Annotated in this window: 50 protein-coding genes (2 of these 50 cut by a window edge); 21 read left to right on the top strand and 29 right to left on the bottom strand. The window is 63.6% G+C overall.

Features of this window, described 5'->3' with window-relative positions:
- Window positions 1-495, bottom strand: the 5' portion of a protein-coding gene (locus IPL79_10140; GenBank protein ID MBK9071347.1) for a leucyl/phenylalanyl-tRNA--protein transferase. It extends 225 nt beyond the left edge of the window; only the first 495 of its 720 coding nucleotides appear in the window; it begins with the start codon at window positions 493-495; its stop codon lies off the left edge, out of view.
- 52 nt (window positions 496-547) lie between these two features.
- Here IPL79_10140 and fumC point away from each other — a divergent pair, with 52 nt between their 5' ends.
- The 5 genes from fumC (at window position 548) to IPL79_10115 (ending at window position 6350) form a co-directional block, all read left to right on the top strand.
- Window positions 548-1945 carry a class II fumarate hydratase gene (gene fumC / locus IPL79_10135; GenBank protein MBK9071346.1) on the top strand — a complete coding sequence of 466 codons (1398 nt, stop codon included), beginning with the start codon at window positions 548-550 and terminating at the stop codon, window positions 1943-1945.
- The gene (locus tag IPL79_10130) at window positions 1942-3291 is read left to right on the top strand and encodes an amino acid permease (GenBank protein MBK9071345.1); all 1350 of its coding nucleotides are present in this window, start codon (window positions 1942-1944) and stop codon (window positions 3289-3291) included. Before fumC ends, IPL79_10130 begins: the two co-directional genes overlap by 4 nt.
- A 104-nt stretch (window positions 3292-3395) precedes the next feature.
- The gene (locus IPL79_10125) at window positions 3396-3764 is read left to right on the top strand and encodes a PadR family transcriptional regulator (protein ID MBK9071344.1); all 369 of its coding nucleotides are present in this window, start codon (window positions 3396-3398) and stop codon (window positions 3762-3764) included.
- On the top strand, window positions 3761-6091 hold the full coding sequence (locus tag IPL79_10120) for a PspC domain-containing protein (protein ID MBK9071343.1): 2331 nt from the start codon (window positions 3761-3763) through the stop codon (window positions 6089-6091). The genes IPL79_10125 and IPL79_10120 overlap by 4 nt, the downstream gene beginning before the upstream one ends.
- A 79-nt stretch (window positions 6092-6170) precedes the next feature.
- Entirely contained in the window at window positions 6171-6350 is a 180-nt protein-coding gene (locus tag IPL79_10115; GenBank protein ID MBK9071342.1) for a DUF1328 domain-containing protein, read from the top strand.
- A gap of 234 nt (window positions 6351-6584) precedes the next feature.
- On the opposite strand, the gene IPL79_10110 is transcribed toward IPL79_10115, so the two are convergent.
- From IPL79_10110 to IPL79_10080, 7 genes are all read right to left on the bottom strand, one after another.
- Entirely contained in the window at window positions 6585-6830 is a 246-nt protein-coding gene (locus IPL79_10110; protein ID MBK9071341.1) for a YkgJ family cysteine cluster protein, read from the bottom strand.
- Window positions 6830-8215, bottom strand: coding sequence for a dihydroorotase (locus tag IPL79_10105; protein ID MBK9071340.1), 1386 nt, complete (start codon window positions 8213-8215; stop codon window positions 6830-6832). The genes IPL79_10110 and IPL79_10105 overlap by 1 nt, the downstream gene beginning before the upstream one ends.
- 11 nt (window positions 8216-8226) lie before the next feature.
- Complete coding sequence (locus tag IPL79_10100) at window positions 8227-8826, bottom strand: hypothetical protein (GenBank protein ID MBK9071339.1); 600 nt, start codon at window positions 8824-8826, stop codon at window positions 8227-8229.
- A complete protein-coding gene (locus IPL79_10095) occupies window positions 8823-10553 on the bottom strand; it encodes a propionyl-CoA carboxylase (GenBank protein MBK9071338.1) in 1731 nt (576 codons plus the stop codon). Before IPL79_10095 ends, IPL79_10100 begins: the two co-directional genes overlap by 4 nt.
- 25 nt (window positions 10554-10578) lie before the next feature.
- On the bottom strand, window positions 10579-11946 hold the full coding sequence (locus tag IPL79_10090; protein ID MBK9071337.1) for an ATP-grasp domain-containing protein: 1368 nt from the start codon (window positions 11944-11946) through the stop codon (window positions 10579-10581).
- A gap of 23 nt (window positions 11947-11969) precedes the next feature.
- On the bottom strand, window positions 11970-12980 hold the full coding sequence (locus tag IPL79_10085) for a hypothetical protein (GenBank protein ID MBK9071336.1): 1011 nt from the start codon (window positions 12978-12980) through the stop codon (window positions 11970-11972).
- A 113-nt stretch (window positions 12981-13093) separates the two neighbouring features.
- The gene (locus IPL79_10080) at window positions 13094-14974 is read right to left on the bottom strand and encodes a hypothetical protein (GenBank protein ID MBK9071335.1); all 1881 of its coding nucleotides are present in this window, start codon (window positions 14972-14974) and stop codon (window positions 13094-13096) included.
- Between the two features lie 47 nt (window positions 14975-15021).
- Between IPL79_10080 and IPL79_10075 the strand changes: the two genes are divergently transcribed.
- The gene (locus tag IPL79_10075) at window positions 15022-17790 is read left to right on the top strand and encodes a tetratricopeptide repeat protein (GenBank protein MBK9071334.1); all 2769 of its coding nucleotides are present in this window, start codon (window positions 15022-15024) and stop codon (window positions 17788-17790) included.
- A gap of 39 nt (window positions 17791-17829) precedes the next feature.
- Here the strand turns inward: IPL79_10075 and yhbY are convergent, their stop codons facing one another.
- From yhbY to IPL79_10055, 4 genes are all read right to left on the bottom strand, one after another.
- On the bottom strand, window positions 17830-18135 hold the full coding sequence (gene yhbY / locus IPL79_10070) for a ribosome assembly RNA-binding protein YhbY (protein ID MBK9071333.1): 306 nt from the start codon (window positions 18133-18135) through the stop codon (window positions 17830-17832).
- A 30-nt stretch (window positions 18136-18165) separates the two neighbouring features.
- Window positions 18166-19251: a hypothetical protein gene (locus tag IPL79_10065; GenBank protein MBK9071332.1), complete on the bottom strand. Its 1086-nt coding sequence runs from the start codon at window positions 19249-19251 to the stop codon at window positions 18166-18168.
- A 278-nt stretch (window positions 19252-19529) separates the two neighbouring features.
- The gene (locus IPL79_10060) at window positions 19530-20366 is read right to left on the bottom strand and encodes a hypothetical protein (protein ID MBK9071331.1); all 837 of its coding nucleotides are present in this window, start codon (window positions 20364-20366) and stop codon (window positions 19530-19532) included.
- 444 nt (window positions 20367-20810) lie between these two features.
- Window positions 20811-21434, bottom strand: coding sequence for a radical SAM protein (locus IPL79_10055; GenBank protein MBK9071330.1), 624 nt, complete (start codon window positions 21432-21434; stop codon window positions 20811-20813).
- 61 nt (window positions 21435-21495) lie between these two features.
- Between IPL79_10055 and IPL79_10050 the strand changes: the two genes are divergently transcribed.
- Window positions 21496-22473, top strand: coding sequence for a hypothetical protein (locus IPL79_10050; protein MBK9071329.1), 978 nt, complete (start codon window positions 21496-21498; stop codon window positions 22471-22473).
- Here the strand turns inward: IPL79_10050 and IPL79_10045 are convergent.
- Entirely contained in the window at window positions 22461-22880 is a 420-nt protein-coding gene (locus IPL79_10045; GenBank protein ID MBK9071328.1) for a hypothetical protein, read from the bottom strand. The genes IPL79_10050 and IPL79_10045 overlap by 13 nt on opposite strands.
- Window positions 22881-22896: 16 nt before the next feature.
- Complete coding sequence (locus IPL79_10040; GenBank protein MBK9071327.1) at window positions 22897-25023, bottom strand: protein kinase; 2127 nt, start codon at window positions 25021-25023, stop codon at window positions 22897-22899.
- Window positions 25024-25082: 59 nt separating this feature from the next.
- On the opposite strand from IPL79_10040, the gene IPL79_10035 reads away from it, so the two are divergent.
- Window positions 25083-26195: a beta-lactamase family protein gene (locus IPL79_10035; protein MBK9071326.1), complete on the top strand. Its 1113-nt coding sequence runs from the start codon at window positions 25083-25085 to the stop codon at window positions 26193-26195.
- Here the strand turns inward: IPL79_10035 and IPL79_10030 are convergent.
- From IPL79_10030 to IPL79_10005, 6 genes are all read right to left on the bottom strand, one after another.
- Window positions 26192-27475 carry an aminopeptidase P N-terminal domain-containing protein gene (locus IPL79_10030; protein MBK9071325.1) on the bottom strand — a complete coding sequence of 428 codons (1284 nt, stop codon included), beginning with the start codon at window positions 27473-27475 and terminating at the stop codon, window positions 26192-26194. The two genes, IPL79_10035 and IPL79_10030, sit on opposite strands and share 4 nt — an antisense overlap.
- 69 nt (window positions 27476-27544) lie before the next feature.
- A complete protein-coding gene (locus IPL79_10025; protein ID MBK9071324.1) occupies window positions 27545-28231 on the bottom strand; it encodes a response regulator in 687 nt (228 codons plus the stop codon).
- 62 nt (window positions 28232-28293) lie between these two features.
- Window positions 28294-29823, bottom strand: coding sequence for a HAMP domain-containing protein (locus tag IPL79_10020; protein ID MBK9071323.1), 1530 nt, complete (start codon window positions 29821-29823; stop codon window positions 28294-28296).
- Window positions 29824-29836: 13 nt separating this feature from the next.
- A complete protein-coding gene (locus IPL79_10015; GenBank protein MBK9071322.1) occupies window positions 29837-31330 on the bottom strand; it encodes a sigma 54-dependent Fis family transcriptional regulator in 1494 nt (497 codons plus the stop codon).
- A gap of 64 nt (window positions 31331-31394) precedes the next feature.
- Entirely contained in the window at window positions 31395-32087 is a 693-nt protein-coding gene (locus IPL79_10010) for a rhomboid family intramembrane serine protease (protein MBK9071321.1), read from the bottom strand.
- A 62-nt stretch (window positions 32088-32149) separates the two neighbouring features.
- Window positions 32150-35038: a DEAD/DEAH box helicase gene (locus tag IPL79_10005; protein ID MBK9071320.1), complete on the bottom strand. Its 2889-nt coding sequence runs from the start codon at window positions 35036-35038 to the stop codon at window positions 32150-32152.
- A 246-nt stretch (window positions 35039-35284) separates the two neighbouring features.
- On the opposite strand from IPL79_10005, the gene IPL79_10000 reads away from it, so the two are divergent.
- Window positions 35285-35584, top strand: coding sequence for a hypothetical protein (locus IPL79_10000; GenBank protein MBK9071319.1), 300 nt, complete (start codon window positions 35285-35287; stop codon window positions 35582-35584).
- Between the two features lie 32 nt (window positions 35585-35616).
- Here the strand turns inward: IPL79_10000 and IPL79_09995 are convergent, their stop codons facing one another.
- A complete protein-coding gene (locus IPL79_09995; protein MBK9071318.1) occupies window positions 35617-35997 on the bottom strand; it encodes a response regulator in 381 nt (126 codons plus the stop codon).
- Between the two features lie 52 nt (window positions 35998-36049).
- Between IPL79_09995 and IPL79_09990 the strand changes: the two genes are divergently transcribed.
- The 9 genes from IPL79_09990 (at window position 36050) to IPL79_09950 (ending at window position 45512) form a co-directional block, all read left to right on the top strand.
- Window positions 36050-36499, top strand: coding sequence for a hypothetical protein (locus IPL79_09990; protein MBK9071317.1), 450 nt, complete (start codon window positions 36050-36052; stop codon window positions 36497-36499).
- A gap of 4 nt (window positions 36500-36503) precedes the next feature.
- Entirely contained in the window at window positions 36504-38252 is a 1749-nt protein-coding gene (locus IPL79_09985) for a serine/threonine-protein phosphatase (GenBank protein MBK9071316.1), read from the top strand.
- A complete protein-coding gene (locus tag IPL79_09980; protein ID MBK9071315.1) occupies window positions 38249-38659 on the top strand; it encodes a hypothetical protein in 411 nt (136 codons plus the stop codon). Before IPL79_09985 ends, IPL79_09980 begins: the two co-directional genes overlap by 4 nt.
- Window positions 38660-38783: 124 nt before the next feature.
- Window positions 38784-39704, top strand: a complete 921-nt coding sequence (locus tag IPL79_09975) for a hypothetical protein (GenBank protein MBK9071314.1) — start codon at window positions 38784-38786, stop codon at window positions 39702-39704.
- A gap of 15 nt (window positions 39705-39719) precedes the next feature.
- Window positions 39720-40691: a hypothetical protein gene (locus IPL79_09970; protein MBK9071313.1), complete on the top strand. Its 972-nt coding sequence runs from the start codon at window positions 39720-39722 to the stop codon at window positions 40689-40691.
- A gap of 87 nt (window positions 40692-40778) precedes the next feature.
- Window positions 40779-41975, top strand: coding sequence for a hypothetical protein (locus tag IPL79_09965; protein ID MBK9071312.1), 1197 nt, complete (start codon window positions 40779-40781; stop codon window positions 41973-41975).
- A gap of 260 nt (window positions 41976-42235) precedes the next feature.
- Window positions 42236-43417, top strand: coding sequence for an ATP-binding protein (locus tag IPL79_09960; protein ID MBK9071311.1), 1182 nt, complete (start codon window positions 42236-42238; stop codon window positions 43415-43417).
- 83 nt (window positions 43418-43500) lie between these two features.
- On the top strand, window positions 43501-44721 hold the full coding sequence (locus tag IPL79_09955) for an IS21 family transposase (GenBank protein ID MBK9071310.1): 1221 nt from the start codon (window positions 43501-43503) through the stop codon (window positions 44719-44721).
- Window positions 44718-45512 carry an ATP-binding protein gene (locus tag IPL79_09950; GenBank protein ID MBK9071309.1) on the top strand — a complete coding sequence of 265 codons (795 nt, stop codon included), beginning with the start codon at window positions 44718-44720 and terminating at the stop codon, window positions 45510-45512. Before IPL79_09955 ends, IPL79_09950 begins: the two co-directional genes overlap by 4 nt.
- 336 nt (window positions 45513-45848) lie before the next feature.
- On the opposite strand, the gene IPL79_09945 is transcribed toward IPL79_09950, so the two are convergent.
- The 4 genes from IPL79_09945 to IPL79_09930 all read right to left on the bottom strand — a co-directional run bounded on the left by IPL79_09945 (window position 45849) and on the right by IPL79_09930 (window position 48099).
- On the bottom strand, window positions 45849-46010 hold the full coding sequence (locus IPL79_09945; GenBank protein ID MBK9071308.1) for a hypothetical protein: 162 nt from the start codon (window positions 46008-46010) through the stop codon (window positions 45849-45851).
- A gap of 29 nt (window positions 46011-46039) precedes the next feature.
- Window positions 46040-46675, bottom strand: a complete 636-nt coding sequence (locus tag IPL79_09940) for a hypothetical protein (protein MBK9071307.1) — start codon at window positions 46673-46675, stop codon at window positions 46040-46042.
- A 525-nt stretch (window positions 46676-47200) separates the two neighbouring features.
- Entirely contained in the window at window positions 47201-47548 is a 348-nt protein-coding gene (locus IPL79_09935) for a hypothetical protein (protein ID MBK9071306.1), read from the bottom strand.
- A complete protein-coding gene (locus IPL79_09930) occupies window positions 47545-48099 on the bottom strand; it encodes a hypothetical protein (GenBank protein MBK9071305.1) in 555 nt (184 codons plus the stop codon). Before IPL79_09930 ends, IPL79_09935 begins: the two co-directional genes overlap by 4 nt.
- A gap of 102 nt (window positions 48100-48201) precedes the next feature.
- Here IPL79_09930 and IPL79_09925 point away from each other — a divergent pair, with 102 nt between their 5' ends.
- A complete protein-coding gene (locus IPL79_09925) occupies window positions 48202-48534 on the top strand; it encodes a transposase (GenBank protein ID MBK9071304.1) in 333 nt (110 codons plus the stop codon).
- Window positions 48535-48849: 315 nt separating this feature from the next.
- Here IPL79_09925 and IPL79_09920 read toward each other — a convergent pair whose 3' ends face one another.
- Entirely contained in the window at window positions 48850-49578 is a 729-nt protein-coding gene (locus IPL79_09920; GenBank protein MBK9071303.1) for an outer membrane beta-barrel protein, read from the bottom strand.
- A 336-nt stretch (window positions 49579-49914) separates the two neighbouring features.
- Between IPL79_09920 and IPL79_09915 the strand changes: the two genes are divergently transcribed.
- Complete coding sequence (locus IPL79_09915) at window positions 49915-50577, top strand: hypothetical protein (protein ID MBK9071302.1); 663 nt, start codon at window positions 49915-49917, stop codon at window positions 50575-50577.
- On the opposite strand, the gene IPL79_09910 is transcribed toward IPL79_09915, so the two are convergent.
- Entirely contained in the window at window positions 50574-51497 is a 924-nt protein-coding gene (locus tag IPL79_09910; GenBank protein MBK9071301.1) for a zinc-ribbon domain-containing protein, read from the bottom strand. The genes IPL79_09915 and IPL79_09910 overlap by 4 nt on opposite strands.
- A 128-nt stretch (window positions 51498-51625) precedes the next feature.
- Here IPL79_09910 and IPL79_09905 point away from each other — a divergent pair, with 128 nt between their 5' ends.
- Window positions 51626-52003, top strand: coding sequence for a PilZ domain-containing protein (locus tag IPL79_09905; GenBank protein MBK9071300.1), 378 nt, complete (start codon window positions 51626-51628; stop codon window positions 52001-52003).
- Between the two features lie 42 nt (window positions 52004-52045).
- On the opposite strand, the gene IPL79_09900 is transcribed toward IPL79_09905, so the two are convergent.
- The gene (locus IPL79_09900; protein MBK9071299.1) at window positions 52046-53848 is read right to left on the bottom strand and encodes an OmpA family protein; all 1803 of its coding nucleotides are present in this window, start codon (window positions 53846-53848) and stop codon (window positions 52046-52048) included.
- A gap of 238 nt (window positions 53849-54086) precedes the next feature.
- Window positions 54087-57671, bottom strand: partial view of a hypothetical protein gene (locus IPL79_09895; protein ID MBK9071298.1) — the 3' portion only. The gene runs 135 nt beyond the window's last position; only the last 3585 of its 3720 coding nucleotides appear in the window; its start codon lies off the right edge, out of view — the gene reads right to left on this strand; the stop codon is at window positions 54087-54089.

The following is a 57671-nucleotide window of genomic DNA, read 5'->3' as shown; positions in this document are numbered from 1 at the left end:
AAACATGGACTCGCCGCAAAAGAGAGCGCCGAGGCTGATGCCGTAGAAGCCGCCGACGAGTTCGCGTGGCGCGCCGTCGCGGTCGTCGCATCGCCACGCCTCCACCGAATGTGCAAACCCCAGCTCGTGCAGTTTCACATACGCTGCCTGCATTTCGTCGGTAATCCACGTGCCGGCCTGGCCGGGCCGCGGCACCTCGGCGCAGCGCGCGATGACATCGGCAAACGCGGTGTCCATGGTCAGCTGGTACGGCGCCTTGGCGATGGCCTTGCGCAGCGATCGGCCGATCAGCAATTTGTCCGTCGGCAGCACAAAGCGCGGGTCCGGCGCATGCCACAAGAGCGGCTGGCCGTCGTTGTACCAGGGAAAGATGCCGGCGCTGTATGCGGCAAGCAGCCGCTGCGGCGAGAGATCGCCACCAACCGCGAGCAGGCCGTCTTCGGCTTCGTCGACCGGCGGAAACGCCAGACGGCTGCCGAGGCGGTACACGGGCATAATTGACCTATACCACGGCGGCGGCATGCGGCGCTCATGTATGCTCGCCGCCATGACCGACGAACGAATGGAGCGCGATAGCCTCGGCGAGGTGGCGGTGCCCGCGGCGCGCTATTGGGGCGCGCAAACCGAGCGTTCGCGGCAGTATTTTCAGATCGCAGCCGAGCGCATGCCGCTCGAGGTGATTTATGCGATCGCGACGGTCAAGCATGCCGCTGCGCTCACCAACGCCGCGCTCGGTGCGTTGCCGCAGGCCAAGGCCGAACTCATCGCGCGCGTCTGCGAGGAGATTGCCTCGGGCCAGCATGACGAAGAGTTTCCGCTCGTCATCTGGCAGACCGGCTCGGGCACGCAGACCAATATGAATCTCAACGAGGTGATCGCCAACCGCGCGCACGTGCTGCAAGGCGGCGCGCTGACCGACGCGAAAAAGGCGCTGCACCCCAACGACGACGTCAATTGCTCGCAATCGTCAAATGACGTCTTTCCAACCGCTATGCACGTGGCCGCGTATGGGCGGCTTTGGCGCGAGACCTTGCCGGCGCTGCGCGCGCTGCAAGGTGCGCTGCAGGCCAAGGCCGACGAATTCACTGACGTCGTAAAAATTGGCCGCACGCACCTAATGGACGCAACGCCGCTCACGGTGGGGCAAGAGTTCTCCGGCTATGTCGCGCAGCTCGCGCATGGCATCGCCGCCGTCGAGCATGCGCTGCCGGCGCTCGCCGAGTTGGCGCTCGGCGGCTCGGCGGTGGGCACGGGGCTCAATGTGCCGGCCGGCTACGACGTCGCGGTGGCGCGCAAAATTGCCGAGCTAACCGGTCTGCCGTTTGTCACCGCGCGCAACAAGTTTGCTGCGCTGGCGGGCCATGATGCCTTGGTGTCGGCGCACGGCGCGCTGAAAACTGTCGCGACCGCGCTGATGAAGATCGGAAACGATATTCGCTTGCTCGGTTCGGGACCTCGTTGCGGGCTGGGCGAGCTAGTATTGCCCGCCAATGAACCAGGCAGCTCGATCATGCCAGGCAAGGTTAACCCGACGCAGGCCGAGGCGCTGACGATGGCAATGGCGCAGGTTATCGGCAACGACGTCGCGGTGGGCCTTGGCGGCATGAGCGGGCATTTGGAGCTAAATGCCTTCAAGCCGCTGATCATCGCCAATGTGCTGCACTCGGCGCGACTCATCGGCGATGCATGCCAAGGCTTTGCCACACACTGCATCGCCGGCCTGCAGCTTAATCGCGCGCAGATCGAGCAGCATCTCCAGCGCTCGCTCATGTTGGTCACCGCGCTGGCACCTCATATTGGTTACGACAACGCCGCGCGCATCGCCAAAAAAGCAAATGACGAACACCTTACCCTTAAAGAAGCTGGCCTCGCGCTCGGCCTCGTGACCGCAGCGCAGTTTGATGCCTGGGTGGTGCCCGCTGAGATGACGGTAGGCAAGCCATGAGCAACGACTCGCAAACTAGCGACGGCGTCCAAGCCCAACCCGCCTTGGCGCGCACCATGGGCCTGCCGTCGCTTGTGCTCTACGGCATGGGCGGCATGGTGGGCGCGGGCATTTACGGCACCATCGGCGTCGCGGCGGGCGCGCTCGGCAATGCGGTGTGGATGTCGTTTGTCATCTCCATGTGCGCGGCGCTGCTCACCGGCCTGTCGTACGCCTCGCTCGGTTCGCGTTATCCCAAGGCCGGCGGCGTCGCGTACGTCACTGAGCGTGCGTATGGGCTTAAGATCTTGGCCTACGTCGTTGGGCTCACCGTGGCGGTGTCGGGGCTAACCTCGATGGCCACCGGCGCCAACGTGTTCGCGCAGACGCTGCATGGCCTGGTGCCGAGCTTGCCCGTGACCGCGGTTATCATTGGCTTTCTCGGCCTGCTCACCTTGGTCAACCTCATCGGCATCCGTGAGTCGATGTGGGTCAACATCTTGTGCACCTTGATCGAGGTCGGCGGCCTCGTTTTTGTGATCGTCGTTGGGGCGCGTTATTGGGGCAGCGTCGACTATTTTGCGGCGCCCAGCGGCAGCGAGCTCGGCGCATCGTTGTTGCTCTCGGGCGCGGTGCTGACGTTTTATGCCTTCATCGGCTTTGAAGACATGCTCAACGTCGCCGAGGAGGTGCGCCAGCCGGAGCGCAACCTGCCGCGCGGTATCTTGCTTGCGCTCGTCGCGACCACGGTGCTCTACATACTTATCAGCATCACGGCGGTCTCGGTGGTTGACAGCACGCGCCTCGCCAACGCTAAGCTCGGCGCGCCGCTGGCGCAAATTACCAGCGTCGCGACGCCGTGGCTGCCCGGGTGGGTGTACGGCGTGATCACGCTGTTTGCCGTCGGCAACACCGCGTTGCTCAACTACATTATGGGGTCGCGCATGCTCTACGGCATGGCACGGCAGGGACTGTTGCCGACTCGCCTTGGCGCCGTGCACCACAAGACGCGCACGCCGCATGTCGCGATTTTGGTGCTAGCCACCCTCGTGCTCGGCATGGCGTTTGCCGGCAATATTGCCCAACTCGCCTCGGCCACCAGCCTTTTGCTGCTCGCTTGCTTTTGCGTGGTCAACGTCGCGCTCATCGTGCTCAAGCTGCGCAGAGGTGAGCCGGCGGGACGCTTTGAGGTGCCGTTATTCGTGCCCGCGCTTGGTGCGCTGGTATGCGCCGCGCTAATCGCGGCTCGGCTGTCGCGCGCAGATGCAGATTGGCGCGCTCCCGCGATTGCGATTGGCTTGATTGGCGCCATTTTGACCCTCTATTTTGTGCGTCGTCCGTCGTCCAACGCGGGACACTCCTCTTAAAAATATAATAAATTCAATATATTAAAATATTTATAACCTTTGGCCATGTACTATGCATTGCAAAGTACAGAGCTTAGCCGTATAGATAGATCCATGGGGTTTCCATGGATGTAGAGAACACACAAAGCCAGATGCGCAAGGGCATCCTCGAGTACTGCATCCTCGCGATCATCTCGCGCGGGGAGGCGTACCCGACCGACATCTTAGATGAGATGCGACGCGCGAACCTGCGCATTCTGGAGGGGACGCTGTATCCCCTCCTGACCCGGCTCAAGAACGCCGGCATGCTCAGCTATCGCTGGGTCGAGAGCAACGCAGGCCCGCCGCGGAAATACTTTTCGCTGACGCCGCAGGGCGACGCATTTTTTAAAGCCTTGCAGCAAACCTGGCAAGAGCTGGCCGGCGCCGTGCACGCGCTGGCCGCCACGCCCGCCCGTCCTTTGAACGTTGCCACGCCTGGAGACGCACCATGAACAAGATCTTACACATCAATATTAGCGGCCAAATCATCGCGATCCAGGCCCCGGCATACGAGGTCTTGCAAGCCTATCTCGCGAGTCTGCGCCAGCATTTTGCGGCCGAAGAGGGCAGCGAAGAGATCATCAACGATATCGAGGGTCGCATCGCGGAGATGCTAAGCGAGAAGATTCGCGGCGGCTTGCCCGCAATTGATATCGAGGCGGTAAATGCCGTGGCAAACACGATGGGGCATCCGGCAGATTTTGCGCGCGATGCCGGCGAAGACATGGGCGGCGTACGCGACCGCCAAGCGGCGGGACAAGGCGATGCCGCAGGCGGGGCAGGTGCGGCGGCATCTACGGCAGCTTATGGCGCGGATCCATCGCCGTCACCCAAGCGGCTCTACCGCGACTCAAAAGATCGGTGGATCGGCGGCGTCTGCAGCGGCATCGCCAACTACCTCAACGTCGATACGACCTTGGTTCGGTTCCTCTTTGCCGTGATCAGCTTTGGCGGCTTTGGCCTCGGCTTTCTGATCTATCTCGCGCTGTGGATCTTGTTGCCTGAAAAAGATTTAGAGGACGGCAGCGGTAGCCGGCTATTTCGCAATCCCGATGACAAGATTCTCGGTGGCGTCTGCAGCGGCATCGCGGCCTATCTCGGAAAGGAGCCCAAGCTGGTGCGGTGGGTCTTTAGCGCGCCGCTCATCATCAATGCCTTCATTGCGTTTGGCGCTTGGATGCTCTTTCTGTTTTCCGATAGCTCTGCGCCCGCACTGATTTCGTCCAGCCTGGTGAGCACGATGGTGTTTGCGTACGTCGTGCTGTGGATCGTGCTGCCCGAGGCAGGGACGCCTTATGACAAGATGCGCATGCGCCGCGAGGCGGTTGATATCAACGCGATCAAGCAGCGCGTGCAGGCAGGCCTTGCGGTAGCCAAGCAGCGCATGGTCGCCGTCGGCGACGAGGTGCGAACGCGCTCGCAGCAATGGCAGGCACAAAACGGGTGGGGCGCGAATAGCGGCGCGGCCGGCGCGGCCGGCGACGGCGACGTCGAAGACGCACAGTATGTTGCGGGCACCGGCTCGGCTATGCCAGGCGTTGTCGTTGCTGCCCGCCGGCATCCGGTTTCGACCGGCATCGGCCACGCCATCCGCGTGCTGTTTCAAGTGTTTTTCTTATTCATCGCCGGGGTCATGGCGTTTAGCTTGTTTGTCACCCTGTTTGCGCTCGCGATTGGCAGCGCCGCTTGGTGGCCGCTGCGCGACTATCTGTGGAGCAGTGCGTGGCAGGAAACCTTGGCATGGGCCACCGCGGTATTGTTTTTCTTGGTGCCGGCGCTGGGGTTTGTCATCTGGCTCTTTAGGCGCGTGGTGGGTGCGGGGCGCAACGCGGCGCTGGGATGGACCTTTGGCGGGCTATGGGCCTTGGGGTGGGTGAGCGCGACCTTATTTGCGGTGAATATATCGGGCGATCTGCGCACGTATGAGCACGTCGAGCAGCAGCTCACCGCGCCGCCGCTGGCGCCCACCGATGTCATGCGGTTGACCGTCAGCCAACCGCGCCCGACGTACAACAATTGGTGGGTCCAAGGCGATCTAAATGGTTGGGATGTCGACGAGCAAACGATGAAGCTGTCGATTGTGCGCGTTTCGTTTCGCAAAAGCGCGGGCGATGGCTATGCGGTGGCGGTGCGCAAATTTGCCGCGGGCACCAGCGAAGCGGCGGCCAAGGCGCGGGCCGAAAAAACCCAGTACCAGGCGACGTGGCAGGGCGATACGCTCGACCTCGGCAGCCATTTTTTAATCACGCCGACCGAGAAATTTCGTGGCCAAAATATTGAGGTAGTCGTCGACGTGCCCGTTGGCCGCCAGGTGCGCGTCGACGCCTCCGTCGGCGAGAAGCTCGCCTTTGGCGACGCGGAAACATGGCATGCCGATTGGCCCGGCGAAGCGCGTGGTGATGCACATGGTCATGCGCATGGTGAGTGGCATGGCAAAGGGCTTCCCGATGGCGAGGAACCCAATGAATTCCTCTACGACTTTGAACTCGTGCCCGACACCAACTACGTCATGGGCAGCGACGGCAAACTGCGGCCGTCACCTGTCGCGCTCCCCGCGGGCGAGCCAGCCGCAGCCAAGCCAGTCGTCGATGCGGCCGCCGCGCAAATTCCGGCCGCGAGCCCCGTCGCTGTCCCCGCCGACGTTGCGCCAGAGCTGCGCCTCACCGGACCGAAGCCGCCAACAGCACCGACGCGGCCTGCCCCAAAACGTACACCTACCCGACGCGCGCCGGCCCGTGACGATCGCATCGAGACATTGGACCTAAGCACCCGCGAATAGTGGTTCATCGGTGGCGCACGAGACGATGCCTCTTGCGGCGCGTGCGTGGCACCGATAGAATTGTCGGTAAGGCGAAGCAATGTTTTATTGGGCAGTCATATGGTTTGTCCTGGCCGTGATTTCGGCGGTCTTCGCGTACGCTGGCTTTCCGTACGTCGTTGCCGTCATCGCCAAGGTCGTGCTTGCATTTTCGACGTCCTTTGCGATCGCATGCTTTGCCATGGGGCGCCGGCCTAAGAAGAATTCGCCATTGCACTAAAGGCAGGTGGGCGCACGTTTCTTCCGCGAGCGTAGATTGCAGGGCGGTGTGGCGGGCACCGCCGGTGGTGGATACCACAGGCGTCTCGCGCAGCCCGGGCGGGGCGCTATCCGCGAGCAGGAAGACATGTGCGCCCACCTACCGGTCTGCATGCGCAGTCCAAAACCCCAGATCCCACATTCGCATTAGGGCAAATCACACGCCTGGTCTATGCTCAGAAACGAGGGACGCCCCCTAGGCGATGCCGAACACGTCGAGGTATTTGCGTACGCGCTGAGGCAGGGTAGGCGCGGCAATTAGTTCGCATAGCTCGTCGGCCTGGTAGCCGCGACACACGCTGGGCCTGGTCTCATAGATGGTGCAGCGCAGGTCATCGCCAAGGTGTTTGCACGGCACGCCGATCGGTTTGCCTAGCGCCGTGATATCAGGCGCCACGCAGCAGGCGCCGCACTGGGTGCATTCGCGGGCGGCTTTCGGCATTAACGAAAACTCAAGGGCCGCGACGGCGCGCGGTTGCGCTGAGGCATCAGCGTGTCCATGTAGCGCAAGGGCTTGCCGACGCGCGGCTCCATCACCTGGCCGTCGCGCATGGCAAACTGTCCGCGCACGATGGTGGCGAGCGGCTTGCCGGTTACGCGCATGCCATCAAAGGGCGTCCACCCGACCTTGCTCGCCATGTCGCGGTTGGCAAGCGTATGCGTCGCCGCTAGGTCGGCAATGCAAAAATCAGCGTCGTAGCCGACCGCGATGCGCCCCTTGCCGGCGATGTTCCACACGCGCGCCGGGCCATCGCACAGGACATCGACCAGCTTCTCCAGCGAGAGCCGGCCTTGGTGGACGTGGTCGAGCATGAGCGGCAGCAGGGTTTGCACGCCGGGCATGCCAGAAGGGCTTTGCGGATAGGGCTTGCCTTCTTCCTCCAGCGTGTGCGGCGCATGGTCGGTGGTCACCATGTCAAACACGCCTTCGTTGAGCGCGCTCCACAGCGCTTCCTGGTGCGAGGCGTCGCGAATCGGCGGATTCATCTGCGCTAGCGTGCCGAGGCGTTCGTAGCATTCAGGCGCCGCGAGCGTCAGATGCTGCACGCAAACCTCAGCGGTCACCCAGTCGCGATTGCCTGCGATGAGCGGAATCTCATCAGCCGAGGTGACGTGCAAGATATGAATGCGGCGGCCATAGCGCTTTGCCAAGGCAATCGCGCGCGCGGTGGCTAGGCGCGCGGTTTCGACGTCGCGCCACAGCGGATGCGCGCTGACATGGCCTTCGGCCTCGGCGAGCTTTTTTCGCAGCCGCAGGCGGTCTTCGTCTTCGGCATGCAGCGCGACGCGGCGCCGTCCGTGCGATAGCACCTGCGCCAAATCCTCATCCGACGCGACCAGCAAGCGCCCCGTCGAGCTGCCCATAAAAACTTTGACGCCAACGCACGCCGGCAGTTCTTCGAGCGTGTCGAGGTCATGCACGTTGTGTGGCGTCGCGCCGACAAAGAAGCCAATGTCACACGCGGCGCGGCCGGCGGCGCGCGCGACCTTGTCCGCCAAATCGGGCGCGCTGATGGTGGGTGGGTCGGTGTTGGGCATTTCCAGCACCGAGGTCACGCCGCCCAAGACCGCCGCCGCCGTGCCGCTGGCGAGGTCTTCTTTGTGTTCCATTCCAGGTTCGCGAAAGTGAACCTGGGCATCAATAATGCCCGGCAGCACGCACAGGCCCTTGGCATCATACGTCTGCAACGCGGCGACGTCACCAAGGTTGCCTAGCGCGGCGATCTTGCCCGCGCGGACGCCGATGTCGATGGCGAAGCGGCCGCCTGGCACCACGACCTCGCCGCCGTGGATAAGTAAGTCAAAGGGTTGCTGTGCATCCGTCATGTGCGCCTCGCTTATGGCGACGCCGACGCATCTTCGAGCGCAAAGAGCGCGTCGCCGCTGCCGACATCAAGTTCTTCACCCACCAACACGGCGGTAATCCGCGCCCTGGCCGGCAGGGTTGGCCCGCCGTACGTAACGCGATGAAAGGTTTTCATCACCTCGAGCAGACAAAGCGTCTGGCCGGCGGTCACCACGTCGCCGACATTTACGAAATTCGGCTTGTCAGGCGACGGGCGGCCATAGAAGCGACCGCTCGAGGGCGCGCAAAATTCTAGGCCCCCGCTGCGCGCGGAAATGTGGGCCGTGGCCTGATCGCCCGTCAGATCGCCAAGCGGGGCGACCGCGAACAGCTCGCGCTTGAAGTCGACCGCAAACCGGCCACCTGCCTGCGCGACGGCTGAGATGCGTCCGACCAAGCCCGCGGGCGCCAGCAGCGCCACCTGGTCGCCAAGCGTGTCGAGCTGGCCGAGCAGCATGCCGGGCGCGATGACGTCGCCGCGCCGGACGGCAGGGACAAACCAGCCAACGCCGGGCGACAACAGCGCTTGTGAGCCTTCATGGGTGCCGCCCAGCAAGGCGCTAAGGCTGGCTGCGTGTTGGCGGCCCTTCATCGCAGGCCTCCAACCAATTCTTTCAAGTCGTGCATCGACCAGATGCGAGGGTTTTTCACCCGGCGATGGCCCGTGGCCTGATACGCCATTTCGGTGAGGTTCACGAGCCATGTCCGCAATTCGGACAGCGAGACGATTTCATCGGTATCTAGCTGGCGCGCGGCCGCATACGGGTCCATGTCGCCCTCGATGCGCGTTTCGACCTCGCGCATGCCGGCTTCGATCTTGCCGCGCTCGTTCGTATCTTGCGTCACGATCTGGAAGTCGTCGTCGAGCTTGGTGTTAAACGCGGCGATCGCCAGCGTGCGGCCCTCCATCACGCTCTGCCGCGCGATCGGCGTCGAGAGCTGTACCACGGGCTCAAACGGCAGGCCGCTCATGGCGTAATACCCGGCGCCGGAGGCCTTGCGCAGCAGCACGGTAAACGTCGGCACCGTGTTGGTGCTGTTGGTGTAGATCAGACTCGAGCCATAGGCGAGCAGGCCCAGACGCTCGGCCTCGGCGCCAATGTCAAAGCCCGAGATGTCCTGCAGCCAGATCAGCGGTATGCCGTCGTCATTGCAGGCGCGCGCAAAGGCGCTGATCTTGGCGATGCCGGCGCGATAGAGAATGCCGCCGGGGCGTGGCTGCTCGGGATGCTCGGGATTGCCAACCAGCCCCTGGCGATTGATGATGAGCCCGGCGTAGAGGCCTCCCAGCCGCGCGACGCCGCAGATCATCTCTTCGCCGACCTGCGGCATGCATTCCCAAAACAGGCTTTGGTCGACGAGCCGCGCCAACACTTGATGCGCGTCGTAGACCTCGCGATAATCGTTGGGCATGAGCGAGGCGAGCTCGCGCGGCGCATAACGCGGCGCCATGGCCTGGGCGCCGTGGCGATAATAGGCCGCGCCCGACGACGGCAGCATGGCGATTTCGCGGCGGATTGAAATCAGCAGCGTCTCATCGTCCGGAACGCGGACATCGGCACAGCCCGATTGATGAACGTGCACTTCTGGCCCGCCGATGTCGAGCGAGGTGATCTTCTGGCTCTTGGCGCCCTTAATCAGCGCGGCACCCGCAATGACCATGTACGCCTGCTCTGTCATATAGACCCGATCGCTGATCATCGGCATATAGCCGCCGCCGGCGATGCAGTCGCCAAAGACGCCCGCTACTTGCGGCACGCCCGCCGCCGACAGCTCGCTGTTCATCTTAAAGATATGCCCGGCGCCGTGCAGGCCGGGAAAGGTCTTGGCCTGCTCGGGCAAAAAGAGCCCCGAGCAATCGACGAGATAGACCACTGGCAGGCGCAGGCGCAGCGCCATGGTCTGCGCGCGCTGGATTTTCTCGGGGGTGCGCGGCCACCACGCGCCGGAGGCGACGGTGTTGTCATTGCCGATCACCATGCACCAGCGCTGCTCGATACGCGCAAACGCCGTGACGACGCCGGCCGCCGGCGAAATTTGATCGCCAGGAAAGGTTTGGCCGTAGTTTACAAAGGTGCCGACCTCAAAGGGTTCGCTGCCTGGGTCGATGAGCTGAGCCAAACGCTCGCGCACGGTGAGCTTGCCTTTTTTGTGCACGCGCTCGACGTAGGCCGCACCCCAGCCCTCGTGGACTTGGTGGCGCCGCGCCGTTAGCGTTGCGTCGTGCTTGGCAGTCGCCTCGGCGCGTTCGGCGCGAGTTGCCTCGTCGAGCAACGAGGCCAGCGGGGTGCCGATGGTGGTTAAGGGAACAAATGACATGGGTCGCTTCCTTGCCTCGGGTATGCTATGGCCACCCGGGAATGCTGCGCGTATCGTAGGTGCTCGCGATGAAGGCGGGCGAACGCAAGATGGCCAGGTGCATCGGCACCGTCGTGGCGATGCCTTCGCAGACCAGGCCCTCTAGCGCGGCGATCATGGTTGCGCGGGCTGCCTCGCGCGTGGCGCCGTAAGCGATCGCCTTGCAAATGAGGCTGTCGTAGTGCGGCGGCACCTCGTAGCCCGACGCAACGTGCGTATCAAACCGCGCGCCGGGCAGCGTGGGCACCTGCCAGCGCACGATGCGGCCTGGGCTCGGCGCAAAATTCGCCGACGGATCTTCGGCGTTGATGCGGCATTCGATGGCGTGACCGGCCAGCCGAACGTCGCCTTGCGCCAGCGCCAAGCGGTGGCCCGCCGCCATCTCGATTTGCAGCTTGACCAGATCGAGGCCCGCGCGCAGCTCGCTGACCGAGTGTTCGACTTGCAGGCGCGTGTTCATTTCCATGAAGCGCAGCACGCCGCGACCCCCGTCAGGCCGGCCCGCGTCTTGATCGAGCAAGAATTCCATGGTGCCAGCGCCGACATAGCCAATCTTGGCCGCCGCCGCCGCCGCGAGCTCGCAGGTGGCGCGGCGCAGCGCCTCGTCAAGCACAGGCGACGGGCTCTCTTCGATCAGCTTTTGATGGTTGCGCTGCACCGTGCAGTCGCGCTCGCCGAGGTGAATCGCATGGCCATATTTGTCGGCCATGATCTGGACTTCGATGTGGCGGCCGCCCTCAATGAGGCGCTCAAGATAGACGCGGTCGTCGCCGAACGCGGCGCGGGCCTCGGTTTGGGCGTCGTTATAGGCTGCCGCGACCTCGCCGCGCGCGCGCGCGATGCGCATGCCGCGACCACCGCCGCCCGATTCCGCCTTGAGCAAGACCGGATAGCCGACTTCGTCCGCAATTCGGACAGCTTCGTCGGCGCTTGCCAGCGGGCCGTCGCTGCCGGGAATCATCGTCAGGCCGGCGGCCGCCATGGCGCGCTTGGCCGGCGTTTTTTGCCCCATGAGCGCCATGGCCGCCGCAGGTGGCCCAATAAAGGTTATGCCATGCTGTTCACACAGGCTCGCGAGCAAGGGATTTTCCGAGAGAAAGCCCCAGCCCGGATGCAGCGCGGTGCAACGCGTTTGCACCGCGGCCTGCACCACCTTGGCAACGTCGAGATAGCTCTGCGCCGAACGAGCGGGGCCGAGCACAACAATCTCGCGATGGCGAGTGTAGGGAGCGTCGCGATCCGCCTCAGATACCGCGAACACCGGCACGATCCCTAGCTCGTCACATGCCCTGGCGATGCGCACCGCAACCTCGCCGCGATTGGCGATAAATAAGCGCCGGAAACTGGCAGGCATAGCGCCCGCACGCTAGCACAAAGCTACTGCGCGGCGAGCCACGCCTGCAGCTCTTCGCGGGTGCAGACGCCTTTTTCAATCAGAATCGCCAGCAGCTTGCGGAGCACCTGTTCGTCGCGAACTTGCTTGGCGGCAACATCGTTTAGCTGTGCGTTTAGCTGGTGCAGCGCCGCGTTGAGCCGCTTGATCATGTCATCCACGCCGGGCGTGGTTGGAGGCAGGCTGATGCCCGACGTACGAGGCGCCGCGTTCGGTGGAGGTGGTGGCGCCGTAAGCCCGCGGCTTCGAGGCGCTGCTGCCGCGCTGGGTCCCGGGCCAATGCCAAGCTCGACGTCAAGGCCCTCGATGCCCTGCGAGTTGGAGGCGGGAGGCGCGGGTCTGCGCTCGGCAGGTTGCGCTAGGCCCGAGCTGCCGGCGGCAGTGTCGAGGCGTTGTGCGCCATGCCGCGATGCCTTGGTGCGCGTGCCATCGGTGTGCATTACCTCAAAGCTGCTGGTCTCCTCGGCCGAGAACGAATCCGACCACCCCGATCCACCAGACGCGCCGCCGCCGCCGCCGACACCACCCGGGCCCTGTGGCCCCTGCGTCATGCGCGCGGTCGACACGCCGACCTGATAAAAGCGTCCGATCGCTTTTTCCAGCGCGCGCGGGCCGCACAAATGCGGCCTGACATTGAGCTTGGTCATCACCTGCAGCGCATCGATGGTGCTCTGATTGGTGGCATCGATCATCGCGACGTCGAGAAACTTCATCGGCTGCGAAAAGGGCAGCACGCCGGTGGTGTGACAGAACTGCGCCGGCACCAAGGCCAGCACGGTGGGGTGGATGTTGATGTTCGTTACGTCGACGATCGGCAACGTAAGCTGGCGGCTTAGCGTTTGCACGAGCACGTCTTCGGAGACTAAGCCTAGGTCGACGAAAAAACGGCCCAGGGGACCACCCCAACGCTTCTGTTCGGACAAGGCGGCGCGCAAGCCGTCTTCGTTGATGAGACGGGCTTCGAGCAACATCTCGCCAAGTCGCTTGCGGGCCATAAATAAATGGTAACACGATCCCGAATAAAGCTAGTTTTTTGGCACCCGTCCTGGTCCCCAGGTAGGCGCGGTCAGCGCGTGGCAGCCGTGCCGGTTTGGTCATTAGGGCGGGCCTAGGGCGCAATCGTGGCCGTGCCGGTAGCTAGCAGGCTCGTCAAAAACGAGCTCGACTGCCGCACGGCGTCGCTGTTATCGAAGTAGACAAAATGGCCGTCTTGTCCGGCCGCCGGTTGGTACTGTGCGACCGCCACCGTGACCCCGTCGAGATTGTTGCTAAGCGGCGCCGCCTGGGGCAGCACGGCGCGCAGATCGAGGCCTTCGATGGTGTCGAGCGCAGGCAAAAGCTGTGGCGCGCTCATGCTGGTGGCCAGGGCCTCGGCACCGGGATTTGGCGTGTACGAGTCGCCAATGCCCTCGATCATGAAAATGGGATAAGGCGCACGACCTGGCGATGATGCCGTTAGCCGTGCCCCGTAGTTCACGGGATCCGCGGGATCAATCCAGGTTTGCGCCAAGGCGAGCACGGGATGAAACTCATCCACCACCGTCTCACCCAGTGCGCCTGCGATTAGGCCGGGAATGTCGAGTGGTTCAATTTTTTTGGTGGCGCTGATATAAAACAGCCCCCCGCCACCTGAGAGGATGGCCCCCGCCAACCGCGTTTCATGGGCAAGAAATGGCGTGCCCGTCAGCGCCCCCTGGGAATGGCCGATAAAAAAGACGCGGCTGGGATCGAACTTGCAGGGGCGCGCAGGGTCAGCGTCAGTTTCGACAAAGTCGATGGTGTCGACCAACCGACGCAGCGACAGCAAGTCGGCGCTGCCTTGCAAAACGTTGTCGCGCGCCGCATACGGATTGAAGTAATTAAAGAAGGCGATCTGCGGATCGCCGCCGGGGTTGCGCGGTCCGTGCAGCACCTGATCAATCGAGATCATCGCGAAGCCCAAGACGGCGTAGCGCAGCGCCAAGCGTTCGGTGACAAACGATTCGACGTCGCCCGACGTGCCGTGGGCGTAGAGGATGATCGGCCAGCCAGCGGGCGGCATCTCACCCGTTGGTACCGTGACCGAAACGCGCATCGATTCTTGCCGCGCGACGAGTGGTAGCCCCGCTTCATCGAACTCGATAAAGCCGGTCTCTCCGACGTTGTATGGCACGTCGCCTTGTTGGAAATTTGGCGCCGTATAGGAGCCGCGGTAGAGGCGAAAATACGCGTTGCCAACGGCAAAATCGAGCGCGTCGATGGCTGGCGCCGCGGCGTCGGCGATGAATTCGGCGATGGCTGCTAGGGAGTCCGAGCTGCTGCGGGTGGTGAACACGGTGGCCACCGCAATCTCGTCGACGGGTGGGGCGTCGGCGCTGGCGAGATAGGCGCGCAGCGGCGCGAGCGAGGCATAAACCGCGGCGGTGGTGCCACTGCCATCATCGGGAGGCGCGCTGTCCTTAAGTTGCGCGGCGAAGGCGGCAGGTTGCGCCGCGACGCGCGTGGTAATAATGACGGCGTACGTAGTTTGCTCGTCGAGCGGAAAGCCCGGGAAGGGCATGACGGCCAAGTAGTTGTCGCCGATATAGCGCCCCGCCTCGGCGCGAAATGCCAGGCTCACCGGCACGCGCTGACCAAAGCCCCCAGAGGCTGGGTCGACATTGATAAGCTGGACCCCACCAGCCGCTTCCATCGAGGCCGATGGCGAGGGCAGGGCGGCTTGGTCGAGGCCACCATCAAATCTAAAATAAATGGCGCTGTTGCGGCCAAAGCCCACGACACCCGTGGCGATGGCGTCGAGATAACGGCGCACCAGCACCTTGCCGGCGTCTGGAAACACGCTGAGATCTGGGTGGCCCGCTGCATCGACGCGTGCATTGGACGGAAATGGCAGCGCAAAAAAATCCGCGCTCAGGTTGGCGGGCTCCCAGATTGGATTTGCGGGCGGCGACGAACAGGCCGCAAGTGCGCCAACCAGGCAAAGCAAGGGCAGGCGGGGTGGTTTGCGCATGGAGGCGCAGTGTAGCAAACGCGCCAAGAGTCTGTCACAGTGACGCAATGAAACCGAGGTTGGTCAGGTTTTCGCGTGCGACGTTTGGCGGATTTGTCACAGCGTGTGCGGTCGCGGCGTTGTGCATGGCGCAGGTGACCGCGCAGCCTGGGCCGGTCGCACCGGCAACGGCACTTCCAAGCCCATCGGCGGCGATGGCAGGGCTCCGCGAGGCCGAGGCGTTGCAGCAGGCAGGCAAGCATGCCGAGGCGTTGGTCGCAGCGCGCGCCTTGGCGGCGCAGCCCAACCGGCCCTTGGCGGCGCGCGGCGTCATGTTGGCTGCCGATATTCTCGTTGCGACGGGGCGGCGCGCTGAAGCGATCACCATGGTTGATGCGGCCATGGCCACCAACCCAGACCAAGGCCTTCGGTATAAGCGAGGCATCCTGGCGCAGCGCGCGGGCGATTTGGCGACGGCGCGCAAGGTGTTTGGTTTCTTCATTGCCGAATCAGACGCCGGGCGCATCGATTTGCAAGATCCGCGTGCCTTGCTCTATTTGGCCCAGGCGGCGCGTTACACCGGCGAGTACCAGCTTGCCAATGATGCGCTAAAGGAGGCCTGGAAGCTCGATCGCAACGATGCCGAGATCGCGCTGGTGTGGGCGGAGGTGTTTAATCAAAAGTATGCCTCCGCGTTGGCGGTGGCGACGCTTGAGGAGGCCTTGGCGGTGCAGCCCGACCATCCTGACCTGTTGGCCGCAATGGCCGGCTCGGCGCTCGCCGAGCGCTACGATCTCGCCGCGGCCTACGACTTGATCGAAAAGGCGCTGCGCGGCAATCCACGGCATGAGCATGCCTTGCTCGTGCGCGCCTCGATCGAGATCGATAAGAATCAATGGGAAGCCGCCCAGCAAACGTTGGCGTCGGTGCTGAAAACGAATCCCGAATCGCTTGAGGCCCTGAGCTATGCGGCGACCGTGGCCTGGGTGCGTGACCAGCCGCTCGGCTATGAGACGCACAAAAAACGCGTGCTCGCGCTCAACCCGGCCTATGCCGATTTCTATCGCACGGTGGCGCGTTCGGCCGAGCGCGAGCATCGCTACGCGGCCGCTGTCGAGCTGCTCAAGACCGGCTTGGCCTTGGTGCCCGGTTATGCCGAGCTTGAAGCAGATATAGGGCTTGGCTACCTGCGGCTGGGCGACGAGGCCGAAGGCATGAAATGGTTGCAAAAGGCGTGGCAGGGCGATCCGTATAATGTGCGGACCTACAACACCTTAGAGCTGTACGACGAGACCATCAAACAAGAATACGTGACGCGGCTCTCGCCCTCGTTTCGCTTTCGCTTTCATCGCGATGAGGCCGCGGTGCTGAGCCGATATATCGAGCCGACGCTTGAGCGCGCATTTGCGTCAATGTCGAAGCGCTATGGCTTCGTACCCAAGACGCCGGTGGTAATCGAACTCTATGCCGATCGGCAAGACTACGCGATTCGCACCGTCGGCCTGCCCGATTTGGGCGCGCTGGGGGTTTGTTTTGGCCAGGTCATCACCGCGATCTCGCCGACGCATGGCGACCTAAATTGGGGCATGGTGCTGTGGCACGAGCTGGCGCACGTCTTCGCGGTGCAGCTGTCCAATTCGCGCGTGCCGCGGTGGTATACCGAAGGCCTCTCAGAATACGAAACGCTCATCGTGCGGCCGGAATGGCGGCGCGAAAATGACGCCGAGCTGTACGCCGCCATGGTGCATGGCACGCTGCCCTCGGTGGCGGAGCTCAACCATCGCTTTATGCAGCCCGACGTCGACGGCGTGGTCGTCGCGTACTACCTGTCCGCGGTCACGATCGAATACATCGTCAACACCTATGGTTTTGACAAAATCGTGCAGGGCCTTCGCCTCTTTGGCAAAGGCCAAGAGACGCCGGAGGTGATCGCCGCCATAACGTCGCGCTCGGTGGCGCAGTTTGATCGCGAGTTTCGCACGTATCTCGAAAAGCGGCTCGCGCCCTATAAGGGCAGCTTCGTGCTGCCCCGCAAGCCCACCACCGCGCTGGAGGTGCTAAAGGCCGAGGCTTCTGCCGCGCCGCGCGACGTTGCGAAGCAAGAGGCGCTCACGGCGGCCTACTACTATGCAGGCGATGCGCCTAGCGCGGAAGCCGCGGCGAGGGCAACGCTGGCGCTGCGCGGCACCAGCGCCGTCGCGCTGTTCGTGCTCGGCGAGGTCGCCATGGCCGCCGAGGACGCGCCCACGGCTAGTCGCCACTTCGGCGCGCTCGTGAAGGCCGGCCATGACGGCGCGTTGGTGCGGCTGCGGCTCGCTGAGATCGCACGGGCCCTGGGCGAAACCGATCAAGTTGCCGTGCAGCTCGCGGCAGCAAAAGCGTTCGATCCCGAAGACAGCGGGCCTTACCAGCAACTGGCCGACGCCTTTTTTAAGCAAGGCGATAAGGCGCGCGCCGCGGCGGAGCTGGGTCACTACGTCATGCTCGAGCAAATGGAAATCGCGCCGCTCAAGCGCTTGATGACGATCCATAGCGAACTCGGTCAGTGGGCACGCGTGGTGACGTATGGCGAGATGGCCATGTTCATTGCGCCGCTTGATGCGGAGGTCTTGATGATGTTGGGCGCGGCCTATGTGGCGGAGAAAAAAGGCGCACCCGCGCTCTACACCTATGACACGGTGCTGGCACTAAAAGCCACCGTGCGCCGTCCGGCATTGGCCCACGTCGGGCGGGCGCAAGCGCTGCGGCTGCTCGGCAAGCTGGCAGATGCCAAGGCAGCCGCGGCCGAGGCCTTGCGCCTCGAGCCGGACAATGCCGAGGCGCTAAAGTTAAGGTGAGCGCGAACGGCCCGAGGTTCCGCATGCAGCCGCGCTGCCTTATCTCGGTCGGCTGGGTAGCTTAAGCGATGGCGTCTCCGGGTGCGCCTTGTACAGCAGCACGATATTGCCGAGCACCTGCGCCACTTCACTGTGCGTGGCGGTAGCCAACTCGGTGGCGGCGGTATGCCGATCCGCGCCTGCGCGCTCACCGAGCTTAACTTTGATCAGCTCATGATCAAGGAGCGCGCGCTCGACGGCCGCGAAGACGGCGCTGGTGAGGCCATCTTTACCAACAATGACGACGGGCGATAGTTCGTGTGCCAGCGCGCGCAGATAGCGCCTGTGCTTCCCGGTTAGTTCCATGCCGCCAGGTAGCAGACCACTTGGCAGAGATCAACGCGATTTGCGAGCGGTGCGTCGGCGGGCGAGGCCAGCGGCGGCCATGGCGAGCAAGAGCGAGGCGAGCGAAGGCGCCCCACCTGCTTGGCAGCCACCGACAACGTTGTTGTTGTAGCCGTTGCCGGGCTCGGTCGTGTCGCCGCCGAGCGGGTCGTTGCCCTCGCCCGGTTCGCCGCCTGGTTCACCGCCTGGACCTTCTTCAGGTGGCGTACCGCCACCGCCTGGAGGGGGTGGGTTGGAGCCGTCGCTGGCGCCGATGCGCTGGACCAGCATTTGGTGCGAGTTTTGCCCCGCGCCGCCAAAGCAAGGCTGGCTTTGGCTGAGACCGCACAAGCGATTGCCGAACTCACCGCAGCTCACGAGTTGGTCTTTAAAGGTGCGGCGGCCGTTGTAGTTTTGATAGGTCATCGGGTCCGAGGCGAGCATCTCGTGGTCAAGGCCATACGTATGCGCCCACTCTTGCAAGACGGTCGAGCAAATCTCGTCGATATCTGGGGCCCCACCGGGATTGTAAAACGTTGCGCCCGCAAATGCGAACGAGGGGGCGCCGGCGATATCAGAGCAATCTAAGGTGTAAGGCGCGATGCCGCCAACGTTAGGTGACTCGCCGATGGCGGCGGCCGTACCGCCAATGAAGACCTCTTTGTGGGCCACGGCGCCGGGATTGGTGACGACAACCTGAACATTAAACGGCGCGACCACCTCAGCCACGCAGGCCGCCAACGCGTCTTTGGCGGCTTGAGAGGCGCCCCACGCTGGCATGTTGGTTGGTTGACCTACGATCGTCGACTTGGCGATGTAGCTCGTGCCACCGCTGGTGAAGTCGATCGAGGTGTTCTGGCCAGGGGCGATCAACCCGCCCGTCATGTTGAGATAGAGAATGTGCGCATTTGCGGCCTCGATGCTGCCGCCCACCGGTAAGTTGCTCAGATCGCCACCGTCGGCGATTTTCGGCACCAGCTGGCGCATGGTTACCTTGCCGTTGGGAGCGACGGTGTCCGAGCGATAGAACGAGTACATGGGCGCATCTTGCCCGGCGCGAAAGGCTTTGCTTGCGCTCGGCGCTTGCGCTTGAGCCACTCACCGTAACCGCGGAGAGTGCCGCAAGGGCGAGCATCGAACGCGTGCGACGCGCGATGCGCTTCGCGGCGGACTTGACGCTAGCTTGAACCACCGCGTTAATGTGTTGGTTTGGCATATAGGGGAGACACATTGCAGAGACCGTGCCATCGGCGAGACGGCCAGGCATCGATTTGGCTAAGGCGAGCAGCGCTGGGCGTAAGGCGTGCGGCGGCACTGCACAAACCTAGGGTGGGGAGTCACCCCCCCAGGGTGGGGGACCCGCCCCCACGGAGAAGCTAAGACATGTATGTGCGTCGCGCTGATATCAATACCATCGCGAGCAGCAGCGAAATAAGGCTTGCCGCGCCGTGTGCGCCGCCGGCGTTGCAGCCCGCGGCTTCATCGTCAGGCGAAAGCGAAATCGAATCGCCGGTGCGGTCAGTTGCCAGGCCAACGCGATCCGCGATTAGCTTGAAGGTGTTTTGCGTCTCGCTGCAAACGTTGCCACCGATGCCGCAGGTACGCCCGGCGTATTCGCCGCATTGCACCTCTTCATCGATAAACGCGCGTTCTTCGCTATAGCTTAGATAAGACATGATATCCGGGGCATTGAAGCTGTGGTCGACGCCGAGCGCGTGCGCGATTTCTTGCGCCGTCGTGTCGCACAGGGAATCGAGATCGACGCTGGCGGCCTGGCCGACCAAGAATTGCGCGTCGCCCTCGTGGGTGTAGACCTCCGCGAATGAAAAGACGATGGCGTTGGAGATGACCGAACAATCCCAGGCAAACGGGGCGACGCCGCCATGGCCGGCGGGCAAGCCAAGATCTTGCGGGCGGCCGCCGATGACGGCCTCAATGTGGGGCGTCCTTTCGCCAGGGTCGACGTCGGTGACCTCGACCGCAAATGGCGCAAAACGATGCGAAACGCATGATTGCAGCTTGCTCCACGTATCATCATCGGTGCGCCAGGCAGGGATGATCGAATTTTGTTTTGGCACCGAGGACGTGTTGGTGCGTGAATTATTGAGGTACGCATTCGCGTAGTAGGTGCCGCCATCGCGATTGAGATAGACGACCAGCCTGCCGTCGGCGAGATGGTCCGTCCGCGTTGCGTCGTCAGTTGGCGGTGCCACGTCGGGAGCGTTTGCGCCCACTAAGGCCGAGCTGGCTGTCGCATTGCTGGCTACTGCCAGACACATCAACGCAAGCAACAGCCGCCTCACGAGCAGAGTTACTTCACGGATTGTGCCAAGCCTGAAACACGCGCCTACGACACACGCACATACAGCGCGGGTGATCGCGCTGCGGGTGCGTGCTTGCGTAGGGGCGCGCACCTGCGCAGCGCAAGCGCGGGGTGAATAGTACTGTCCATGCGAGTAGTTGCGTTGATCTTAAAACGCTTGCAAAGAGCGGCTAGAGCGTCGAATTTGCGTGATTACATCTGGCTGCGTTACCCCATGGTGTGGGGCACGCGCCTCGTTTGCCCACCAATCCTCGCGATCGCGCACATGACAAAATGCGGCCTCGTGCCGCGCGCAGTGACGAATTTTGCGATCCGATCGCGCGCGCATGGAAGGCTAGGGTACGCCGAGGATCTTATGTAACTGCAGCGACAGGCGCCATCGCGGATGACGCGCCACCAGCTCAAGGCTGCGGGCAAGATGACGATCGTAGGCGGCGTCCATACATGGTTGTGCGAAATACAGCGCGCGCGGCCACCGCGCCTCGTAGCTTGCCAAGACCTGGGCATTCACCGAGTCATCGATGACCAACTTGCATTCGTTGGGGGCCACGTGTGGGTGGAGCGAAAATCGACCGTCGTGAAACTGTGGCTTGGGCGATACCGTTAACCAATCGACGGGCGCCTTGAGGGCATGCGTGCCATTGGATTCCATGTGCGCCACGAAGCCAGCTTGCTGCAGCGCCGCGGCGAGCGACGCGTCCCACTGCAGCGACGGCTCGCCACCCGTCACGATGACGCGGCGGCTGTGATGCACATCGAGCACGAGCAACCGCGCGACGATTTCATCGGCAGATAGGCGCTGCGCGCCGGCGGCGGCGAAGTCGGTATCGCACCAGCTGCAGGCGAGGTTGCAGACGGCGAAGCGCAGAAAGACGCAAGGCATGCCCGCGTGCGCGCCTTCGCCTTGCAGGGTAGGCCCAAACAGCTCCTTAACCAGATAGGCATCAGGTGCGGCCACGACCGTCGTGTATGCCGCACCGCTGCTTTGCGCAAGCGAAAACCTTGCACATCGGGTCTACATGCGGCAAACCGGCGCCATGGCCGTGAGGTGGTACCGCATGCTGGTCGCGACGCACGTGCTTGGGCTTGTCGCGGGCGCCGGTAGTAGCTGCGATAGGCAGCATGAGGCGCCGCGCGCGGCCGCGCCGCCCGGGCCCGCCGCGTCTGCTCCGCTCACTGAACCGCGGTGTACCCTTTTGCCTTTCGCCGCAAGTGCGCCCGTGGCCGAGGCGTCGGGCGCCGTCGTGCTTCCCGAAGGTGACATTCTGGTTGTCGGCGACAGCGGCACCGACGGCGCGTTTGCCTTGCTGCGCGCAGATAGCGGCGAAACCTTGCAGGTCGGGGCGCTGCCGCTCGGCAAAGGTGCGAGCGACGATCTCGAAGGGCTCACGCTTGATGGCGGCAAGCTCGTGGCGATCACCAGCAGCGGTTGGATCCGCGTATGGCGCATTGGCGCCGCCGTGCCGGGCGGTGCGGCGGGATTTGAGCTAGCGGATGGGCCTTACCCAATCGCGCCCGTGACGCCCGCTTGCCCCGGTGAAAAGGTCAATTGCGGTGGCAACTACGAGGGCTTGTGCCTGCGTCACGGCGAGGCGCCGAGCGGGGCATGCGCTGGCTTTGCGGCGGCCAAGGCGACCAACCAATTGGTGTGTCTGGTGAGAAAAGATGGTCGGCTCGCGCTTGATCCATCGCGAACGATTGCCTTGCCCGGCAAGCAGGCCGTCTCGGGCTGCGATTTCGACCCAGCGGATCAAGCGGTCTTTGTCGGGATGAACGCGTTTGGCGCCTTTGCGGTCTATCGCATCACCGCGTGGGACCTCGCCGCGGGCCCGGGCAAGCCGGGCGCCGCCACTGCTACCCAACCGCTTGTCGACCGCCTCGGGCCACTGGGCGCCGGTTTCCCTGAAGCGATCGCTGTTGCCGCTGGCGGCCTCGTGTATCGATTTTCCGATACCAGCAGCGCACCCTCGCAGCAGTGGAAATTTCACTGTCGATAGCGCGGCGCGAGCGCGACGAGCAACGCGGTAACCATCGCGAAGACCCCCGAGGCCAGCATCGCCATTGGCCACGAAAGGTCAAACGACGCGCGAAATCTTGGCGACGCAAAGAACAGCGCGACGGCGAGCGTGCCGCAAATCGCGAGCAGAAAGCTCCACGCCCCACGGCTGCGTTTCAGTGACAACCACGACAGCCACATGGTGCAGGCGCCCGTTATCAATAGGCTGGCGACGATGGGATAGGCGATAACGCCCGGTGCGCGATGTAAACGGTTATCGACCAACATGGCGGCGAGCCCGAGCAGGAAAAGGCCGGCCCCGAGCACAAGCGTCAGGCCATGTACTGGCAAGGCTAAGCTTTCGGCGGCGGTGCTAGCGGCCAACGGAGCTTGATTAGGTGGCGCCATGGCAGCGAAGTCTACCTCAAAAAAGTGAGACGAGAATGGCGATCAAGATCAGAACACCCCACGCCGCGAGAAACCAATACAATTTAGGGAGCGCCTTGAGCCGCGCCAACGTGCTCGCGGGCACGCGCGCCGCGCTGGTGGCGACGGGCATGTGCGTGACATAGGCGGCAAGCGGGTCGGGTGCGGGCATGGGGCCGCCAAAACCAGGCGCGGCGGCTGCGCTGGTTGGGCGCACCACCGGCGCCAACGGCGGCTCGAGCGGCGAGGGGGCTTGTTGCGTTTGGGCGAACGCCGCAGGCGCGTACGTCGGTACCCGATATGGCGATTGTCCGACAATCTGCGCCGCGCTGCGCCGCTGCGACGCGGCTAATTCCTGTGGTGCAAGCTGCAACGGCGATCCTGCTCGTGGTGCCGGCGGCGCGGTCGCGCTGGCGCTGCTGGGGACCGCCTCGATCATCGATGGATCGATCGCCATCGTATGCTCGTGCGCTTCAAACATGGATGGATCGATGGCCATGGTCGATTCGGTCGCCTCATCCATCATAGAAGGATCGACCGCCATGGTGCGCTCGTCTTGAAACAAGGAGGCCCCGCCAGCGGGCGGAAGGGTTTGCGAGATCTCCTCGACGAGCGCATCGCCACCCATCACGGTCTGATCATCTAGGCCGAATTCTGATGCTGGAAGCGTCGAACCTGCCGCCGGCGCCGGCGCATGCGTGGCCACAACCGCGCGTCCCGTTTTTGGCCTCTCGCCCACCGACTTGCCAGCCAGTGACGCCGAGCGCGACCTAAGCATTTCTGGCACCATGCGTGTCGTTTCGTCGTCGACGGGGCGTTGGTCCAAGGCAAGGCGAGTGGCTCCATCGCCCGTGGTGGCGTGTGCCGAGACGATGCGCGTCGACTCGTCGCCAAATCCTGCCTGCCCCAGCGGGCCTGCCGGGTCCGCGATCATGCGCGTGGCTTCGTCGGCAAAGCTCTGCTGCGGCGCAACCAGCCGCGTCGCCTCGTCCTCGACGCCGGGCGGGGGGACCGCTGCGGTTACCGCCGAGGGCGAAAGTGGGCTTCGTGCGAGCTTGGTTTCTTCAACCTCAAACTGATCGAGCGCGGCGCGGGCCGCGAGCACGTCGGCGACGTCGCTGGCCTCGCCGGCGTGAAACGCACTCGGGCCGACGTGAATAATGCTGGCCTCGGGTGACGAGAAATCGGCCTGCTGGGAATGGCTGGTGGACCGCATTTGCCGTTTGGCGGCTTCGAGTCGGGTGACTAGGCGTGCAAGCTCGGTGGCCGGATCAACCGCGGTCGATTCGAGCTGATAGCGCGCCTCTCGCAACAACGTCGCGAATTGAGCCGCCGTTTGGGGACGGTCTGCGGGATTGCGCGCGAGCGCCCGCATCATCAAAACGTCGAGCTGCATCGGCAATTCGTTATCGATCGTGCGCGGCCGCGGAATGCGCCCGTCGAGCAGCGCCGAGGTCGCCGCCGCCTCGCTGAGGTGCGAGAACAGCCGCTGCCCGGTGACCAATTCAAACAACACCACGCCTAGCGAGAAGACATCGCTGCGCGCATCGAGCAGATCGCCCGCGACCAGCTCGGGTGACACATAGGCCACGCGGCGGTGGCCCGCGAGGTGGCCGCCATCAGGTCGCGTCGCAAAGCCAAAGTCGGTGAGCTTGACCTCGCCCGCGAGCGACAACAAGATATTGGGCGGCGAGACGTCGCGATGCACCACGCGCAGCGGCTTGCCATCGGGGCCGGGCGTGGTGTGGGCGTAGGCGAGGGCCTCGGCGACCTCGGCCGCGATATGCAGCGCCAGATCGAGCGAAATGCGTTCGCCGCGCGCTTCGCAGTATTTCTGCAATGTCGCGACGTTGGCGCCATCGACATACTCGAGCACCATCAAATAAGCGCCGTCATCGCCTAGGCCGACGTCGAAAACCTGGACGATATTGCGATGGCGCAGCTTTGACACGAGCTTGGCTTCGGCGAGCAACCAGTCGACGTAGCGTTTGTCGCGCTGTAGGTGAGGCAGCAGGCGTTTGATCGCGATGGGCTTTTCAAACCCGCTCGACGCCAGCGCGCGGCCGCGAAACATCTCCGCGGAAGCGCCGGTGCCAAGGCGCTCGATTAGCTCGTACTTACTCACCCTCCGCAAGCATACCACAGGCGCAAGGCTGGGCAAAATTGCGCTATAGTCGAACAACGGTGTCGGTACCGCCCAACGATCTAGCTGAGGCGACACGCGCACTGCTTGCGAACGCGCGGGCGCGCGGCGTGTTTTCCGCCGCGGTTGCGTCCGTGGGCGACGAAGGCACCGAGCTGCTGACCGCGGCAGAGGGCACGTTGGCGCAGGGCGAGCCAGCGCCTTGCACCACGCACACCATGTTTGATCTCGCCTCGGTCACCAAGCCGATGGCGACCGCGATGCTCGCGATGGCGCTGGTAAGCGAGGGCCAGCTGACGTTGGCGACGCCGGCGGTCCGCTACCTCGGCGGCATCGATCCACGGATCACGTTGGCGCAGCTGTTAGGGCATGCCGCAGGCTTTCCAGCGCACATCGAGTTTTTTCGCGCCATGTGGCAGGGCGAGACCTTTAGCGCCACGGCGCCGCATGAGTCGCTGATCGCGGGCGCGCTCGCGCAGCCGCTCGCCTACGCGCCGGGGACTCAGACCATCTATAGCGATCTTGGATACATTTTGCTCGGGGCGATGCTCGAGCGCGCGGCGGGCATGCGGCTTGATGAAGCGTTTGCCGCGCTGGTGGCCCAGCCGCTTGGGTGGGACAGCGCGCGCTTTGTCGCGCACGATCGCGGCGAGCGCATCGGCACGGACGACGTCGCGGCCACCGAAATTGACGAACGCCGAGGCTGCGTGCGCGGCGAGGTGCATGATGAAAACTGTCACGCGGGTGGCGGCGTGGCGGGACATGCGGGGCTCTTTGCGCGCGTTGCCGATGTGGCGAATTTCGCGCAGGTCACGTTGGCGTTAGCGCACGGCACAGATCAAGGCCGCATCGCGAGTGACGTTGCGCGCACGTTTTATGAAACCTCTGCGGCGCCCGGCACGAGCTGGCGCCTTGGCTGGGATACGCCCGCGACGACGCCGGGCGTCTCGCATGCCGGCGATTTGTGGCCGCGCGCTGGCGCCCTTGGTCATCTGGGCTTCACCGGCACCTCAATTTGGCTTGATCTCGCAAAACGGCGCTGGGCTGTCTTGCTGAGCAACCGCGTCCATCCCTCGCGCCTTGGCGAGCGCGCTGCCGCCATTAAAGACGTGCGCCGTGAATTCGCCGACGCGGTGGTGACAACACTAGGCTAGGCGTCGGTCGTTGGGCGGCGACACGCAGCCTCAACGTCGGCGACGGTCTTGGGAATCGCCGCCGTTAGGTTCACGTTGCCATCGGCCGTGATTAGAATGTCATCTTCGATGCGGATGCCGAGGCCGCGATACGCGGCTGGCGCGGTGTCGTCATCGGCGGCGACATAAAGGCCTGGTTCAACGGTGATCACCATGCCGGGCGCGAGCGGCCGAGGCGTGCCGGCGATGGTGTAGGCCCCGACATCATGCACATCCATGCCCAGCCAGTGCGAGGTGCCATGCATGTAGTACTTGCGAAATGATTTGTCGTCGATGCGCGCCTGCAGCGGACCGGCGAGCAGCCCAAGCTTCACCATGCCCTCGGTCAGACGTGCGATCGTATGTTGGTGAATGGCCTCGATGGTGGCGCCGGGCCTCGCCATCGCGATGGCCGCCAACTGCGCGGCCAAGACAACGTCATATAGCTCGCGCTGCGGTGCGGTGAAGGTGCCACTCGCCGGCCACGTGCGCGTCACGTCGGCGGTGTAGCCCTCGACCTCGCAGCCGGCATCGATGAGGACCAGGTCACCATCGCGCAGGCACGTGTTGTTCTCGATGTAGTGCAAAATCGTCGCGTTGACGCCCGCACCGACGATGCTGTTGTAGCCCCCGCCGCTGCCACCGCGCCTGCGAAAGGTGTAATTGATGACGGCCTCGAGCTCGTGCTCCCAACATCCAGGGGCTTCCAGACGCATCGCCGCCAAGTGAGCCTCCGCGGTGTTGTCCGCCGCCTTTTGCAGCAGGGTGACCTCGTCCGGCCCTTTGATTAGGCGGAGTTCATGCAAGCTGCTGCGAGGATCGACCACGGCACGCGGTGGGCGTTTGCCGCGTTTTTCCGAACGCCTCAGCACCGCGATGTTCGAGGCGATGAGTGCGTCCATCGCCGCGTCTTCGCCGAGTTGGTAGTGCAGCTCTTCGACGTTGCAGATGAGCTCGCCGAGCTTTGCCCCCAGCTCGCTGAAGGGATACGCGGCATCGGCGCCAAACCGCTCGCGGGCGCCCTCTAGGCCCGCGCGGCGACCATTCCACGTCTCCATTTCTGGGTCGCGTGGGCGCACGAACATGACAAATTTCTCGCTCGCGGCGCCTGGCCGCAAAACGAGCACCGCCTCCGGCTCGGCAAAACCCGAGAGGTAGAGCACATCGGAATGCTGCCTAAACGCGTACTCGGTATCGTGGCTGCGCACGCGCTCCGGCCGCGCACAGAACACGGCCGCGGCATCGTTGCCGATTTGTTTCATAAAGGCGGCGCGGCGAGCGGCAAAGTCAGGTGGCGTCACCCGCGCACCGTAGCATGAAATGCGCGTTGGCTAAACCGCGCCGCTGCCGAGCAAGGTCTGGATGGTATCGAGCAGGTGTTGCAGACGCATCGGCTTGTCGACGAATACGTTGGCGCCCGCGGCCAGGGCATCGCGGCGGGCGTTCTTGCCGGCGCCCGAGATCGCGACGATCGCGACGTTGGTGCCGAACTTTGCGCGCAGCGCGGCAATCACCTGAGCGCCGTCGACGATGGGTAAATAGACGTCGATGATGGCGACGTCACAGGACCCCTGGGCGACGAGCGCGAGCGCCTGCTTGCCGTCCGCAGCGGCGGCCAATTCAAACTGCAGCCGGTGCCCGTATTCGCGCGAAGCCGCCGATTTAAGGCCTTCACGCACCAGCGCCTCGATATGTGGGTTGTCGTCGGCGACCAAGAGGCGAATGACACGCGCCTGGATCTCTGGCGCGCGCTGCACGATGCGGGCGAGCAGGGCGTGGGCCTTGTCGTTCTTAGGCGATTGCAAAAACTCAATGCCAATGCCCATGGGCTCTTCGTGCTGCGTCCAGCGCACCACGCCATGCACGGTGACTGGCTCAAGCAGGCCGGGAAACGACAGCTGCAACTCGACATCGGTGCCAATGGGCAAAATCTGATTGGTGGCGACGAAGGTGCCGCCCTGCGATAGATTTTCGGTGTAGTCGCCAATGAGGGCATCGATGCCGTCGTACTCGACCATAAGCATCAGCGGTGCCCGAGGTTCTCTGCGCCGCTCGTCTCCACCCATGGCGGCATTCTCACTTATTTGGGCAGCAGGGGCAAGCGGATCGCCAGCGTTGCACCGCCCGGCGCATCTCGGACCGCGAGCTCGCCACCGTGATCTAAAATAATCTGCTGCGACAGGGCCAAGCCGAGGCCGGTGCCTTGCGCCTTAGTGGTGAAGAATGGCTCGAAGATATGTGGTTTGGTGTCGGCGGTGATGCCTGGCCCATTATCAGCAACGCAGATCTCGACGCGATTTCCCACCACCGCGGTGGTTAGTTCGATGGCGGGCGAGGCGGCGTGGCCCACGGCCTCGATCGCATTGCGTAGCAGATTAAGCAAGACCTGGCGCAGCTGGGCCTCGTCGGCCATCACCGTCGCCTGTGGCGCGCCCAGCGCCAGCGTAAACGAGATGCCGCGCGCCTTTATGTCTTCAGCGACCAAACGCGTGGCGTTGGTAATGAGCGCGTCGATGGCTTCGGGCACCAGCCGCGGTGTTGGCAGTCGCGCAAAAGCGAGGTAGTCCTCGACGATGTTGTTAAGGCGCTCCGCCTCGCGCGTGATGGCCTGGCAGGTGGGGCGCCATGAAGCGTGCCATTCCGCATCATCGGCGCTGCGCGGACCGGCCTCTAGCAGTTCGGCGTTAAGGCTGATTGACGACAAGGGATTGCGAATTTCATGGGCAATCCCCGCGGCCATCTTGCCAACCGCGGCGAGCCGCTCCGAGCGCACCAGCTCGCGCTCGCGCACCTCCACCGCGCGGCTCATCGCATTGAAATCACGCGCCAGGCCGCTGACCTCGATCGGGCCCTGCTCCGCGACTTGCGCGCCATAATCGCCCGCCGCCATGCGCTGCGCGGCGAGGCGCAAGCGCCGCAACGGCGAGATCGTGAACGCGGCCCACAGCGTCATGAGCAGGCCCACAAACGCGGCGCTGCAACCCAAAAAAATCGTATAGCGTCGCAGGCGTCGTTCGTTGTTCTCGAGCGTCAGGGCGGTGCTGGCCAAGATGCGTTCTTCAAACTCGGCGAGCTCGACGACCTTTACGCCAATCGTGCGGCGCTCGACGTCGCGCACGCGTTCGTACGCGGCATTGGGCGCGACCAGGCCGCTCGCGTCTAGCAGCGGCGGCTTGGCGGCGAGCGCCGCATAATCCCCGGCGGTGGCCGCGATCGCCTCGGTGAGGGCGGTGACCATCGCACGGCTGTCCGCAATGCGCTGCGCGTGCCGCGGCGGAAACGTGGTCAGCGAGTCGAGCGTGCGCTGCAGCTCGCCCAGCACGTGCAGCCGGCGCGACCGCAGCGCGCTGAGGCGAAATTGTACGCGCGCGGCGCTGGTCTCGCTCGGCAGGTCGTCGACGAGATACGCCTTGACCTCTTCTTGCCGGCGCGCCAAGTCCTTGGCATCGAGCGCCAGCCGGACGTAGCCGCGGCGAATCACCGCGATCTCACGGCCGACGTCGGCGATGTAGATCACCGTCAAGGTTGTGGTAACTCCGAAGGTTAGGATAACCACCGCAAACGCGAACAGGATGCGCGCCGAGAGCGTGCGCCAAAACGGTTCTTTCACGGCATGGCTCAAACTAATCGTGGTCGATCGTCTTAAGGCCGTGGCGCTTTAGCAGCTCTCGCAGATGGTAGCGGGTAAGGCCAGCCTCTTGCGCCGAGCGCGTGATGTTGCCGTCGTGGCGGGTGACGAGTTGCTGCAAATAGGCGATCTCAAAGGCATCGACGACGACCTGCTTGGCGGCCTTGAAGTTAAGGCCTGGGACCAAAAAATTCGGGTCGAAGGTCGCGGGCGAATCCATGGGCGGCGCCACGCCCGCCAGCTCGGCGGCGGCGCGTCGGGCGGCGCGGGCTCCGGCAGCGGCGAGATCGTGCGCGGCGACCATGCTCGGGCCTTGGTCGCGGCCAAACAGCAAGTCGGCGCGTGTGATCGACGGCCCGTCGCAAAGCGCCGCGGCGCGCTCGACGACGTTACGCATCTCGCGCACGTTGCCCGGCCACGCGTGGCCTTGCATCGCCGCCATGCAATCGGCCGAAAAACTCAGCGTCATGCTGCGGCGGGCGGCGACCTCGCGCAAAAAGTGATTGGCGAGCACGACGATGTCGTCCTTGCGATCGCGCAGGGGCGGCAATTCGACGTGGACCACCGAGAGCCGAAAATAAAGGTCCTCGCGAAAACCGCCTCGGCTCACCTCGTTGCGCAGATCGCGATTGGTCGCGGCGAGCACGCGCACATCGATCTTGACCGTCTTGTCGCCGCCAACCCGCTTGATCTCGCGTTGCTCGAGGACGCGCAGCAGCTTGGGCTGCAGCGAGATGTCGAGCTCGCCAATTTCATCAAGGAAGATGGTGCCGCCGTGCGCCTGCTCGAAACAGCCGATGTGCTGGTTCATCGCGCCGGTGAAGCTGCCCTTTTCGTGGCCAAACAGCGTGGATTCGATGAGTTCCTTGGGAATCGAGCCGCAATCGAGCACAACAAACGGCTTGGCGGCACGCTTGGAGGCGTTGTGGATGGCGCGGGCGACGCGCTCCTTGCCGGTGCCGGTCTCGCCGGTGATAAGCACCGTGAGCTCGCTGGGCGAGACCTTCTCGAGCTGCGCGAACACCTCGCGCATGCTTGGCGAGCTGCCAATGATGTCGTCGAAGCGGTCGCGCTTGGACAGCTCGATCTCGACATGTTCGCCGAGCGCCTGAAACTGAATGATCGTGTGGCCGAGGCGAAAGCTGGTGCCGGGACGTAAAAACACGTCCTTGACCCGGAGGTCGCCTACGTAGACGCCGTTGCGCGACTGCAGATCGCGCAGGTGATAGCCGTCGTCGCGCACGACGATCTCAAAGTGGGTGCCGGAGATGGCCTTGTCGTTAAGCACCAGATCGCAAATAATGCTGCGGCCGCCGGTGATGCGCTGCTTGGTGATTTCGACTTCTTTGCCCTTATCGTCGCCATCAATGATGACGAGCTTGCCCTTGCGCAGCCGGCGCACCGTCGCCCATTCGCCCTCAAAAATTGTGGTGAGCCCTGCGCCCTCTTCGTTGGTGCCAAAGGGGGCGTCGATCGCGTCGTCCGTCATGCGGCTAGCGTAGCATCGGCGCGCGCGCCATTGCCAGTTACCGGCAGGCCTAGTCGCGGGGGCCCTAGTTCCAGCGTGTCGACTCGTCTTTGGGCACGCTGCGCAAGGCGGGGGCCGCGCGCCGCCGTCGCCATTGCCGCAAGCGCTGCAGCGGATTGGCGCGGGTCAGCACGATGGCCACCGCGATCGCACATACATAAGCCACGCCCTCGTGCCACGCGCGGTTGACCACGATAAATATAAGTGACAACCCAAGAATCCCAAGCATGAGTTGCCGTCCCGTCATCGGAATGGCACCGAAGAATTGTACCGGTTGCCGCGCAAAGACGATGCCATAGGCGACGATGGCCGCATGCGTGAAGGGATCAAGGCCCATGACCGGGCGGTGCGCATCGATGAGGCCGGCGGCGCCAGCAGGACCGGGCCGAGCGTGCCGGCCGCGGCGGTGGCAACGACAAAGCGCGAAGCGCTTGCCGCCCCACCAACGCTCGAGCGTGGGGATGAACATCCATAACAGCGCGCCCTGAAAGAGCAGCGAAAAGCCGTCGGGCTCGAGCAAGGGCGAGGTCACGAGCGTCCACACGCGACCGCTCGCGACGACCGTGTCGGCGCTGGCGCCAAGCCATAGCAGCATCGTCACGCGGCTGGGGATCGAGGACAGCAGATAGACCAGCGAGACGCCGATCAAGAGGAATAGCAAGATGCTGGCACCGCGGGTGATTGCAAATTCGGGTCGCGAGGACCAACCTGTCGCCACGTGGCCACTGTAGCAAAGCCACGCAGCCTAAGGGAGCCGAGCGTACCGGGGTCGCCAAAAAATTAACGCAGCAGCGCCAAGATGTCGGCCTTGGTGATGCCGACATTGGTGCCTGCGAGCAGCGACTCGGCAAGTAGGCGCTTCTGGGCCGCCAACGCCAGCACTCGCTCTTCGACGGTGTTTTGCGCGACGAGGCGGTAGATGTTAACCGGTTTGTCCTGGCCGATCCGGTGCGCGCGATCGGCCGCCTGATCTTCGACCGCAGGGTTCCACCACGGATCACAGATAAAGACGTGATCCGCCGCCGTTAGCGTTAGCCCCGTGCCGCCCGCCTTAAGCGAGAGCAACATGACCGGCGGGCCTTCGTCAGCCTGAAATTTTGCGACGACATCGCCGCGATTGGTCGTGCTGCCGTCGAGGCGCAGAAAACCAAGGCCCGCCACCTTTAGCGCCGGCTCGATCAGATCGAGAAAGGACGTCCATTGCGAGAATACCAAGGCCTTGTGGCCGCTGGCAGCCGCGGCGCTCAAGGCATCGACCAAGTACTCGACCTTGCTCGAGGGCTTGGGGTCGGTAATGCCGGGCAGCAGCGCCGGGTGGTTGCAAACTTGCCGCAGGCGAAGCAGGGCCTCAAGCGCCCCGAGCATGTTGCCCTTGCCCACCAGCGCCGTGATTTCGGCCTGCGTTGCGGCGAGCACGTGGTTATAAAGCGTCTGCTCTTCATTGTTGAGCGCGATGGTGATCGTGGTTTCGGTGCGTGGCGGCAGGTCGGGCGCGACCTCGATCTTTTTACGACGCAGCAAAAACGGCCGCAGGCGCGCATGCAGCTTTTCGCTCGGGCCGCGGTCATAGCCCTGGACAAACTCCTTGCGATCGCCGAGCAGGCCGGGGTTGGTGAAGTGAAATTGGCTCCACAGCTCGTCGATGCGGTTTTCGATCGGCGTGCCCGACAAGGCAACGCGCCAGGTGCCGGGGAGCGCATAGGCCGCGCGCGCGGTCTGGCTGTCGGGGTTTTTGATCGCCTGCGATTCGTCGAGGATGACGCAGTCCCAGGTGGTGTCGGTGAGCACCTCGAGATCGTTGCGCAAGAGCGCATAGGTCGTGATGACGACGTCGATATCTTTGGCCTCGGGCAGCGTACGGGACGCGCCATGGTAGAGCGCAGCTCGCAGCGACGGCCGAAACTTGGCGAGCTCCTGCATCCACGCGGTGGCGACGCTGGTCGGGCATACCACCAAGCTGCGGCCATGGAGCGCGGCGATGACTTGCAGCGTCTTGCCCAGGCCCATGTCGTCGGCCAAGATCGCGCCGAGCTGGTGGTCGCGACACGTCACCAACCATTTGGCGCCGGTGACCTGATACGGCCGTAGTGTCGCGAGAATGTCGGTCGGCAACGTCACGTCATCGGCCATGGCGTCGCCATTGGCCAGCGCGTGCAGACGCGACAGATCGGGCGGCACCGTATGGCCCAGGTCGGCGAGCAGCCGCGCGAGGGTGGGGCGCGCATGCGGCGCCAGCGTCTCGCCGCGCATGGAGGCGATGAGGGTGGCGATGTCGTCGCCGTACTTGGCGAGCCATTGCGCCGGCAAACGGCCCCAGCCACCATCGGGTAAGGCCACCATATTGGTGCCGGCACGCCAAGCCGCAAGGACATCGCGCGCGTCGACCTCGACCCTCGTCGTGCCGAGGCGCCCCGCGAAACGCAAGCGCGTGCTGCCGCCTTGCGGCGTGCTGATGTGTTCGACCACGGGCTCGAGCGCGGCGGCGCGCATGGCGTCGGCGGTCGGATCGTGGCGAACGATCCATGCCGCGACCTTGGCCCGCATGGAAAACGCCTCCGAGCCGGAATACTCGACCGTGCGCCCGGGTGCCAGATTTAGCTCGTCGCGCAACGCATAGAGCAGCGCCCGCTCCTTGGCTTGATTGCGCGCCGGCACCTCGGCGGCGCCAAGCAGCGTGAGGCGATCAAGGTCGATGCGCGCGATCGCGGGTTGGCCATAGACCAAGAGCGGCATGACTTGCAACCGGCCGCCGTCGCCGCTCATCGCGAAGTCGACGCGCGGTTCGAGGTCGGTGCGCATGCTCGGCAGCGCTTGCGCGCGTTGTTCAAGCACGGTGTGACGGCGCAATTCGGGCAGCGTCTGTTTGAGAAAGGTTTCGAGCTGAGGGCCGCTATAGCGCAGCGTCACCGGCACATGCTCGAGCCTAGGGCCGGTTAGCTCGGTGCCCCCGAGGCGCGCTAGCCCGCCCGCGGTGCGCGCGACGCCATCGGCGACGAGCTCGAGGATGCCGTCGGGCGCGCTGATCGTCACCGACACTTGCTTTTTGTCGCCCACCACGAGCGCGCGCGGCAAAAGCTCTTCGCTGAGGACGTTCATCGGCGTGCCATCCAGCGTCGTGCCCCAAATAATCTGTCCGACGTCGGCCAAGAGCGTGAGCAAATGCTTGATGCGATCGCCGGCAAACACCAACTCTGGCCGCGTGCCGATCAGCGTGTCGATGGCCAGGTCGACCGGGCGTGGCGTAAAGCGCCGGCGCAGCTCGGGTGAGCCGCCGGTGGCCTGCTTGCCCGCAACGATGCTGAGCAATTGGTGGCGCAGTTCGACGCGTTCGTTGCCAAAGATCACGTGGCGCGTCAGGCGCAGGCCGCCGCGCTCGGCCCACAAGACGTAGCGCAGCTCGGCGTGCGCGGTAGGTTGCCGCTCGGCCTCGGGGGTTGACATCAAGAGGATGCCGGCCACGGCGTGCGCGCATAAACGCTCGCGCGAGCTGCAATCGCAGTCCCACTCGTCGTCCTGGCAGTTAAGCGACACCGCATAGGTGGTGGGGCGTGCCGGTGGGTTTACCTCGAGCTCGGCGTCGGTGGCCGAGGCGGAGCGCACTCGCACCCGCTCGTCACGATGGAGCTGGACGCCTTGAGACCAGATCTTGCTGCCTGCCGTCGCAAACATACGTTGCTTCAGCGTATTCCAATCTCCCACATCGGTCTCCATACCCTGAAATGCTAGCGATCACCATCGGCTAGCGGCGCAATGCGCACGGTATGCCAAGGCTGTGCCAACATTTTGCCGCGGTAGCGTCCACTACAACGCGGTGTGGTGGGGCGCGAGTCGCCAGACGAATCAGCCTTATCGCACATTGCGGTCGCGAAAGGAGATCGATCACAATTGAGAGTACAGGCAAATGGGACGCAACTAATGCAAGGCGGCGATGAAGGCATGCGGGTGGTGGGCACGATACGCAGTATCGAGTTCCATACCGTGCGTTCGAAGCTGCGCGGTGTTGCGCCGAGGCACGTGGCCAAGATTGAGCTCGAGATTGAGTGGGCCGCCCATAGCGACGGTACCGAGATCCAGCCCGAGAATCTCAGCGGCATTGCGTTCCACGGCCCGCCGGAGCTGCTGCCGCGCTATGCCGCCGGCGAGCGCGTCTCGATCGTCACGGTGCCGGCCAGCCTAAAGTCGATTTCGAGTATTCGCCCGGCGCCGCTGTCTTAGGCGCCGCTCGCTGCGCGTCTCGGCCGCCGTCGTCACGCCCCCGGCTCAGTCGGTGCGTGACGATACAGCGCGAGCGCGATGGCACCCAGCAGCGTGTTGAGGTCGAAGGGCTTTTCCAAGAAGGCATCGGCCCCCGAAGCCTTTTGCTGCGCCCAGCCGCGCAACGCGGTCATGATAATAATCGGAATATGCCTCGTCTCGATGCCTCGCACTTTTTGCACGAAGGTTTGGCCGTGCATCCCGGGCATCAGTACATCGACCACGATGAGGTCTGGATGGGCATGCTCGAAGAGTTTCAGCGCGCTGGCGCCATCGCCCGCGCTATGCACGACGAAGCCCTCGGCAACCAGCAAGGCGACCAACGTCTCGCGCAGCTGTTGGTCGTCGTCGACAATAAAGATGGTGCCCCGCAAAGCGTTGGCGCGACGCTAGCACAAGCGACGCACCAGATGGTACGGTGAGTCGATGCATGGGTCGGTGAGTGAGCTGCTGACGGCGCGTCGCCCGGGATTCGCCGAGCAGCTGCGCAGCACCCGCCTCGTCATTGACGGACGCTATGGCGTGATGGATGACCATCTCGTCATCGAGTTGGCGGCGGGGCTGCTCGATGCGTGGACAAAGGCCGATGAGCTCGCCATGGTTGGTTGGGTGCGGCGCGCGCTGGCGGCATGGGAGGCGGCGGCGCTCGCGGGTGAGACGTTTGTTGGCATCGCCCAGGCGTTGGCGGACGAGTTTGCGCGCTATCTGCGACGGCAGCAAAACGAACAGGCCGATGCCCCGCCCGAAATCGCGGCGCAGGCCGCGCTGTGGATCCGGCGCCGCGCCCACGCCACGATTGCCCTCGCGACGGCACGCCTGGCCGAGCGCTGCACCGGGGTGCGCGCCGAACTGGCCGTGGAGGGCGCGCGTGGCTAACGTGATGACGTCGTCCCATAGCGCGACCGATGTTGGTCGCGTGCGCCATCATAATGAAGACGTCGTGTTTGCGGATGACGCGCTTGGGCTGCACGCGGTGTTTGACGGCATGGGCGGCGCGGCCAACGGCGATGTTGCGGCCGCCATTGCGTGCGCGGTCGTCGTGAAGCACGTGCGCGAGCATTTTGCGCCGGCCCACGGCGCGGCGTCGCTTGCCCGCACAACGTTGGCGCGAGACGTGCTTGGTCAGGCGGCGCAGGAGGCGACGCGCGCCGTGTTCGAAGAGGCGGGGCGCCGCCGTGATCGGCGCGGCATGGGCACGACCATGGTGGTCGCGTTGGCGGTGGGCAGCCGACGGTTTGTCGTCTGCAGCGTCGGCGACAGCCGGGCGTATCTGGTGCGGGATGCGGGCGTCTTGCAAATTACCAAGGACCATACGGTCGTCGCGGATCTCATTGAGCGCGGCGTCGTGGTGGCGTCGGAGGCGAAAAATCACCCCTTCGCCAACGTGCTATCGCGCAATATCGGCGCCAAAGAATCGACGGCACCCGATCTTTTTGAGGTCGAGCTCGAGCCCGGCGAGCGCTTGCTGCTATGCAGCGACGGCCTAACCGGCTACGCCTCGCAGGCGGACATCGAGCGCAACGCCAAGCGCGCCGGGCGCGAGAGCGCGGCGGCGGCGCTCATCGAGGCCGCGCTGGCGGGCGGGGGCGGCGACAACATTTCGGTGGTGATCGTCGATCAGCCGTCGCGCGGCGCGACCTCGGTTACGCGCGTGATGCAGCTGGTGGGGCCGCAGGCGTGGCAGGCGGCGCAGGATGGCTTCGTCGCCGAGCTGCGGCGGCGTACCGCGCAGCATCCCGCCGTGCGGCGCGCCGGCAGCGACATGGCCGGGGCCCTGGCGCGCGCGCTCGCGGTCGATGTCGCGGATCAGCGCGTCGCCGCGACGCAGTCGCTGCTCGAAGGCTGGCTGGTTGCCTGCCAGGCGCATGGTGGCCGCATCGATGAACTCGTTGATTTTCTTTCTGATGCCGCGGCCATTGCCGAATCCGTCATCATGGCCAGCAACGCCGATGCGATCGGCAAGTCGATGGTGCTCGATTTGGTGCTCCGCTGCTTCGTCGCGGCCAACGGGCAGGTCGCGACCATGCTCGCCTATGAGCTGCGCGAATTGCAAGATCAGCTCGCCGCGCAGCGTTGGAAGCGCCGCGAGCGCTCGGCGTCGCATTCGTTTGCCGACGCGCAGACGCAGGCCTGGCGCACCGTGGTGCCGGATCCCGAGCCGCCGCTTTCCACCGATGCCTTGCGCATTGTGGTGGCGTTGCAGGGCAAGCTCGCCGGGGCGCCGCGCGATGTCCGCGCGTACGCGCAAGGCATGTGCGACATCGCCACCGGCGCCGACCCGGCGGTGGTGGGCGCGCGCATCTTCAGCGAGCGACCGCTCGAGCGCGCGGTGATGGCGGAGCTATGGCATCGCACCAGCCAGGGCGTGGAGCACCTCGCCGCGATCATGAACGGCTTGCGCATGCGGCAGACGATGCCGCTGCCGGTGGCGTACCACGAGCTCACCATGGCCTTGGCGGCGGCGTCCTATCGCCTGGTGCGAGAGCTCGCGATCAGCGCGCTCGAAACCATTGCGGCGGTGCGCGAGGAATACGACGTGCTCGCCGAGCAGGCCCGCGCGCAGACGCAGCCCAAGCGGCCGACGCTGCGCTTGTTCGCGTTTTCGGCGGAAGGTGGCAAGCCGTCATGAGCGACCTCGGCGCGCGCTGGCTGCATTTGCGCGATGAGCTGCTCGAGCTTGCCGAGGGCGAATGCAACGATATTCGCGCGGACATCTTCGACGTGGTCGCGACGCAGCTGGCGCTGGGGGCCGACGCCGTTGACAACCGCGGCCTGCGCATCGCCGTCTATCGCCACATCGAGCAAGGCACGACCGACGCGCAGCTGCTCGAGTTGTGCGATCGTTTTTTTGCCGCGGGGCGCATCGCCTTGCCGCGCTCGCTCAAGGCCGCGCCCGAGCGCGAGGCCGTGCTCGACGCCGTGACCCGCGTGTGCCGCGAAACCGTGACCGTCGCCATGCTCGCCGCGGTCGAGCGCGCGCTGCAGATGCGCGACGTGTTGCTCGCCGGCGCCAGTGATCCGCCGCCGACCGAGTAAGCGCAAGACGGCAAAAATTCAGCGATTTGCGCGTGCATGCCTCAGATTTCTGAGACGTAGCGCACGTAAGTATCTAAAAAGACGGTTGGCAACGGTGGCCTCTTCGTTGCATTGTGCGAGCACGATGAAACTGAGCCGTCGCGTCCCCGTGCTTACCAGTCTCGTGCTGCCTATGCTGGCGCTATCGCTGGCGGGGTGCCCGGACCCAGATCCCGACGGCCCGGTGCCCTGTCCCGCCATTGCGCAGGTTGAGCAACGCAATCCCGAGACCGGCATCTGCGAAGCCCGAGATCAATGGGACTGTGACATGGGCCCGCGGCCCGGTGAGCCAATGCCGCTGATGGCGCCAGAGCTGCCCTGGGCGGCTTGCTATACAGCGTGCGAGCAACTTGACGAGGCCGCTTGCGACGCGAGCGACACCTGCCAGACGGCCTATATCGACGGCAGCTTTTGGGGCTGCTGGGAGACAACCTTGTATTACGTTGCCGAAGGCGCTTGTGGCGAACTCGGCGCGATGGATTGCGCGACGCGCGAGGACTGCAATCCCAACTACTATCACTCGGATGTGTTGCCTGGCGGGCCAAGCGGGCAAGACGAGGGCGCTTACTCGACGCGATTCAACGGCTGTACCGCCGACGGCGCTGTGCCTTCGCTGACGTGCGCCAACGTCTTGTGCAACATCGGCACGCAATGCGAGATGCTCAATTCAAATGGCGAGACGTGCTTTGAAGACGAAGCCATGCCGCCCGACTGTCAGCCAGTTTGTGTACCCGTTACCGTCGAGCCTGGCAGCTGTTACGGCGACGTGTCGTGCGACGGACCGCCGGGCGACTGCCCCGACGGCACGCTGCCTGGTATCGCCGATGGTTGTTGGACCGGCTACTGCATCCCGCTGGCGGCATGTGAGCCGCCGCCCAGCTGCGACGCCGTGGCGAGCGAGGTTGCTTGCATCTCGCGCGAGGACTGCGCGCCGCTGTATCAAGCCTGCGGGCCGGCCGAGTTCTGCCCGACCGGCTATAAATACTGGGGCTGCACCGGCGCGTAGCGCGGAGAGATCACCATGAACAAACACACGATGAAATTAGTTGCCCTCTCGCTCGTGGCCGCCGCCTCGCTGGGCGGGTGCATCATCTTTGATGAAAGCAAGTGTGAGGCCGTGCCGTCCATGGCGGCGCCGACGCGCAATCCCTACACCGGCGAATGCGAATCTCAGGGCTGGGATGGCGACTACTATTGCCAAGCGTACCCCCAGGGGACCACCGCGGATACGCCGCAAGATGACACGCTCGCTCCTGGCTATGGCTGGGGCGCGTGTTATTCGCAATGCGAAGCGCTCGACGAGGCGACCTGCACGGCGACGAGTGGCTGCCAGGCGGCCTATGCCGTCAAAGACATTTATGAAGAAGGTGACGCGGTCGAAGGCACCTTTTGGGGCTGTTGGGCGACGGCTGAAAATTATTTGTCGTCGATGCAGGCCTGCGACACGTTGATTGCCGAAACGTGCACCATGCGCGACGACTGCAGCCCGGTGTATTCAGACCTCTTCTCGCAGAAAACCGAGCCCGCGATGCCACCGCCGCAGCACTCGTTTCTTTCATGCCGGGCCGAGCTCGCCGAGGTGGGTTGCTACAGCGACGACGATTGCGGCGAAGGCTTTGACTGCACGTCCGATACCGAATGCCTGCCCCCCCCGGGGTGCGACGATGGCATGGTGTGCCCCGCGGTATGCTACGGCACTTGCGTGCCGAACGAACCGCCGCCGCTGCCGGGCAATTGCTATGGCGTGGCCACGTGTGAAATGGTGCAGCCAGAGTGTCCGGCTGGCACGCTGCCAGGCATCGCCAATGGTTGCTGGACGGGCTACTGCATTCCGCTCAATGCGTGTGAATCGCCAGCTTGCGGCGCGCTCGATGAGGCTACGTGCCAGACCGCGTCGGCATGCGAAGCCGTCTATGAAGGCAGCGATTGCACCTGCAATGCCTCGGGCTGTGAGTGCAACACGCTGACGTACGCGTATTGCGTCGACGCCTAGCTGGTGGCCGCAGCGTTTAGCGCGTCGACGCCGCTGAGGGGCCGCGCGCTCGACACGTGCCGCGCTTTCTGCTACAAACAGCGGTCGGTGACGCAACGCACGGTGGAACCAGGTCGCATCTTACTCCTGTGGAATCAGGTGGAAGAGGACGTCTATGAGCAGTGGCGGGAGCAGGGCCCCAAGACGCTGGCGTGGGACGCCTCCAAGCAGGTGCCGGATGTTGGCACCGTTGCCGAAGAAATGACCACCTTGGTGGAGGCGGTGCGCAGCGCGGGGCACGAGCTTACGGTCGTGAATATTCGCGACGACCTCGGTGCCATGCTGCGCGCGATCGAGGCGGCGCAGCCGGAGATTATCTTCAACCTCGTCGAATTTTTTGGCGAAGATGCCGGCCACGAGGCACACATCGCCGGCGTCTACGAAATGCTCGAGCTGCAATACACCGGCAGCCGCCCGGCCGCGCTGATGTCGTGTCAGCGCAAGCATCGCACCAAGGCCATCTTGCGCGATGCCGGCGTGCCCACCGCCAAATCGTTTGTCGTCAGCGGCCGGCGCGGCCACCACGTTGTCCCCACCGACCACGGCCTGCGTTTTCCGGTGATCGTCAAGCCGTCGATGGAAGACGCCTCGGGCGGCATCGACACCGACTCGGTGATCTACGACCCCGCGCTGCTCGCGGGCAAGGTGGGCCAGATGCTCGCCGACTACGAGATGCCGATCTTGGTCGAGGAGTACATCGACGGCCGCGAGCTGCATTGCGCCATTTTGGGCAACGACCCCGCCGAGGCCCTGCCGCTCTTTGAGATGGAATTTTCCGACCGCGTCGATGAGCAGGGCAAGGCGATGCCGAAGATCATCACCTTTCGCGCCAAGTGGGATCCGCACAGCAAGGATTTCTACGCCATGGACGGCAAGTGTCCGGCAGTGGGCGTTGACCCCGCGGTGGCGGCGCGCGTCGCCGAGGTCGCCCGTCATGCGTATTTTGTCATGGGCTGCCGCGACTATGCGCGCATCGATATGCGGCTCGATGCCTCCGGCGCACCGTACGTGCTCGAGGTAAATCCAAACCCCGATTTGTCTGACGGCAGCGCGTTCATTCAGTGCGCGGTCGCCAGCGGCCGCACGTTTGCGCAAACCATCAATGAGATCCTCGGCTTCGCGCTTGGCCGCGCCCGCGCGCCCATTGCGGTCGACTACGGCCCGACCGACCAGCTGCTGCGCGAACACCTCACCGAAATGGGCGAGCCCGCGTTGCCGCGCAAAAAGCCGCCAGTACAGGAATAGTCGGTGCGCGCGCCAAGAAGCGTGTTAACGGCGGTTCATTTCCGTCGCGATCGGACTGTCGATCGGCATGGGATCACAAAGGCTTGCGGGGGGCCAAGTTGCAGGATCAGGGGTGATTTGAAGCCTTCAGATCACTGAAAATGGTAACTCATTGCTTTTATTGGAAATATTTACAGTAATCTAATTTTGCTCATCATGATGAGTATTTTTACTCAGTATTATTAGTATTTTTACTAATTTTAATGAGTTAAATTGAATCCATGGACCATGTTCGCCCACAAGCAAACGTGCTGCGCGAGCGACTACTGGGACCTCGCCAGTTTCTCCAGGTACTAGCCGGCCCGCGCCAAGTAGGCAAGAGCACGCTCTTGCGCCAGGTGTTAGGCGAGCTTGCGTTGCCTTGGCATAGCGCCAGCGCTGACGCGCCTGAGGCTCAGTCGTCAACGTGGATACGACAACAATGGGACCTTGCACGTGTCTTAGCGCAAGCAGCACCTAAACGCGGCGGCGCCGTGCTCGCGATCGATGAGATTCAAAAGGTGCCTCGCTGGAGCGATACCGTCAAAGCGCTATGGGACGAAGATACCCGCCACCGGCGGAAGATACAGGTCGTGCTACTTGGGTCGTCGCCGCTACTTATGCAGGCTGGTCTCGACGAGAGCCTCGCCGGCCGGTTTGAACTCATCGGCATGCAGCAGTGGCCATTTGCCGAAATGAAACAAGCGTTTCACTTTGATCTTGAGGCATACGTATTCTTTGGCGGCTATCCCGGTGCCGCCACGCTTACCAAGAACTTGCCGCGTTGGCGAGCCTACGTTCGCGACGCCTTAATCGAAACCAGCATCTCGCGCGATGTGATGCAGATGACAAGAATTGACAAGCCTGCCCTGTTGCGCCGCTTGTTTGACTTGGGGTGCGCGTACAGCAGCCAAGAACTCAGCTTCAATAAAATGCTGGGACAGCTACAAGATGCCGGCAATACCGTGACCCTCAGCGCCTATGGTGAATTGCTTAGCTCGGCCGGGCTGCTCACGCCGCTTCAGAAATACGCGGGACAAAACGTTCGCCAACGCGCGAGCAGCCCCAAATGGCTCGTGCATGACACGGCCTTTATTACGGCGCCTCTCGGGATAACACCTCGCGAGGCGCGTCGAGATCCTGCCGTATGGGGCCGCGTCGTCGAAAGCGCCGTCGGCGCGCATTTGCTGCACGGCGCTCGCAACGAAGGCTACGAACTCTTCTATTTTCGTGAGGGCGACGCCGAGGTTGATTTTGTCGTGCGACGCGGCAAGCGAGTCACCGGCATCGAAGTAAAATCGGGCCATCCACGCGCAGGTCGCCACGCGGGCATGGCAACCTTTGAACAAATGTATGGCCCAGATCGGGTGTTGCTGGTTGGCGATTGTCAGGCGCCACGTAAACTGACCCATTGGCGCCACTAAAACTGACCCCCTCCCGACATGCAAATGACGGAGGGCACATGACAGTTGAAGCACATGGAAACGGCGGGATGCTGAGCATCCCGATGATAGATCCGGAAATAGTAAGGCAAATCCGCACGCTTGCCGCCTTGAAGTGGGGCGCCCGGCGCATCGCCGCCGAGGTCGGCGTGGCCAAAAACAGCGTCAAGCGCTACCTGCGCGGCGGCGACGGTGCCGCGGTGCAAAGGCGCCCGCGTGCGCGCAAGCTCGACGACGAAGCCTTGGCGCAGGCGACGGCGCTTTTGCGCGCGGAGGCCGCCGGCAATACGGTGGTGGTGCAGCGGCTGATGGCGGAGGCGGGCACACTGGTGTCATTGCGGACGCTGCAGCGCCGCTTGGCGCCCCACCGCCAAGCGCAGGCCGCAGCGGCGCTGGCGACGGTGCGGTTTGAGACGGCGCCCGGTGCGCAGTTGCAAATTGACTTCGGTGAGAAGACCGTCTTGATCGGCGGCCAGCGCACGCGCGTCCATTTATTTGTCGCGGTGCTGGGCTACTCGCGCCGAATTTTTGTCCGAGCCTCCCTCGCGCAGCGCCAAGATGATTGGCGCGAAGGGCTCGCGGGGGCGTTTACGGCGTTTGGCGGCGTCACCCAAAGCATCTTGATTGATCGCGCCGGCGCGCTCGTGCTGCGGCGGCCCGGTGCGGACGGCGGCGTGCAAGTCCACCCGGCGTTTGCGAGCTTCTGTCGTGATTTTGGCGTCGCCGTCAGCGTGTGCAAGCCGTATCGCGCGCGCACCAAGGGCAAGACCGAGTCAGGGGTTGGCTACGTCAAGCGCAATGGCCTCGCGGGCCAGAGCTTCGCGTCGTTTGGCGCGCTGCAGGCACATCTGGTGCAGTGGATGGCGCTCGCGGATCAGCGCATCCATGGCACCACGAGGGCGCGGCCAGCAGATCGCTTCGCGGAGGTGGAGGCCGCGGCGCTGCGGCCCTTGCCACGCGCACTGCCAATCCGTCAGCGGCGCCTTGAGCGTCGCGTCGCCAATGACTGCTTCGTCGATGTGGATACGATTCGCTATAGCGTGCCGCATGCCTTCGTCAAGCGCACGGTCGAGGTCCTAGTCGGCGATGACGAGGTTGCGATTTTTGAGGGCTCCCATGAGATTGCGCGGCATCCGCGCGGCCTCGAGCCGTACGCGCGCCACACCCAGCCCGCGCATTTTGCGGGCCTGTTTCGCACGCAGCATCACTACGCTGACGCGCCCCACGTGTCACCGATAGGCCGCAGCCTCGATATTTATGCGGCCGCGATTGGAGGCGCGCCATGAGTGACCTCGTGCATGCGCGCGTCGCGGCGCGCCTGCAAACGCTTCGGCTTGGCGCGATTGCGCAACGCCTGGACGCCATCTTGGCCGCGGCGGCGCAGCGAGCCGACGTATCTCGCGTTTCTCGATCAGCTGCTCACCGAAGAGACCGAGGCCAAGCAAAGAAGCGTGTCACCATGGGCATTCAGATCGCTCACTTTCCGACGGTCAAGACGCTCGCGGACTTCGACTTCAAATTCCAACCGTCGGTCGACGCCAAGCTCGTCCGCGAGCTGGCGACGGGGCGCTTTGTCGCGAGCGCCGAGAATGTCTTGCTCTTTGGGCCACCGGGCGTCGGCAAGACGCATCTCGGCATCGCCCTCGGCCGCGCTTGCGTCGAGGCGGGGCACTCGGTCTTGTTTGTCACGGCCACCGCGCTGCTCGCCAGCCTCGCCCGGGCCCACAGCGACGCCAAGCTCGCCGAGCAAATCGCCTTCTACGCCAAGCCCAAGCTGTTGGTCATCGACGAGCTTGGCTACTTGCCGCTTGAAAAACACACCGCGCATCTCTTCTTCCAGCTCGTTTCCAGGAGGTACGAAAAAGGCAGCCTACTCATCACCACCAACCAACCCATCAGCCACTGGGGCGCCGTCTTCGGCGACGATACCATTGCCACCGCCGTACTTGACCGCGTGCTCCACCACAGCCACGCCTTGATCATCCGCGGCGACAGCTATCGGCTGCGTCAGAAAAAACGGGCCGGCCTCCTGGGCGACCACCAATCCAATCTAACCAAGGGGGTGGGTCAAGATTAGTGGCGCGATAGGGTCAACTTCTGTTGGCGCTTGACAGCGATGGAGGGCTTGACCTCGAGACGTTTCTTGCAGCTGACCCCTCAAAATGGGTCGCTTAGGGCCTGCACATAAAGGAAGGGGGCGAGCGCGGCCTCGATTTTGTGCCAGCCCCCACGCTCCGTATCGCGCTCGAACGAGACATGCCTTAGGCCCATGCCGAGGCGCATGACTGCCTCTCAAGCGGGTGATAGGAAATTTTAGGCGGAAATTGCGGAGGGTGGCAAAGGCCGAGCGGGGCTGGCAAGGTGCCAGATGCCGGGACACGGGTGATGTAGAGCCTTCAGATCACCCTTCAGATCACTGATATTGGCGCTTAGCCACCACGAGCCAAACGGATCCTTGGACGACGGAGAGCGAGTACATGCGCGATGGCGTTTGAATCTCGTTGCCGTCGGCTGACAGCACAAAGCGGTTGGCGCGCGCCTTGGACGCGAGCGCCTGGGCCACCACTTCGCGCAACTCAATTTCGGACGCGCCATCGTTCGGGTTTAAAAATTGAGGTGGATGGCAGATGCCTTGCCGCCAGTCATGAGGATGGACAACATGATGGGGTTAGCTCGCTCGGTGGTGAAAGGCAGCAAGTAGGTTGGATTGTCTCCAGGTAGCCTCGTCGCGCCGGCAACGTGTGGCGCGGTCGGGGATGTCGCTTCGCTGAGCCAATCATACGATTCCAGGCCTAGCAGCTCGCCCTGCAGCCCCAAAATGTCGGCGAATGTTTGGTAGGGCGTGGGCACCAGCGTCACGCGGTTGGGCGACATGCCCATTGCCACCATGGTCTTAGCTGCCGGGTCTCGCCAAACATGCATGGCGTCCGCGATGGTTTCGTGAGGCTCGCCCCAGGTGCGCAACAGCTCGTCACCATCGGCATGAGATACCCTGAAATAGCGCAGCTTGAACATGCCGCTGGGGTCACTTGCCGCCTTGAGGTCATCGCTTAGCTCGCCGGTCTGCCAAAACTTGGCAAGCGCATCGCCCAATGCCCCAGGCTGCGCCCCTGCTATGGCGGCGAGTTGGCCGCCTGGTTGCAAGTTTGGTGTGGCGCCGCAGCGGGTGATGCAGCCTACATATGTCTTTGGCTCGGCGCACGACGCCATGCACACGGTGCGGCGCGCGTCGTAGTCCATGCTTGCCGTTTCGGTAGGGCCACTAGGAAGCGCAGGGGGCACTTCTCCTAAGCGAATACGTGCGTCACCTCGCGCAGAGCCTGTCCGCACGACTGATGGCGCCGTGTCGGGCGCGCCGCGCAAACGCTGGTATCCGAGCCACCCCGCGGCGATCGCCGCTGCCACCAATACCAACATCCATGCGCGCCGCACCTATCGCCTATAGCAATTGCCGCTTGCTGCGTGCAACTTGAGGCGTGCTAAGCGCGCCGCTTAAGTAGCCTTTTCCTTGTACAGGGGATAGGAAATTTCAGGCGGAAAAGGCGGAGGGTGGCAAAGGCCGCGCGGGGCAGGCAAGGTGCCAGATGCCGGGGTGCGGGTGATTTAAAGCCTTCAGAGCACTGATATTGACTTTTACTTCAACTACAAAGACACAGAACAAAACCAGCCAGGAACCCCAACCTTAGTTTGACCAGTTTTTTGTCCAACCGATGGGGTCCACTTTAATCGCCTGTGCAAACGCGCGCGTTAAGACGGCACGATGGCCTAACTGTTTCTCCCCCTGCGAGTGCCGGTTGCCTTGGTAATTTCTTCGATGCTGTGGGTGTAGTGTTTTTTGTTGGGATGGAAATTTATTTGTTCCAAGCTCTTGGCCGCCAGCAGCGGGTGCATGTTCCCATCTTTGCAGTCCCGGAAATTGATCGATTTGAGTTGTCGCATCGTCGGCGCGAATTCTAGCGAATCTAGGACGTCGACCAAAAGTTCGCGGATGCATTCGTTGTTGGTTAGAAACGACAAATCGGAAAGCGCTTTGCATTTCTCAAGGTGCAATTGGCTGAGCCTTGGTAACTCCGACAAAGCGGATGCATCTATCAGTTTTGAGCCATGTGTCACATCGACGCGCTTAAGTTTTTCAAGCTTGCAACCCCGGTTAAGGAAGTGAAAGCCCCTCCCGTCAGTCGTAGCCTTTTCAAGGCATTGAGTTCGGAGAGCCGGTCACAGTTTGGATGGCTGAAAGAATGCACAAGAAGGTCTTCTAGGTTGATGAGCGCGCCTATGTTCTTTACGTTGTCGTTATATTTGAAATGCAGCGCTTCTAACTGCGTCATTTTCGAGAAGTCCATTTTAAAGCTTTTGTCTTGAAACGAAAATCGCCTTAGATTTGGAATTGTGTATATATCTTCTATTTTGTCCGTCTCAATTTTGACGTGTTCTGAAATTTGAAGCTCTTTTGTTGCTGCGCAGCCCCGCAATTCTTCGGTGTTTAAGCGGAAGGTGTCGAGGCCCTTGGGGCTATCGAAGCCGTATTCGGAATACGAATTGAGCGGGCAAATATAGATCCAGTCGAGGTCGTGATTTATTGCGTACTGGATCCCTTCCTTAAGAAAAAGTGGGTCAACCGATATTCGGTTAGAGTAAATTGTAGATACTTCGAACTGTTTCATGCCGGGATGAAAATGGTAGTCCAAGACCGCCGAACAACACTAGGGTCACTCTCGTGTTCGTAACCCCCATTTGAAGTTGTCACTCCCCCAAGGAGATGACACATGCAGACCGAGACACAGACAAGCGTAGGAAATCATAGAAAAACCAGGTTTAGCCCCGCGGCCCGCTGGCAGATGTTGCTGGAGCACACGGCCGGCGGCGTGCCGCTAGCGCTGGTGGCGCGCAAGCACCGGGTGGCGGTAGGGACGTTGTATCTTTGGCGGCGAGAGCTTATGGCCAAAGCACTCCGACTCATTGACCCGCCCGTCGACCTCTTCGCGGAGCTCGAAAAAGTGCGCCGCGAAAATCAGCAGCTTAAGCGCGCCATCGCCGACATGGCCGTGGGCAAGGCGATCTTGGAAGACGCCGTGGAGATTCTCCAAAAAAGGGGATAGGAAATTTCAGGCGGAAAAGGCGGAGGGTGGCAAAGGCCGCGCGGGGCAGGCAAGGTGCCAGATGCCGGGGTGCGGGTGATTTAAAGCCTTCAGAGCACTGATATTGGGGCGCTCGCGGCGCCGTCGGCATTGACGGCGGTGTCTTCTCGAAACACGTCGCCGCGCATGGCGAGTGCCAATGAGGAAGCCACTTGGTAGCGTGCGTAAGCGGCGCCCGCGAGCCATTTGCTTATGCCAAAATGATTGCGCTCGAAGCCGCCATTTACGTGGGCCAACACCGAGAGCGTTGGCGTGATGTGCCAGGTGGCGTGGGCATCAAGGAGGTGACGCCAGGGCGCCCCTTCCGGGGCACCATCTGCGCGCTCTACGCCCCCAACATACAAGATCGCCGCCGTCAGTTTGTCGGTTTGTTTGTGGGTCACCCCCAAGGCAATTGTCTTGGCGTCGTTGTTGTCGACAACATTGTTGTAGCCATTGTAGCCCGCGACGTTGATGCCCCATTGATCGCTTAGGGCGATGCTCACGCGCGCCGGCATGATAGAAGGGCAGGCCAAAAAAGAGATTCGAGCGAGACCAGTTCCAGTTGTCGTGGATAATGATGCTCTCTGGCCCAATCGGGGAGAGGAATATGCCTGCGGCTACGTCGAGGTCAGGATGCGAAGGCACTTTGTAGGCGACATTGGCCTGTTGGATATGTCGCCAGAGCTCGGGTCCAGTTGCGTTGGCGCCGCCGCCTCCGGCAAGGGCGGGCTCGGCGGCGTAATAGGTCGCCGCCGTCGGCCCCACCTGCAGGGCGAGATTGCCAGTCAGTCGGCCCTGCTTCCAAGTGGTTGCTAAGGCGGCGTTGGCGACGGTAAGGCTGTTGTGGCGATTGTCAAACCCGCGCCAGTTAGAGAGGTCATTGCTAGGGTCTCCGGTGTTCCATTGATAGTAGAACTCCAGATACCCTTGATGCGTGGTGCCATCCGCTTCGTCGGCGGCGGCGAGGCTTGGCCGCGCGGCGAGGGCGACACTGAGGTAGCCAATAACGAAAGGTAATTTCATCCGTTTGCGTCCTTGCGACCGATGTAGCCCGCTTTGCGGGCGGCACGTGCTGGCGTTGGGTCAAGACCAGGCCTGGACGTATCAAGAACGCATCAAGGCGGCGGGAGGGCCTTATACCCGGGGCGCTCCTTGCCTCAAAAACTCGTGGCACTGCGATTGCATTTGGTGCTGGGTACGATGATGAAGCCCTTCCTCCTGGCACTTGTGTTGGCAACGGCGATTGGACCGATCGTTGGCGGCGGGGCCGCACAAGCCGGCGGATTTCATCCGCAAAATCGCGCGCAAGGACAGGGGCAGAAGTCGCCTTCCAACATTGGGGGCGGGTCTCCTGGCCGAATGGCGCGCCCAGAGGGTGGGGTCACGGCACCCCGTAAGCGCGGCACGGCCAAGGCTCGCTCCAAACGGCTTGCCAGCAAGGTTGCGGTGCGTCAGTCCGAAGGCCTGACGCTGCTGAGCATGGTGCAAGGGCTGCCCAGAGACGTGGTTGCCACCAACGCGGTGGACAAGGCATTTCTGGCCCACCTCGAGAGCACGACGATCAGCGAGACCGGCAAACTTGCCCTCGCCATGGAGGAACTCGAAACGCCGAATGCGCCGGTCGCCTTGCTCAGGACGTTCCATCGCGAGGCGAGTGACAGCCTCGCCTTTGCCAAAGGGCGGGTTTTCGCCATCGATCGCGCAGTGCGCAAGCTTCACGCGGTGCGCGATGCGCCGTCGGCGGGCGGGGCGGTTGGGCGCGCGCAACGCGATGTCAGCCGCGTGATGCGCGTCATGCCAACGCTAGATCCGTTGAACATCACGGACGTAGCCTTAATGGTCGATCTCTTGGCCATCGCGCAGAGGTCGGCGCCTGACGACAAGGCATTGGCCGCCGACTTCAAGCGGCTCTCCGCCCAGCTGACCGACGTTAGCTTGGGCCTCGCCCGACCAACGCGCGAGTCGCTCGCGATATTTGAACGCCACCTGCCGCGCGTAAACCGCGTCTTGACGGCCCGCTAGAACTTCAGCGCGGCGCGGAACTGAAAGCTCTGCGCGTTGCCCGCGTCGCCGGTATTGAGCGTCGAAAAGCCAAAGCCGTCGTTGGTGGCGTCGCCGGCGCGGTGGTCAAGGCCCGCGAACGGAATGAAGAGGCCATAGCCCAGGCCCAGCGAGATGGCTTCGCCTTCAAAGCTCAGGCCGAGGTCGAACTCGGTGCCGAGCGCCGAGGCATTGCCCGGGGTGGCGACTGGGCGCGCGGCAAAGCTGGTGATGTTCACCGCGCTGATGCGGAAGGCCTTGGCAAAGTCGAACGACAGCGAGGGGCGCAGGTAAACGGCGTTGTGCACGGCGCCGGCGATTTGCCGAAAGTAGATCATGTCGACGTGATAGTCGCGGTCAAAGGCAAACAGCGAGTACTTGCTGTCGCCAGGGGCGGGCAGCTTGGGCACGGTGCTGATGTGGACATTGCCCGGCACGGGGCTATCGGCGCTGTCGCCGCTGGCGTAGCCGGTTTCAAAGCCAAACTTGAGGCGTTCCTCCAGCCAGTGGGCGCCAAAGCGAACCACCGCGCCGAGTTGCACGATGTCCACCGCGTTCGAAATGCCTTGGTCCGACAGCGTGTCAATCGCGCCGAGCACCGCGGCGCCTTCCATCTCCAGCGACATGTTGGCCTTGCCCAAGCGCAGCCAGAGATCCGGCACGAAGGCGGAGGCATCGCGCGGCACCAGGCTTGAGGGGATAGGAAATTTCAGGCGGAAAAGGCGGAGGGTGGCAAAGGCCGCGCGGGGCAGGCAAGGTGCCAGATGCCGGGGTGCGGGTGATTTAAAGCCTTCAGAGCACTGATATTGACATTGGGTGCACTTGACGGTGACGCCACCCGGCTTAAGCCGCGTGTCGTCTAGCTCGTAGACCGTCTGACATTGATCGCACCTAACGTCCATGGCGCAACCGTCTTGGTACCACGGCCACATGGGCGTGTCACCTTTCTTGCCCGTCTTGCCCGCGGCAGATAAGCCGCGGCCGATCTAAGGCCCTATGGCCACCGCGCGGCTTCTGCTAGCATGAGGAGATGTCGGCCCCCGGCCCTACCCAACAACGCGCCGCCGAGCGCGTAGCGGTGTCGGCCTTCGTCCGCGTCATGGCGCGCGGCGACGCCAAGGAGTTCGTTTTTCGCACCCGCGACATGTCCACCGCGGGCCTGTTTTTGGCGACGCGCGTGGTCAAGATGTATCCCTTCCGCATCGGCACGCTGCTCGACGTCGAGCTCTACGACGATCACGAATCCGTGTCGTGTCGCGCCGAGGTCGTGCGCATTGTCGCCGAAGACTCAAGCCCAGCGAGCGCGGGCCCCGATGCCTGTGGTTTTGGCGTGCGCATCGTCGAATGCCCGCCGCAAGATCACGCCCGCCTGAAAGGCTGGATCGCGCGCGCGTTGGCCGCTGGCTGACGCCCGCGGTTACCCGCGACGCCACCAGCGACCGGCCACCGGCTAGTTGACGATCTTGAACTCGACGCGGCGGTTCTTGGCGCGACCGGCCTTGGTGTCGTTGGAGTCGACCGGCATGGTTTCGCCAAAGCCTTGGCCTTGCAGCCGCTCGGCCGCGACGCCTTTTTGGATGAGGTACGCCTTCACCGAATCGGCCCGCCGCTGCGACAGATCGAGGTTGCTCTCATCGTCGCCTTGGCTGTCAGTATGGCCTTCAACGCGAATCTTGGCGATGCGCGTTTGCGCGTTGATGACCGCCGCAACGTTGTTGAGTAGCGGATAGCTCTTCTTTAAGATCACGTCGCTGTTGGTCTTAAAGTAGACGATATCGAGGATCTGCAGGCCGGTGTCGGTGATGACCACCTGCTGCTTAGCCTTACAGCCCTGATTCTCCTTGGGACCCGGCTCATTCGGGCAGTTATCCAGGCGGTCGACCACGCCGTCGCCATCGCCATCCGTATCAGGGCAGCCGTTGTTTTCGACGGGACCTGGCTCCATTGGGCACTTGTCCGCTGTGTCGGCGACGCCATCCTTGTCGTTGTCGAGGTCGGGACAGCCGTTTTCATCTTCGAAGCCGTCGAAGTCTTCGGCTTCGTCCGGACACTTGTCGGTATCGTCGGCGAGGCCGTCGCGATCGCGGTCGCCAACATCAGGGCAACCGTCTTCATCGGCGACCTGATTGACCGTTTCGGGCTCGTTGGGGCACTTGTCGTCGCCGTCTAAGATGCCGTCTTTGTCGTTGTCGGCCTCGGGGCAGCCGTCGTCGTCTTCGAACTTGTCGGCATCTTCCTTGTCATTGATACAGGCGTCATTTGGATCGCTGATGCCATCGCCATCGGTGTCTTTGGCCTTCGCCGGAGCGTCCGCAAGCCCGGCGCCGATGCGAACGCCGCCGAGGGCGCGCCAGTCAGGGGTGCCATAGCCTTCATTGAGGCCGACGCCGCCGGTGGCAAAAATCTGGGCCCTTTGCTTGCGCCCCACGTTGTAGGCAAGGCCGAACAAGACTTCGGCAGGATCTGACGACACGCGGCTGAAAAATTCGTCTTTGGCCGAGCCAAGTTGAACGCCGGCTTGTAACTCAAGCGCTCGCGCACGTCCCAGGCCCAAGGCCACCGCCGCCCTCCCAAACACCTCGTCGTCGACGACCAAGTCAGCCACGGTTGACTGCTTGCGCATGATGTACCCAAGGTTTAGCGAGAAACGCAGCGGGCCCGCGCCAAACGAGGCGAGCAACGCAGGCGACAACGCCCAGTCGCGCTCCCCGCGATAAGCCTCGCCGCCACCGGTACCGATGACGCCTTCGCCCAAGATGGCCAAATTGAGGCCACCCTTGAGCAGCTGCGCCTTGAGCCCAAGCCGCGTATCGCCGAGGCCAAACCCTGAAATGTCATCGAGCTCGCCGACCACCGCCGGATTAGACGCAAATCGATTCGTGGTGCCAATCAACCCAAGCGCGGCAAAGGCCTGCAGCCGCGCGTGCACGGCGTATGAGAGCCCGAGTTCGCCGCCGAAACGCTCGCTCACCAGGGAGCCTTGGCGAACGCGCTCGCCATCGACGATGCGATACAGCACCAGCGGATCGTTGGCGTAGCCAAACCACGCGCTGACGTCCCAGTAGCCGCGATACGGAATATCCGCGCTTTCGGCGGTGAGGATGCCTAGCTTGTCAGCGGCCAGGCGATATCGCTCCACCGAAAAATCGGCGGCCTCATCGACAACTTGCGCGGAGGCGGCGGGCATCGCGGTCGCGAGGACCCCCGCCGCGATCACCGCGGTCATCCATAACGATTGCTTGCTTGTTCTCATAGGTGAAATCATTCTGGATTTATCCACCTTAATCCGCAACGAACTGGCATGTCTTTGTTGCGCAGAAAACCTACCGTTATGTAAGCGCCGTATCTATACTGCGCCGTGTCGGCACATCCAGCGCTGCAAGAACGCGCGGCTAGAAGATGACGCGAGCCGCGCGTTACGACGCGAGCGACGTGACGGCGCAATGTGCGCCGGCACGTCGCCGCCATTGACGGCTCGCGGCTGGTGCGCCTTAGGCCTTGCGGCGGCGGCGCAGCGCGGCGAGCGCGAAGATCACGAGGCCCACCAGGTGGCCTGTTGGGGCCTGGGCCGCCGAGCAGCCGAGCTTGCCGCCAGCGACCCTGCCGTCGTCGACAAAGCCATTGCCATCGGCATCGTCGTCGCAGGCATCGCCCACGCCGTCGCCGTCTTGGTTTGCCTGGTCGGCATTGGCGAGGTCCGGACAATTGTCGTCTTCATCGACTACGCCGTCGCCGTCACGATCTTCATCAACCACGGGCTCATCGCCGTCGTCCGCCCCTGCGTTCGGATCGCGCTCGCCAGGGTCGACGGCGCCGTCGCCATTGGTGTCTTCGTCGCCGTCGCTGACGCCGCCGCCGTCGGTGTCCGGGTTAAGCGGCGACGTGGTGGTGGCGGGGTCGACATCGGCGACGCATTGCCCCGCCGCCGCGTCGGTGTCTGGATCATCGCAGCCCAGCCCCTGCTCGGTGCCGTCAGCCAAGCCGTCGTTGTCGCTGTCCGGATCAAGGCCGTTGATCAGCCCGTCGCCATCGCTGTCTTGCCCGGGATTGGCCTCTTGGCCATCAGGCGTGCCGTCGTCATCGCTATCCCGATCGAGCGGATCCGTGCCCAAGAAGTCTTCTTCCGCATCGGACAGCCCATCGCCATCCGTGTCCACGATGCCCACGTCATCCGCGCCGACGTTTGGATCGGTCTCGCCCAGGTCAATCGCGCCGTCGTGGTTGGCGTCTTCCGCGCCATCGCTCACCCCGCCATCGTCGGTGTCGGCATCCAGCGGATTGGTGGTCGTCGCGCCGGCGTCCGCATCGGCGATGCACGCCCCCGTCACTGGATCCGTCGCCGGCAGGCCGCAGCCCAGGCCAAGCTCGGTGCCGTCGAACAGGCCGTCGTTGTCGCTGTCGGCGTCCAGCGCATTCATGAGCCCGTCGCCATCGCTGTCGACGTTCCACGCAGGCTCGTCGCCGTCGATCACGCCATCGTCATCGGAGTCGGCATCGTTTGGATCCGTGCCCGCCTCGGTCTCCTCCTCGTCGGATAAGCCGTCTTCGTCGCTATCAGCCACCACCGTGTAGTCGACCGGCGCCGACGCCGGGCTGTCTTGGTTTAGGTCATCGGTTTGAATCGCCGTGAGCGTATGGGCGCCCACTGCCAGCTCGCTGGCCTCGCAGGCATACGCCTCCGCGATGCAGCTCGCCGTGCACAACACCTGCGCGCCTTCGCTCACCGTCACCAGCGTGCCGGTTTGACAGGTGCCCGAGACGGTGGGCGTTGCATCCACCCCGCTGCTGCCGTCGGCGGGCAGCTCGATCGTCGGCGCCGATGGCGCCGCCGTGTTGACCGTGAAATTGCGCACCGGCGAGGCCGCGCTGGTGTTGCCCGCCAGATCCACCTGCGTCGCCGTGATGCTATGCAAGCCATCCGTCAGCGCGCTCGACGTACACGTGTACGCCGAGGCCGCGCACGTCGCCGTGCACAGCGTCGTCGCGCCCTCGCGAATGGTCACCGTCGCGCCCGTCTCACACGTGCCGTTGATGTTCGGCGTGTTGTCGCTGGTCACGCTGCCTTCGGTCGGCGTCACAATCGTCGGCGCGTTGGCCACCGTATCCACCGTAAATTTACGGATTGCCGACGAGAGGCTGGTATTGCCCGCGAGGTCCACCTGCGTCGCCGTGATCTCGTGCTCACCATCCGCCAGCGCGCTCGACGTACACGTATACGCCGACGCCGCACACGTCGCCGTGCACAGCGTCGTCGCGCCTTCGCGAATGGTCACCGTCGCGCCGGTTTCGCACACGCCGCTGACGTTTGGCGTGTTGTCGTTGGTCACGCTGCCTTCGGTCGGCGTCGTAATCGTCGGCGCATTGGCCACCGTATCCACCGTAAATTTACGGATTGCCGACGAGAGGCTGGTATTGCCCGCAAGGTCTACCTGCGTCGCCGTGATCTCGTGCTCACCATCCGCCAGCGCGATCGACGTGCACGTGTACGCCGACGCCGCGCACACCGCCGTGCACAGCGTGGTTGCGCCCTCGCGAATGGTCACCGTCGCGTCCGTCTCGCACGTGCCGGTGATGTTCGGCGTGTTGTCGTTGGTCACGCTAAATTCGATCGGGGTCGTAATCGTCGGCGCATTGGCCACCGTATCCACCGTAAAATTGCGCACCGGCGACGCCACGCTGGTATTGCCCGCGAGGTCTACCTGCGTCGCCGTGATCTCGTGCTCACCATCCGCCAGCGCGATCGACGTGCACGTGTACGCCGACGCCGCGCACACCGCCGTGCACAGCGTGGTTGCGCCCTCGCGAATGGTCACCGTCGCGTCCGTCTCGCACGTGCCGGTAACGCTCGGCGTGTTGTCGCTGGTCACGCTGCCTTCGGTCGGCGTCGTAATCGTCGGCGCGTTGGCCTCCGTATCTACCGTGAAGTTACGCACCGCCGACGCCGGACTCGAGCCACCGCCAGTCACCTGCGTCGCCGTGATGCTATGCAGCCCATCCGTCAGCGCGCTCGACGTACACGAGTACGCCGAGGCCGCGCACACCGCCGTGCACAGCGTCGTCGCGCCCTCGCGAATGGTCACCGTCGCGCCTGTCTCGCACGTGCCGGTGATGTTTGGCGTGTTGTCGTTAGTCAGGCTGCCTTCGGTCGGCGTCACAATGGTCGGCGCTGGAGGAGGGGGAGTAAGGATCGACTCTAAGAATAGTGTTTTGGACAGGTTGTAACCGGCACGACACGCCCCCAGCGAAACACCGGCTTGCACTGAGTTCGCGCCGCCACCGACATTCGGATCAGCAATCACACCCAATGATGCTGCGTTATACGGCGCAAAATAGATGCGATCATCTGGCCCCAGGGCAATACCCGATGCACTAAACACCAGGTCTACGTTGGTATTGTTAATTAAATCGTGTTGCCGAATGCGATCGGCGTTCCACGCCGGTCCGTTAGTCGATGAAAATGGGACATATAGCATGTTACCGTTGGGTGAAAAATCAAGCGAGTAACCTCGGGCGGTGTGAACTTGCCGCCACGGCGAGGCTACCGTCCCGGTGACCTTGTCAAAGTCCGCCCACCATGAGCCAGCAGGAGACTCGGTTGCGATGGCGATCTTATCTCCGGCACGGGAAAAGCGAATCGTGCCGCGACTACTCGGCGCGACATTTACAGGCAGCGCGCTCTGCACCGGCAAAACGCCGATAACCGTGCCGTCGACGATGTGCCTCGCATCGAGGAAATTGCCGTTAAAGAGCACAAGCCACAAGCCATTGGCATCGTCGGCTACGCCGCCAATCGCCTCACCGGTGTTGGTGGCCACCTGTGCGGGCGCGCTGATCACCGTGTCGTTCGAAGTGTCCAACGTAGAAACGAAGACACTTGTCGTGTTGTTGGAAAACACAAAAAGACGATCCGGCGCTCCGGGCACGGGGACAAAAACGGCGGTCTCGGTTGCGGTCGAATTGCCTCCAAGGTTGGCGGCGAGCTCGGTGCCCGCGGCATTTCGCAAGCTAATGCCATTGGTGTAGTAGCGCAGCGCGCCGGTGGTCGGATCGCTCCACGTCGAGCTACCTTCAAAGGC

This window comes from Myxococcales bacterium (assembly GCA_016716835.1).
Lineage (GTDB): Bacteria > Myxococcota_A > Polyangia > Haliangiales > Haliangiaceae > JADJUW01.
The sequence above is the reverse complement of the archived record's forward strand: the minus strand, read 5'-3'. Positions and strand labels throughout refer to the sequence as shown.

Bases quoted from the DNA above. Each gene is read 5' to 3' on its own strand.
- fumC (MBK9071346.1), top strand. From the start codon at position 548: ATGACCGACGAACGAATGGAGCGCGATAGCCTCGGCGAGGTGGCGGTG.
- IPL79_10130 (MBK9071345.1), top strand. From the start codon at position 1,942: ATGAGCAACGACTCGCAAACTAGCGACGGCGTCCAAGCCCAACCCGCC.
- IPL79_10125 (MBK9071344.1), top strand. From the start codon at position 3,396: ATGGATGTAGAGAACACACAAAGCCAGATGCGCAAGGGCATCCTCGAG.
- IPL79_10120 (MBK9071343.1), top strand. From the start codon at position 3,761: ATGAACAAGATCTTACACATCAATATTAGCGGCCAAATCATCGCGATC.
- IPL79_10115 (MBK9071342.1), top strand. From the start codon at position 6,171: ATGTTTTATTGGGCAGTCATATGGTTTGTCCTGGCCGTGATTTCGGCG.
- IPL79_10110 (MBK9071341.1), bottom strand. From the start codon at position 6,830: ATGCCGAAAGCCGCCCGCGAATGCACCCAGTGCGGCGCCTGCTGCGTG.
- IPL79_10105 (MBK9071340.1), bottom strand. From the start codon at position 8,215: ATGACGGATGCACAGCAACCCTTTGACTTACTTATCCACGGCGGCGAG.
- IPL79_10100 (MBK9071339.1), bottom strand. From the start codon at position 8,826: ATGAAGGGCCGCCAACACGCAGCCAGCCTTAGCGCCTTGCTGGGCGGC.
- IPL79_10095 (MBK9071338.1), bottom strand. From the start codon at position 10,553: ATGTCATTTGTTCCCTTAACCACCATCGGCACCCCGCTGGCCTCGTTG.
- IPL79_10090 (MBK9071337.1), bottom strand. From the start codon at position 11,946: ATGCCTGCCAGTTTCCGGCGCTTATTTATCGCCAATCGCGGCGAGGTT.
- IPL79_10085 (MBK9071336.1), bottom strand. From the start codon at position 12,980: ATGGCCCGCAAGCGACTTGGCGAGATGTTGCTCGAAGCCCGTCTCATC.
- IPL79_10080 (MBK9071335.1), bottom strand. From the start codon at position 14,974: ATGCGCAAACCACCCCGCCTGCCCTTGCTTTGCCTGGTTGGCGCACTT.
- IPL79_10075 (MBK9071334.1), top strand. From the start codon at position 15,022: ATGAAACCGAGGTTGGTCAGGTTTTCGCGTGCGACGTTTGGCGGATTT.
- yhbY (MBK9071333.1), bottom strand. From the start codon at position 18,135: ATGGAACTAACCGGGAAGCACAGGCGCTATCTGCGCGCGCTGGCACAC.
- IPL79_10050 (MBK9071329.1), top strand. From the start codon at position 21,496: ATGCGGCAAACCGGCGCCATGGCCGTGAGGTGGTACCGCATGCTGGTC.
- IPL79_10045 (MBK9071328.1), bottom strand. From the start codon at position 22,880: ATGGCGCCACCTAATCAAGCTCCGTTGGCCGCTAGCACCGCCGCCGAA.
- IPL79_10030 (MBK9071325.1), bottom strand. From the start codon at position 27,475: ATGAAACAAATCGGCAACGATGCCGCGGCCGTGTTCTGTGCGCGGCCG.
- IPL79_10025 (MBK9071324.1), bottom strand. From the start codon at position 28,231: ATGGTCGAGTACGACGGCATCGATGCCCTCATTGGCGACTACACCGAA.
- IPL79_10015 (MBK9071322.1), bottom strand. From the start codon at position 31,330: ATGACGGACGACGCGATCGACGCCCCCTTTGGCACCAACGAAGAGGGC.
- IPL79_10005 (MBK9071320.1), bottom strand. From the start codon at position 35,038: ATGTTTGCGACGGCAGGCAGCAAGATCTGGTCTCAAGGCGTCCAGCTC.
- IPL79_10000 (MBK9071319.1), top strand. From the start codon at position 35,285: ATGCAAGGCGGCGATGAAGGCATGCGGGTGGTGGGCACGATACGCAGT.
- IPL79_09990 (MBK9071317.1), top strand. From the start codon at position 36,050: ATGCATGGGTCGGTGAGTGAGCTGCTGACGGCGCGTCGCCCGGGATTC.
- IPL79_09985 (MBK9071316.1), top strand. From the start codon at position 36,504: ATGACGTCGTCCCATAGCGCGACCGATGTTGGTCGCGTGCGCCATCAT.
- IPL79_09980 (MBK9071315.1), top strand. From the start codon at position 38,249: ATGAGCGACCTCGGCGCGCGCTGGCTGCATTTGCGCGATGAGCTGCTC.
- IPL79_09975 (MBK9071314.1), top strand. From the start codon at position 38,784: ATGAAACTGAGCCGTCGCGTCCCCGTGCTTACCAGTCTCGTGCTGCCT.
- IPL79_09970 (MBK9071313.1), top strand. From the start codon at position 39,720: ATGAACAAACACACGATGAAATTAGTTGCCCTCTCGCTCGTGGCCGCC.
- IPL79_09960 (MBK9071311.1), top strand. From the start codon at position 42,236: ATGGACCATGTTCGCCCACAAGCAAACGTGCTGCGCGAGCGACTACTG.
- IPL79_09955 (MBK9071310.1), top strand. From the start codon at position 43,501: ATGATAGATCCGGAAATAGTAAGGCAAATCCGCACGCTTGCCGCCTTG.
- IPL79_09950 (MBK9071309.1), top strand. From the start codon at position 44,718: ATGAGTGACCTCGTGCATGCGCGCGTCGCGGCGCGCCTGCAAACGCTT.
- IPL79_09940 (MBK9071307.1), bottom strand. From the start codon at position 46,675: ATGGACTACGACGCGCGCCGCACCGTGTGCATGGCGTCGTGCGCCGAG.
- IPL79_09930 (MBK9071305.1), bottom strand. From the start codon at position 48,099: ATGAAACAGTTCGAAGTATCTACAATTTACTCTAACCGAATATCGGTT.
- IPL79_09925 (MBK9071304.1), top strand. From the start codon at position 48,202: ATGCAGACCGAGACACAGACAAGCGTAGGAAATCATAGAAAAACCAGG.
- IPL79_09920 (MBK9071303.1), bottom strand. From the start codon at position 49,578: ATGAAATTACCTTTCGTTATTGGCTACCTCAGTGTCGCCCTCGCCGCG.
- IPL79_09915 (MBK9071302.1), top strand. From the start codon at position 49,915: ATGGCGCGCCCAGAGGGTGGGGTCACGGCACCCCGTAAGCGCGGCACG.
- IPL79_09910 (MBK9071301.1), bottom strand. From the start codon at position 51,497: ATGGACGTTAGGTGCGATCAATGTCAGACGGTCTACGAGCTAGACGAC.
- IPL79_09905 (MBK9071300.1), top strand. From the start codon at position 51,626: ATGTCGGCCCCCGGCCCTACCCAACAACGCGCCGCCGAGCGCGTAGCG.
- IPL79_09900 (MBK9071299.1), bottom strand. From the start codon at position 53,848: ATGAGAACAAGCAAGCAATCGTTATGGATGACCGCGGTGATCGCGGCG.